Here is a 56354-nt window from a genome sequence, read left to right on the forward strand (position 1 = left end):
ACGCTGGCCCTGTCCATCACGAAGAAGCCCGACGGCGATACCGTCGCCATTTCGCACGCCGTCGAGGACTCCATTCCCCGGATGGAAGCCGAACTCGGCTCCAATGCGCACTTCACGCCGGTATTCGACCAGGCACCGTACATCGAAAAATCCATCAAGGACCTCACCACGGAGGGACTTCTCGGACTTGGCTTCGCGGTGGCAGTCATCCTGGTGTTCCTGATGTCCGTGCGCTCCACGCTCGTGACGGCGGTATCCATTCCGCTGTCGCTCCTGATTACGTTCATCGGAATATCGGCGACACACTACTCACTCAACATCCTCACGCTCGGCGCGTTGACCATCGCGATCGGCCGGGTGGTGGACGACTCGATCGTGGTCATCGAGAACATCAAACGGCACCTCAGCTATGGTGAGCACAAGCTCAAGGCGATCCTCAATTCCATCCGGGAAGTTGCCGGTGCCATCACGGCGTCCACCCTCACTACAGTTGCCGTCTTCCTGCCGATCGCCTTCGTAGGCAACCTGGCAGGGGAACTGTTCAGGCCCTTCGCCCTGACGGTGACCATCGCCCTGTTGTCCTCGTTGCTCGTGTCGCTCACCATCGTTCCGGTGCTGGCGTACTGGTTCCTCAAGTCGCCGTCGCCGGCCTCGGCAGCGGAGGACGTGCGCGCAGCGGAGGACGCCCGAACCAAGGCGCACGAGGCAGAGCAACGCAGCCGCCTGCAACGCGGCTATCTGCCCATCCTGTCCAAGACCCAGAAGCACCCGGTCATGACGATCGTCGCCGCGGTCCTGGTACTGGGTGGAACAGCGGCCATGTCCCCCCTGCTCGCCACGGACCTGCTCGGCAACTCCGGCCAGAACAGCATGACCGTGCGCCAGGTCCTTCCTGCCGGCACCAGCCTGGAACAGACCGGCGCCGCCGCCGCGCAGGTGGAATCGGTCCTCCGCGGGATCGACGGCATCAAGGACGTCCAGGTCACGTCGGGCAACGCCCAAACGGGCTTCGCCGCCCTCACCTCAAGTGGTGCTTCCAACTCGACGTTCACGGTGGTGACGGACGATAAGGCCGACCAGCAGAAACTGCAAGACACAGTCCGGTCCCGGCTCGCCGGCGCCTCGGCTCCCAGCAAGGTCACTGTTGGTGCACAGCAAGGCGGCCTGGGCACGTCTTCCAGCGTGGACATCACCATCAACGCCGCCAACTCGGCGGATCTCAAGACTGCGAGCGACGCCGTAGCGAAGGCCATGGACGGCGTGCCCGGGAGTGCCGAGGTAGCCACGAACCTGGATGCCAGCCAGTCGGTGGTCCAGGTAAAGGTTGACCGCGCCAAGGCGGTCGCCGCCGGACTGAACGAAGAACAAGTCGCCGGCGTCCTGGCGTCCACGGTCAGTCCCATCCCCGCGGGCACAGTCCGAATCGACACCACGGACTTCCCGGTACAGATCGGCGAAGGAACCCACTTCAGCAGCATCGCCGATGTCAGGGGCATCAATCTCCCGACGCCGGCCGGGCCTGTTCCGCTGTCAAGCATCGCTTCCGTAGACCAGGTAGACACCCCGGTCTCCATCACCAGCAGCAACGGCCAGCGGAGCGCGAAGGTGACCGTCACGCCGTCGGGCTCCAACCTTGGCGCCGTCAGCACGGCAGTCACTGCCCGGCTGGCCGCGGTGCAGCTGCCGGCAGGCGTTACCGCCACGATCGGCGGGGCCACGACCCAGCAGGCCGACTCGTTCCGGCAGCTCGGCCTCGCGCTCCTGGCCGCCGTCGCCATTGTCTATGTCATCATGGTGGCCGCGTTCAAGTCCCTCATCCAGCCCCTCATCCTGTTGGTGTCCGTGCCTTTCGCGGCGACGGGCGCCATCGCATTGCTCCTGGTCACGGGCGTTCCGCTCGGACTGCCTTCCCTGATCGGAATGCTGATGCTGGTGGGAATCGTCGTGACCAATGCGATCGTCCTGATCGACCTCATCAACCAATACCGCAAACCGCACGATGGCAGCCCCGGAATGAGCGTCGCGGACGCCATCACCCACGGCGCCCGGCAACGGCTGCGCCCTATCCTCATGACCGCACTTGCTACCGTATTCGCCCTCACGCCCATGGCTTTGGGCCTCACGGGAGGCGGCGGGTTCATTTCCCGGCCGCTCGCGATCGTGGTCATCGGCGGCCTGGTTTCGTCCACGGCGTTGACGCTCGTCCTTGTGCCTGTCCTTTACAAACTGGTCGAAGGCCGGCGGGAGAGGAAGGCGCTGCTCAAGGCGCTCATGCAACGCCCCGACGTCGCGAAGGACGGCATCGCAGGCCACGGCGAGGCCGAGCACCTGGACTGGACCACCGGCGTGATTCCCAAAGTCACCGGGCGCCGATCGGCTTCGAGCCCCGCCGAGTAGGGCGGCACACACCGGGAACAAAATGATGCCGTACCCTGTTGCAGGCAGTGATACATGCAAATGCATCTATCTTGGGATAGACTGTTGGCAGAGCCCGGACATCAACCGGGCAGGCAGAAAGGCACATCATGGAGATCGGCGTATTCAGCGTCAGCGACATCACCACTGACCCCACCACGGGCCACACCCCCACGGAGAACGAGCGCATCAAGGCCGCCGTGGCGATCGCCAAGAAGGTCGAAGAGATCGGCATGGACGTCTATGCGATCGGCGAGCACCACAACCGCCCCTTCTTCTCATCGTCGCCCACCACTACACTGGCGTACATCGCAGCGCAGACCGAACGCATCACGCTGTCAACGTCCACCACGCTGATCACCACGAACGATCCCGTCAAGATCGCCGAAGACTTCGCGATGCTCCAACACCTGGCGGATGGCCGCGTGGACCTCATCATGGGCCGCGGCAACACCGCTCCGGTCTACCCCTGGTTCGGCAAGAACATCCAGGACGGGATCGAACTCGCGGTGGAGAACTACTCCCTGCTCCGCCGGCTCTGGGATGAGGACACCGTCAATTGGAGCGGCAAGTACCGCACCCCGCTGCAGAACTTCACCTCCACGCCCCGCCCGCTCGACGGCGTCGCGCCCTTCGTCTGGCACGGCTCCATCCGCAGCCCGCAGATCGCGGAACTCGCCGCGTACTACGGCGACGGCTTCTTCGCCAACAACATCTTCTGGCCCAAGGAGCACTACCAGCAGCTGATCGGCCTGTACCGCGAACGCTATGAGCACTACGGCCATGGCAACGCAGACCAGGCCATCGTGGGTCTGGGCGGGCAGTTCTTCATGCGCAAGAACTCCCAGGACGCCGTGAAGGAGTTCCGCCCCTACTTCGACAATGCACCGGTGTACGGCCACGGGCCCTCGCTCGAGGACTTCACGTCCCAGACGCCGCTGACCGTCGGCAGTCCGCAGGAAGTCATCGAAAAGACCCTGACCTTCCGCGAGTACTTCGGCGACTACCAGCGTCAACTGTTCCTGGTGGACCACGCCGGCCTGCCGCTCAAGACCGTCCTGGAGCAACTGGACCTCTTCGGCGAAGAAGTCCTGCCGGTCCTGCGCAAGGAATTCGAGGACCGCAAACCGGCCCACGTACCTGACGCGCCCACCCACGCATCCCGCGTGGCAGCGTCCGTTGCCTCGGCCGCTGAGGCCGTTGCCGATGTTGTCAGCGACGGCGCAGGGGGGAACCCGTGACCACCAAAGCGCCCACCTCGTCCGCCGTGCGCCTCGCCGCCGAAACCTGGGAGTCCTTGTTCCGCTCCCAGGTGGCGGTGATGCGCCGCCTCCAGTCCGGGCAGGCGTTCAAGAAGCTGCCTATCAAGGAGTACGACGTCCTGTTCACTCTTTCCCGCTGCCCCACGGGCAAGCTGAGGCTGAACGAAATCAACGATCACGTCCTGCTCAGCCAATCCAGCCTGAGCCGGCTGGTTGACAGGCTGGAGAAGCGCGGGCTCGTCGAGCGCAGCATCGCCCCCGACGACGGCCGCGGGATCCTGCTGGGGCTTACCGCGGCCGGGCAGGAACTACAGAAAGAGATCGGACGCGAGCACATCCGCGACATTGCCGAACTTGTGGCTCCGGCCCTTACGGCCGAGGAGCAGCGTGAGCTTCTGCGCCTGACGGAGAAACTGCAGGCGTTCGTCGCACACAAGCAGCCGCGCGAAAGCTAGCGGAGGACGACGAGCTTCGCCGGATCCTCATCCGGCAGCTCGTCGGCCACCACCGCGCTGACCTTCAAGCTCTTCAACGACAGGCTGCCGCCCACCGTGGAGAGGAACGCGGTGTCGGAGGAATCGCGTCCGGCCGTGATGCGCAGCATGGATTCGCGCGGAGCCAGGCCGGTGGGGTCGATCACAAACCACGTTCCATCGATGTGGGCCTCCGCCACGGCATGGAAGTCCATGGGGCTCAACCCGGGCGCATACACCGCGGCGAGCCGGGCGGGGATGTCCTTGGAGCGCAGGAGGGCAATGGCAAGGTGGGCGAAGTCCCGGCAGACACCCTTGCGGTGCAGAAGCGTTTCCACCGCTCCATCCGTTCCCCGGGAGGAACCGCTGACGTACCGCAGCTCGTCGTGGACCCAGTTCCGGACTGCGTGCAACAGCTCCTCGCCGTGCAGGCCGCCGAACTCGGCGTACGACGTCGGAAGGAGCCGATCGGATTCGGCATAGCGGCTGGGCCGCACATAGCGGATGAGCTCCATCCGGGAGGACTCATCGGGGGCACCAAAACCCTCCACCGAGGCGCGGTAATCAACAGTTACCTCGCTGGGTTCGGCGAACTCCATGTACTGGAAACGTCCACCGTGATGGTCCGTCAGCTCGGTGAGCGGAACAGCTTCGCCTTCCACCGTGACTGACAACTCTTCGGTCAACGACGCATAGCCGGGATTGCTGGCCACGGCTATTGCCATGGCCACTTTGGTGTTGGCGACGGTCTTGAAAACGAGCTGGGCAGCAACGTTGCGTTCCATGGATCTCCGGAGTGTTGCGGCTGGACAACCCATTAAGAATGCGGAGTTGGCGCCGACGAGTGTGTCTGTCAATCGTGGTTCTACAGATTGACCTTCAGAGACAATAGCATCCGCTGGACGTTGGCGAATTCCGAACTCTGGTCAACGTACTTGGCGGCTTGGTCCAAGGTGTCAAAGGACTTCGCGGGAGCAACCACTTCGTCCGTCGCGAAGGCATGCACGGCAGCCATATCCCCGAAGTAGTAGTTGCCCTTTCCTGCCGGCCCCACCACAACGTTCCGTAGCTGGCAGGCCTGGCCATCGGATCCGGCCACCAAGTTGGTGATGCCGTACGAACCGAAGAATTTATACCCTTGGATGACCCGGAACACCACATGTGGGGGGATCGTGGAATCACCGTCCGCATGGGGAAGGTCAATGGGCACGCTGCTTACCACCACGTAGGGACGCTTGGCGGCCGGATTGCAGTCGGCTGGACTCGCCGAGGGCAGTCCCGTGTGCAGGGTCGCCAGATACCCGCCCTTGGCGTCTTTGACCTCGATCTTCAGGGCGCCCGGCATCGAACCTGCGTCAGGCGTGACCGATTGCGCAATCCAGTCACTGGGAAGGTCGAAGCTGACCTTCTTGGCCGCATCCGAGTAGGTCTTCCACGCCGCCGCGGTTGCTCCCGCCGTCGCCGTACTTCGTGCGGAGGGGCTCCCCGAAGCGGTGGAGCCGCCCGACGGCGGGGCCGTACTGGAGCCCGACGGCGTCGCGCTCCCGGGTGCCGCACTGTTGGACCCGGCAGTCCAGACGGGTCCGCCCTTGCCCTCGGAACTACAGCCGGCCGTGGCGACCACGATGAGCGCGCCGAGGACGACGATTGAAAACTTCAACGGGATCCGCTTTGCTCTCATGCGCACCAGCCTAGCGGCGCCGGGCCGCCGCCCGTCCGTCCGGATCGGCGTTTCGCACGCACAAACCCGGCCGATGCACGCCGCTTCGGCCCGCGTCGTAGGACTAGGCTGGACGCATGGCTCCCGATCAGCTTGATGAGGACGAAAACAATGTGGCGGACATCTCCGCCGTGGACATCGCAGACTGGCGCTTGCGCACCTTTGCCCTGTACGACGACGTCCGCAAGATTGCGATGGACGATCCTTTCCAGGCCCATGTCTACTGGCGCCAGGAACGGGACCGCATGTTCGGAACCCATCCGGCCTCTGCACTGACTCCCGCCAGCAAGCAGGCTTTCTCGGGCCTGCGCACCGCGGACTACGATTCCCGGTTTCGCCGCTATGCCGCCCTTTCCCCGGAAGGCGCGGGCCAGGAGATGAACGTCCAGACCGGAACCGACGGCGTGGTGCCGTTTGTCCGAATCGGCACCTTCGACCTCGACGAGCTTGGCTCATTGGCCGTGTGGCGGCTGCGCAGCTACGGCGGCGGTATCTTTGTGCCCTTCCGCGACGCCACCGCCGGCAAACCGGGTGGAAGCTACGGCGCAGGACGGTACTTGTTGGACACCATCAAGGGAGCCTTCCACGGCCTTCGGGGATCCGGGCAACAGGAGTTCGTGCTCGACTTCAATTTCGCCTACAACCCGTCCTGCGCCTACAACGAGGCCTGGGCGTGCCCCCTGGCCGGGCCGGCGAATCGCCTGGCCGCGGATATCCCTGTGGGCGAGCTCTACCTGCCCGTCTAAACCGGGCCGTCCAAGCAGATCCGTCCGAGCCGGGCCGTCCAAACAGATCCGTCCGAACAGGGCCGTCCGAATAGGCGCAAGGACGTAGGATGTCTTCATGACTTCCTCACGTCCACGCCGGATCGCCCGCGTCCGCCCGCTCTCGCCCATCTCACCGGACGAACACTTCTTCGTCGCAAACGACGCCGCCGACTTCGCTTCCGCAGAAGGCCGGAACTGGACTGTGGTGGACAGCCCATTCCCCGGCTCGCCGGCAAATGGCAGAAGTGCCGGGCGGCCCGGGTGGGTTGGAGGCGCCGAGGTTTCCGAGGATGCGTTCACGTTCCTGGCGCCCTCTGTTCCCGCCAACGTGTTCGGCATGGCGCACAACACCGGCCAGCCGGGCCGTGACCTGCCCGCGCAGGCGTTCCACAAGGCCGCCACAAGTGTCATCGGACCGGGTGACGCCATCGAACTCGCCTCCGACGTCGGCTACGTAGACCCCGAAGCGGAACTGACCGTCGTCGTCGGCCGCAAGGTCCGTGGCCTCACACTCGATAACGCCCGCGACGCCATCCTCGGTTTCACGATCGGCAACGACGTCTCGGCGAGGGACCTGCAAAAGACCGACGAACTGTGGATCAGCGCGAAAAGCCAGGACACGTTCACTCCTGCGGGACCGTGGATCGTCACGGACCTCAATGACGGCGATCTTTCGATCGGCATCGTGCACAACGGCAGGGAATTGCGCTCGGCCAGCACCGCGGATCTCGGATGGAAAGTGGACGAGATCCTTGTCTACCTGACCTCGTTCATGACCTTGCACCCCGGCGACCTGGTCCTCACGGGCTTCCCTGCCGAGTGCGCCAGGATCGAGCCTGGAGACCTTGTAACCTGCCGGATTGAGGGCATTGGAGAGCTCAGCAACCCCGTTGTCGCAGCGTCTTGGGAGAAAATTCCCAGCTTGATATGACAGGCTTGGGGCATGGAGCCTCCTGCCGTGCCGGCCATTGAGACGCGGCAGACGTCCCTTTACAGGCCATACACAGGCACGCGCCGCAAAGGCGTGCTGCGCTATCCGGTAGTCAGGCAGCTCATCCGTTTCACCGGCGTCGGGATCATCTGTACCGTTACCTCCCTGGCGCTGTACGCGCTTTTCCGGCCGTGGATGGGACCCCAACCTGCCAACGCCGCGGCCCTGATCATCACCTCTCTCATGAACACGGCCCTGAACCGGCGGTTGACCTTCAAGATCAGCGGCAACCGGAAAAGAACACGGGACCACCTGAACGGGCTGATCGTGATCGCCGTGGCGCTGGTCATCACGGGCGGGAGCCTGGGCGTGCTGCATGCGTTCAGGCCCGAAGCCACCCTCGCCGAGGACCTCTGGACCACCACGCTGTCCGGGTTCGTCGCGACGGCCGTGCGGTTCACGATGCTGCGGCACTGGATTTTCCGCAGGGCCCGCCACGTTTGATTGACTGCCGGTTTCCCAACTAGCTCACAGTAGATGCCGTTTTGAGCCTTCTAAACGACGTTAAATGCGAGCTAGTTGGGGTGGGGACGGTCAGCGGCGACCGAGCCCCTGAACGCTCCCGACGGCGGCAGCCACCGCTTCCGCGGCTTGCTCCAGTTCCGCTGACGTCACCGTGGAGTCGAAGCTGAAACGGACAGCTGTGTGGGCCACCTCGGGCTCGATTCCCAAGGCCAGCAGGACCGGCGAGGGAGCGTCGGATCCAGCGGCGCAGGCCGATCCGCTCGAGCACACCACCCCGAGCCGCTCCAACTCAAGCAAGACCGACTCCCCGCTCGTGCCGGGGAAGCAGAAGGACGCAACCGACGGCAAGCGCTGCGAGGGGTGGCCGGTCAGCACTGCACCCGGCACGGCCTCAAGGACCGCGCGGATGAAGGCGTCCCGCAACTTCGAGACGCGCCCGGCCAGTCCGGACTGTCCGGCGTGGGCAAGAGTCAGTGCCGTGGCCAGCGCAACAGCCCCCGCCACGTTTTCCGTCCCGGAGCGCCTGCCCCGCTCCTGGCCGCCGCCATGGACCAGCGGCTCAACGCGCAACCTGCCTTTGGCATAGAGCACGCCGCTGCCCTTGGGCGCCCCGAGCTTGTGGCCCGAGATACTCATGGCGTCTACTCCGAGTTCCTTGACGCCTATCGGTAGCCAGCCGGCAGCCTGGACGGCGTCCGTATGGAACGGCACGCCATGTTCAGCAGCCACCTCCGCGAGTTGGCGCACGGGCTGCACGGTCCCGATCTCGTTGTTCGCATACATGATGCTGACGAGGGCTGTCTCCGGACCCAGCACAGCCCGGAGCGCCTCCGGCGTCACCACACCGTGCCGGTCCACGGGGACCACGTCCACCTCGAACCCATGGACGCGTTGCAGGTAAAGCGCGGATTCCTCGACGGCGGGATGCTCTATGGCACTGATGACAACCCGGTTCAGGGCAGGATCCGCCGCCCGCCTCGCGAGGGCGATGCCTTTCACTGCCAGGTTGTCTGCCTCGGTGCCTCCGGAAGTGAAGGTGATCTCCCCGGGCCGGCAACCCAGGGACTTCGCTACCGCCGTGCGGGCCCCGGACAACGCGTTCGCAGCCGCTTCGCCGAGGCTGTGATGACTTGAAGGATTGCCGAACTCCCCCGTCAGATACGGCCACATCGCTTCGAGGACTTCCCTGCGGACGGGCGTCGTCGCCGCTGCGTCGAGGAAGATCATGGCGTCAGCCGAGACCCAAGGAGGGGTCCGGCGTCACGTCGAGCGTCACGTCCAGGCCCAGATCCAGCGCATTGACACTGTGAGTGAGTCCGCCGATGGAAATCACGTCCACTCCCGCGGCGGCGATGTCCGCCACGGTGTTGACGTTGACGTTGCCGCTCGCCTCGACGACGGCGCGGCCAGCCACCTGCCTCACGCCGGCACGGAGCTCCTCAAGGGAAAAGTTGTCCAGCATGATCGTGTCCACCCCGGCCGCCAGCACGGGTTCGATCTGCTCGGCCCGGTCCACTTCCACCTCGAAGTGTGTGGTGTGGCCCAGCTGGGCCTTGGCGGTCTTGAGCAGTGCAGTGAGTTTCGCGGAATCGCCGCCGGTCATTACGGCCAGGTGGTTGTCCTTGGCCAGAACGGCGTCGGAGAGGCTGTAACGGTGGTTGGCTCCCCCGCCGCAGCGCACGGCGTAGCGTTCGAGCACCCGCAGCCCGGGGGTGGTTTTCCGCGTGTCAGTAATGCGGGCCTTGGTGCCATCGACCAGCTTGACGAACTCCGCGGTCTTGGTGGCTATGGCGCTCATGCGCTGGGCAAGGTTGAGCCCGACGCGTTCGGCGAGCAGCACCGAGCGCGCGCGGCCGCTGACCCGCGCGAGGTGGGTTCCGGCGTCGAACGCTTCACCATCGGCCAGCAACAGCTCCACTTCGGTGTCCGGGTCGATGAGCAGCATGGCGTCACGGAACACCGTCCCGCCGCTGAAGACCCCTGGAACCCGGGCATTGAGTACGGCGGTTGCACGGGCCTCGGCGGGAATGAGCAGCTGCGAGGTGATGTCGCCGCTCGGCGCGTCCTCCGCGAAGGCCCGCTCCAGAATGTCCCGGACAGGTGCTGCGGGGAGGGTCAGACTAGTCATTGACGAGGCTCGCTTTCCGGCGGATCGTGTATCTCTGAACAATTTCTTCGCGTGGGGTTTCAGCCGCGTCACTGCGGTAATGCGCCCCGAGCGACCCCCGGCGCGCCCCCGCAGCCCGCACCAACAGCTGCGCAGCGAGGAGCAAATTGGCATCCTCGTGCACGCGCGGATCCACGGAATCAGGAACCGCTTCAGGGCGTACGACGTCGGCCCAAGCGTCGAGTGCCTCGGCAGCCTCCCGGAGCAACCCCCCGGTCCGGAGAACCCCCGCCTTGGCAGTCATAAGCCGCCGAAGTGCGGTCCGTGAGAAGGGCTCGGGGACCAGCTCGGGCTGCCACACGGTGAGGCGACCTTCGTCTGACGGTGTCCCGGCAGCGTGCGTAAAAGCGAGGCCGCCCGCGGCCGAGTTAGCACGCAGAGGGATGCCGTCAGGCGACGCCAAAGGCGACCCGGCGTCGGGGTCTGCAAGGAACCCCTCGACAGCCCGCCGCCCGAACACGAGCCCTTCGAGCAAGGAGTTGCTAGCCAAACGGTTCGCGCCCTGGACCCCGGTGCAGGCAACTTCGCCGGCCGCAAGCAACCCAGGAACGGAAGTACGGCCGAACAGATCGGTGACTACTCCTCCCATCCAGTAGTGGGCGGCGGGGGCAACCGGAACGGGCTCGAGGGTCCAGTCGAGGCCGGCCTCGCGGGTCCGTGCGCTGAGCGTGGGGAAGCGCTTCTCAAGGAAGCCCTCCCCCTTGTTCGCTTCCGCGACCCGGGCGTCAAGGAAGACGTGGCCATTGGGATCACCGAGTGAAGCCAGGTGGAGGGCGATGCTGCGGGAGACGACGTCGCGCGGTGCCAGTTCGGCGTCGGGGTGGTAGCCGGGCATGAATCGCTCGCCGTTCGCATCCACCAGGATGGCGCCTTCGCCGCGGACCGCTTCGGAGATGAGGAGCGGATCTGCGCCGAGGGGAGCTGGTCCTCCGGCAGCGGAGAGGACCATGCTCGTGGGGTGGAACTGGAAGAACTCGAGGTCTGCGAGTTCAGCGCCTGCCCGCCATGCGAGCGCGAGTCCGTCGGCCGTTGCGACCGAGGGATTGGTCGTCTGGGCGAACAGCTGCCCCGCCCCGCCGGTGGCGAGCAGTACGGCATCACCGGATACGCTCCCAAGGCGGCCGTTGCGCAAAAATTCGACGCCTGTCACGCGCCCTTCGGACTGGATCAGGGAAGTAGCCCGGGCATGTCCGAGCACCTGGATTTTCCCGGCGTCCTGCGCGTCTAGGACCGCCAGGATGAGCGCGTTCGCGACCCCGGCACCGGTGGCGTCTCCGCCGGTGTGCAGGATCCTTGGCGCGGAGTGGGCGGCTTCGAGTCCCAGGGCGGGATCGCCGTCGTCGTCCGCGTCGAAACGGACACCGAAACGCTCGAGCCCCATGATGTCGAGGCGCGCTTCGGTGCACAGCACCCGCACGGCCTCCTCGTTGCAGTGGCCCGCGCCGGCTTTGAGGGTGTCCGCGATGTGCGCGGCGACGGTATCGCCGGGGGCGGGCTCGTCCAGCACAGCCGAAATCCCGCCCTGGGCAAAGAAGGTGTTGCTGTCCGCAAGCGCCCCCTTGCTGAGCAGGACGACGTCCGCACCGGCCTCGGCGGCCAACAGCGCGGAGTAGAGGCCGGCGATGCCGCTTCCGACGACGACGAGCCGCCGCCGCGCCGGAGCGCCGGGAATGCGTTCTGCAGTCATGTGAGGCTCGTTTCGACTGGTTGGTACGGGGTGTGGCCTAGAGCGGCCGTGCTGCGAGCATGCGTTCGAGGGCGATCTTGGCGTTGTCCTTGACGGAGTCGTCTACCGTGATGCGGTTGACCACGCTGCCTTCCACCAGTTCCTCGAGTACCCAGGCGAGGTAGCCGGGGTGGATGCGGTACATCGTGGAGCAAGGGCAGATCACCGGGTCAAGGCAGAAGATGGTGTGCTGCGGGTTCTCCGCGGCCAGGCGGTTCACCATGTTGATCTCGGTACCGATCGCGAAGGTGGTGGGCTCGGTTGCGGCGGCGATGGCCTTCTTGATGAAGTCGGTGGAGCCTGCGCCGTCGGCCGCGTCGACAACCTCCATGGGGCACTCGGGGTGCACAATGACGTTCACGCCCGGGAATTCGGCGCGTGCCTTCTCGATCTGGCCTACGTTGAAGCGCTTGTGGACGGAGCAGAAGCCGTGCCAGAGGATGACGCGGGAATCCTGCAGGGTCTGCTCGTCGTTTCCGCCGAGCTCCTTGCGGGGGTTCCACATGGGCATCTGCTCCAGGGGCACGCCGAGGGCCTTGGCGGTGTTGCGGCCCAGGTGCTGGTCAGGGAAGAAGAGGACCCGCTGGCCGCGTTCGAAGGCCCATTCGAGGACCGTCTTGGCATTGGAGGACGTGCAGACAATGCCGCCGTTGCGTCCGCAGAAGGCCTTCAATGCGGCCGAGGAGTTCATGTAGGTAACCGGGATGACCGGGGCACGGCCTTCGGAATCGGGGGCGGTCCCGAAGAGCTCCTCGAGCTGTTCCCAGCATTCCTCCACCGAGTCCTCGTCCGCCATGTCCGCCATGGAGCAGCCGGCGGCCAGGTTCGGCAGGATCACGGCCTGGTCCCCGCTGGACAGGATGTCCGCCGTCTCGGCCATGAAGTGCACGCCGCAGAAGATGATGGCCTCGGCGTCGGGCCTGGTCAGGGCAGCGTTGGCAAGCTGGAAGGAGTCGCCCACGAAATCCGCGTACTGGACAACTTCGTCGCGCTGGTAGAAGTGGCCCAGGATGACGGCCCGGTCCCCCAGCGTCTCCTTGGCGGCGCGGATCCGGGCGTCGAGCTCGGCGTCGCTGGCCAACTTGTACTCTTCGGGCAACTGGCTTTGGCGTGGCGTGGCCGCCGGGGCGTCGTCGGAGCTGGACGCGCCGGGACCGTAAGCCGGGATGCCGGCGAGGGCTTCAGCGAGGTCGTACTCCCACGGGCCCTTGGCCAGAGCGGGGCTGCACGTCGAGCCGGCCGCGGAACGGCCGCTTTCGGCTTCTTCCCGCGTGATCAGCTGGATAGCTGTGTTGACGCTGCTCATGGTGTACTCCTGTTGTCTGGCCCGAGTCCGGGCGTTCCGGTGAAGCGGTAGAGGCGGGGCGGGCGGTGTTTTCCGCCTTGGAGATATTCACCGGTTTCCTCGATTTCCGGTGTTCCCTTGATTTGCCGGCGGAAGTTTGCCGGATCCAGCTGACGGTCCAGGACAGCCTCGTAGACTTCTCGGACCTGTGCCAGGGTGAAGAATTCACCCAGGAAGTGATAGGCGATGGACCCGTAGGCCATCTTGTTGCGCAGCCGCCACAGGGCGTAGTCCACGATCGCGTTGTGGTCGAAGGCCAATTCCGCGAGCCGGTCTGCCCGGAACCAACGGACGTTCTCGGATTCGTCGGCCAGCGCGGCTTCCGTGGGCTGCACGAGGGCCCAGTAGACGATTGAGACGACCCTTTGCGCGGGCGAGCGGTGCAGGCCGCCGAAGGCGTAGAGCTGCTCGAGGTATTGGGGAGCCAGCCCGGTGGTCTCGCGCAGGTTCCGGGACGCGGCATCCTGGAGGGATTCGTCGTGCCGAAGCGGGCCGCCGGGCAGTGCCCACATGTCTTTGAACGGTTCGCGGATGCGGCGCACCAGCGGCAGCCACAGCGTGGGTCGGCCGGAGCTTTCACTCGGGCGGAGGGCGAAGATCACCGTCGATATGGCCAACGACGGCGGCGCGAGCCTGCGCTCTGCGACATTGGCGGAGGTGGCGTAGACGGTATTCACCCCGCTTCTTTGCTGTAGGGACGAGAAAACTAGTTATAGTCAAAATGACTAGAACTAATGGTACGACTGCCGGTGCACAGTGTCCAAATGTTTCAGCCCGCGTTCTCCTTGGCCGCAGCTTCCAGGAGGGGCAAAGTGCGGCCTTGGAAATGGGTATTCAGCACAATCACCGAGGACGAACGGAGCACGGTCTTCGTGGCGATGAGCTTGTCCAGGACGCGCTGCAGGTCCGAGTTCGACTTACCCACCACCCGCACCATGAGGTCCGAACTGCCGGAAACGGTGTGCACCTCAATGAGCTCGGGAATAGCGGCCAGAGCTTCGACGACGGCGTCGTGCCCCCGGTCCTGGTTGATGGTCAGCGAGCAGAAGGCGACCACGGGATAGCCGAAGCCGGCAGGATCCGGCTGCGGAACCCAGGGCGCCACCACCCCGCGTTCGGCCATCCGGTCCAACCGGGACTGGACCGTGGCGCGGGCGACCTTCAAGACCCTGGATGCCTCAAGGACAGACGCCCGCGGGGAGTCGGTGAAAAATCGGACAATCTTGGCATCCAGCTCGTCGACAACCATCAGTTTTTCCCGCTTCCGCCCATGAGCTGTACAAATCGGCACTCCATGCGAAGATGTTGCACCAGCTTGTAACCATCCTCTCACGAGTGTTTTTCGCCACTTTCCTTCGGAAGCGGTAAATTCGGTAAGTCCTACGAGGACCAGCTGACAAAACATCCACAAGAAGGCAAACACGAATGACAACGAAGTCCACCGCTGTTCGACCCTCCATTCCTTCGCAAGGCCTGGGCCACTCGATGAAGCCGCGCCAGCTCACCATGATGGGCCTGGGCAGCGCCATCGGCGCGGGACTCTTCCTCGGCTCGGGTGCCGGAATCCACGCGGCCGGCCCGGCAGTACTCATCTCCTACCTTGTGGCGGGGACCCTGATCATCGTGGTGATGTGGGCACTGGGCGAGATGGCAGCCGCCAACCCCAACAGCGGCGCCTTCTCGGTCTACGCGGAAACGGCCATGGGCAAGACGGCCGGATCCACGGTCGGCTGGCTGTGGTGGCTGCAGCTGGTGGTAGTCATCGCCGCAGAGGCGCTCGGCGCAGCAGGGCTGCTGTTCTCCGTCTGGCCGGTCATTCCTGTCTGGGCGCTGGCGTTGGTGTTCATGGTGGCCTTTACCGCGATCAACCTCGCCGGGGTCCGGAACTTCGGTGAGTTCGAATTCTGGTTCGCCATCCTGAAGGTCGCAGCCATTGTTGCCTTCCTCGTCATCGGCGCGGCATTGCTGTTCGGCTGGCTGCCCGGCGTAGCTTCCCCCGGCCTCGGAAACCTGACCGGCAACTTCGCACCGTCCGGCTGGTCCGGAATTGCGGCGGCGCTCTTCGTCGTGATTTTCGCCTTCGGCGGCACCGAAATCGTGAGCGTGGCTGCCGCGGAGACGCAGGACCCCGCACACAGCGTGGGCAAGGCCATCCGCACGGTGGTGTGGCGCATCCTGGTCTTCTACATCGGTTCGGTCTTCGTCATTGCAGCAGTGCTGCCCTCCGATTCCGAGGGCTTGAAATCACCGTTCGCCGGTGTCCTGAACCTTGCCGGCATCCCGGGAGCCGGCGCGGCCATCACCCTCGTTGCCGTCGTGGCCCTGCTTTCAGCGCTCAACGCCAACCTCTATGGTGCCTCGCGCATGGTCTTCTCCCTGTCTGAACGCGGCGAAGCGCCGGCTTTCCTGTCGCGTCTGCGCGGCGCACAGGTGCCCGTGGCCGCCGTCGGGGTTTCCGTTGCTTTCGGCTTCATCGCCACCATCCTGGAACTGCTCTTCCCCGAGCACGTGCTTCCAGCCTTGCTCAACCTCGTAGGCTCCACCTGCCTCGTGGTGTGGGGCACAGCACTCGTGTCCCAGTTCATCCTGCGGCGCCGCGCCGACCGCGAAGGAACCGAACTGCCGCTTCGGATGAAGGGCTTCCCTTTCCTCACGGTCTTCGGACTGGCACTGCTTGCCCTGATCTTCGCTGTGGGCTTCTCGAATGCCGAGAGCGCGGGCCAGCTGATCGGCACATTCCTGTTGATCGCATGCATCGCCGTGGCCTGCAGGATCGGCGCGAAGATGAAGTCCGCCCGAAACGCCTAAGCAAACCCAACCGTCCCCACCGCCACCCTCGCCTCGCAAGCTCGGCCAGGGAACCCTGGCGGCGTGGGCCCCAGCAGTTGTTGTCGTTCTGAGCTGTCATAACGACAACAACTGCGAGTTACTTGGGAGGTGCACAAATTGCTACGTGTTCCCCCGGGGAAGCTGGCAGTCCATGGCAGTTTGACTAGCCTCGAATAGGCGGATTGCCTACGATCCGAACAGTGACTACGGTCACGTCCATGGACTCACTTCTTCCCGTCGTGGCCGCAGCCGACGCCGCGCCCCTGTCCCCCGGACAGCTCAGGGAGCTCTATTCCCTGATGGCTGCCGTCCGATACCTGGATACCTCGGCTGTCGCTTGGCAGCGTCAGGGGATCATCCCCGGCTACGCTCCGGAACTCGGCCAGGAGGCCGCCCAGGTCGGCAGCGCCTACGCCCTCGACACTGCACGCGACTTCGCTTTTCCGACATACCGCGAAATGGGCGTCGCAAGGACCCTGGGCGTGGACATGGTGGCGTACATGTCCACCCACAAAGCAACGTGGCACGGCGGCATGTACGATCCCCTGGCAAGCCGCCTCGCGCCCATCCAGGCCGTCGTGGCAGGCTCTGTCCTTCATGCCGTCGGCTGGGCCCACGGCCAGACCCTGAGCGGCGGGCACGGAGTGGCCCTCAGCTACTTCGGCGACGGCGCTTCCTCCCAAGGCGATGTCCACGAAGCCATGAACTTTGCCGCCGTGATGAAAGCCCCTGTTGTCTTCTTCATCCAGAACAACGGCTGGGCGATTTCCGTGCCCACCGAACGGCAGGTGGCTGGCGGCTCGGTAGCAGCACGGGCCGCCGGCTACGGTATCCCGGGCATTCAGGTAGACGGCAACGATGTTGTCGCCGTCTATGAGGCCACCCGCAACGCCTTCGCCCACTGCCGCGCAGGAAACGGTCCGGTTGTAGTCGAGGCCATGACCTACCGCCGCGGGCCGCATTCCACCGCCGACGATCCCGGCCGGTACCGGAGCCTCGACGACGAGCGCATCGATGCCGGCGCGGACCCGCTGGAACGCCTCCGCAAGCGTTTGCTGGCGGAGGGCGCAGCCGACGAGGCATTCTTCACCGCCGCCAACCAGGCGGCCCGGGCCGAGGAAGAAGCCATCCGCACCGGAATCGAAGCCCTCGGTCCCCGGCCCGGCAACGAAATGTTCGATTTCGTCTTCCAGGAAACCACCCCCGCCCTTGAAAACCAGGCCACCCGTTGGCGCGAGGAGTCCGAACATGTCTGAGAGCACCGCCGCCCTTCTTGAAACCGGGGCACGGAACGAACAATCCGTAAGCCTTTCCATGCAGCAAGCCCTCAACCGCGCGTTGAACGAAATCCTCTCCACGGATCCAAAGACCGTGGTCTTCGGCGAGGACTGCGGCCAATTGGGCGGTGTCTTCCGCATCACCGACGGACTGCAGGCCAAGCACGGAGAATCCCGGGTCTTTGACACCCCGCTCGCAGAATCGGGCATCCTGGGCATGTCCGTGGGTCTTGCCATGGCCGGCTTCCACCCGATTCCGGAAGTACAGTTCGATGGCTTCGCGTATCCCGCGATCAACCAGATCGTGTGCCAGATCGCCAGGATGAACTACCGCAGCCGCGGCACCCTGCCGATGCCGATCACGCTCCGGGTCCCCAGCTTCGGCGGCATCCGCGCCCCCGAACACCACGGCGAAAGCCTCGAGGCGCTCTTCGCGCACGTTCCGGGCCTCAAGGTTGTTTCGCCGTCGGACCCGCACGATGCCTACCACCTGCTCAAGTACGCGGCCTCGCGGCCAGACCCCGTGATCTTCATGGAACCGAAGTCCCGCTACTGGCAAAAGGGCGACGTCGATGCGTCCGACGGCGGTACCCTCACCGGCGCCCGCATTGTCCGGCCAGGCCGCCACGTGACGCTCGTAGCCTGGGGTGCCATGGTGGCCCGGTGCCTGCAGGTCGCCGAACTGGCTGCGGAGGACGGAATCGACGTCGAGGTCCTTGATCTGCGCTGGCTCAAGCCGATCGACGCCGAAGCACTGGCGACTTCCGTCGGAAAGACGCGGCGCGCCGTCGTCGTGCATGAAGCTCCGCTGACCTCAGGGCTGGGGGCCGAAGTGGCCCAACTCATCACGCAAAGCTGCTTCGACACGCTCAAGGCGCCCGTCGAACGGGTCACCGGCTTCGACGTACCGTATCCCTCCGGCGACCTGGAGGACGAATACATTCCTAACATTGACCGCATCCTCCTGGGGATCCAACGAGTACTGGAGTATCGACGTGGCTGAAATCAGCTTCCCCCTGCCCGATCTTGGCGAAGGCCTTATCGAAGCGACCGTCCTGGACTGGCTGGTCTCCCCCGGCGACCAGGTGGAACGGAACCAGCCGCTCGTGGAGCTGGAAACCAGTAAATCCGCCCTCGAGTTGCCGAGCCCGCAGGCGGGTAAAGTGATCCGTATCCACGGCGCGCCGGGCGAGACCATCAACGTCGGTGAGCCGCTGGTGGTGTTCGAGGTGCCGGACAATACTGCCGGCATCGTGGGCACCGTTCCCACGGATGACGCACCGAAGCGCAGGGTCCGCCTGAGCGCTGTACTTGATGAGGACTGACACCATGACCGGCAGGCACACGGAAGAGCACATCCACACGGTGGAGGGAACAGATCCGCATCTGTTCGTGGAAGTCCATGAGCCTGCCGAAGGCACCGACGCGGGGCTGCGCCCTATCCTGCTGCTGCACGGTTTCTCCTCGTCCACCAAACTCAATTGGGGCGACACCGGCTGGATTTCCACGCTCAAGTCTGCCGGCCGGCGTGTGATCACGGTGGACCTTCCAGGGCACGGCCGGAGCAGTTCGCCCGAGGACCTGGACTCCTACTCCCCGAGCCGGATCCGCGCGGACCTGCTCCAGATAGTCGCCGACGCCGGTGCGCGCCCTTTGCGTGCAGGTGACCCTGCCAGCGGGCTCGACGTCATCGGCTATTCTTTGGGCTCCCGGCTCGCCTGGGAATTCGGGGCAACCCAGCCCGAACTCGTCCACCGGCTGGTGTTGGGCGGCCCCAACAAGGAAGACCCCCTGGCGTCCTTCGATCTCGCGGCAGCCCAGCGCTACCTCGCGGACGGCACACCCATTGAAGACGAGTCCACCGCAGGCCTGCTCAAGATGGCACAACTCTTGCCGAGCAACGATCTTTTTGCGCTCTTGTCCCTTATCGAGGCCATCAAGGGCGAACCATTCGATCCTGCCGAAGCCGTGCCCCACATGCCGATGCTCCTGGTGGCCGGCGAAAAGGACGAACGCGCCGTCACCATGCCGGAGCTCGCTTCGATCGCTTCCCGCGGCGGAGGCTTGGTTGAACAACTGCTCGTGCCGGGGCGGAACCACAGCAACGCCGTGACCAGCCGGGTTTTCAAGGATGCAGCGGTGGCGTTCCTCGGCGTCTAAGTGGTAGTGGAGCGGCGTGGTAGTGGAGCGGCGGCGTTAGCCGGCCAGCCGCTCCGCATTGAGCGTCATGCGCTCCAGCACGCTCACGGCCATGGCGTATTCGTCGATACCTATCCCCATCGAGAGGTCCCGCCGGGATTCTTCAACGAGCCTTTGGGCTTCCGCGTGTTTTGCGTGGCCCAGTTCGCTGAGGCTGATGCGATCGTCCACCATGACGATCATGCCGCGGCCTACCAGCGCGGCGAGTTCGCTTTCGCGCCGTCGCGTGTCACCGCCCCAAAAAGGGTTGAGAATTCCGTCAAGATCCTCGGGGCTGAGGGGTGTCTCGGCCAGGACATTGAGGGTCTGCCACTGCCTCCGGCTGAGTTTCGACCTCGCCAAGGTGCTGTCCAGATGCGCCTCCAATGCGGCATCAAGGCGTTTGGTCCAGTAACCGATGGGCTTGTTCACATGGCCCATCGTGGCAGCGCAGGGCGATCCCGGCAACAACGGTAGGCTTGATTCAGCGCTGGATTACGTGGAAGTGGGACGAATGGGCATGCGTTTCAAGGACCGCGCGGACGCCGGACGCCGCGTGGCAGCGGGGCTCCCGCAGCTCCGGAAACGGCCGGACACCATCTTGTTGGGCCTCGCCCGCGGTGGGGTTCCCGTGGCGGCCGCTGCCGCCGTCGAGCTCTTCCAGCCTTACGGCGCCATTCTGGTGCGTAAGCTCGGCATCCCGGGGCGTGAAGAAACAGCGTTCGGCGCCCTGGCCTGGTCCAACGGCAGGATCGTCCGCATACTCAACCGGCCCCTCGCAGAACGCATGCTGCGGCACGGAATCACCCAGGCTTCGCTTGATGCGGTGGAGGTTCGCGAGCGGGGAGAACTCCTGCGGCGCGTGAAGACCTACCCGGGTATCAACTTCAACCTCTCGGGCAAGACCGTGGTCCTTGTCGACGACGGACTCGCCACGGGTGCCACGATGCGTGCCGCCGTCGAGGCCGTCCGCGCGGGCGGGGCGGCAACTGTAGTGACCGCCGTTCCCGTGTCCTCCCTCGAAGCCCAGGCGTCCATCAGCCGGGTGTGCGATTTCATGATGTGCCTGCACACGCCGGGCAAGTTCCACGCCGTGGGCGCGTTCTACGAGCACTTCGAACAATTGACCGACGACGACGCGGTGCGGCTTTTGGAGCAGGCGGGGTAGTTCGCGAGCTGCTTTCTTCACAAGGTCGCTGACCCTGATTACGACGCAGTCTGGTCAACGGACAAGAATCAGCCGCGGGTGATCGAGGGCAGGCCCTGGGCCAGGGGGAAATTTCCGACGGCGTTTTGACGGCCGCTCGCCCCGACGGCCCGATGGATGAGCCTGGCGAGGGACGGTGACGGGCCCACGCCGAATTCCTGCCTCAGATCGGCAGAGTAGCTCTTGTACGTGCGAAGGGCGGAGACGAGGTCGCCAGAGGCGAGGTGTGCCTGGATCAGCAGCCGGTAAGAGGACTCCCGGAACGGTTCCAAGGAGATTGCCACGGTGGTGACGGCCTTGGTTTCCTCGGCATTTCCACGACTGAGGTGGTATTCCGCGATGGAGTCGAGGGCTGCTGTCCGCACCATCCGGAAGCGTTCCTGCTCGGCCAGGATCCAGTCCTCGTACCACCCCGGAAGAAGCTCCGCCGTTCGCAGCCGTTCCCACCTTGGGTACCAATCGCTCAGCTCGGAAGCCGGGGCGTGGAGCTCGTATTCAAGATCGGTGATATCAACGCGTACTTGGCCGCTAAGAGCCACGGAATCATCGGTGGTTCCGTCGGCATCAAGCAAGCCGGGGAGCTCGTGATTGATGTGCCAGATGCTGACCCTGAGTCCGACCGCCGCCTGGGCATCGGAGGAGTCGGGCCAGAGAAGTCCGGCGAGGAACGTGCGCGGCCGCTCGCCGAGCAGGGCCAGGGCGGTGATAAGGCGTTGCTGCCGATGCGCTACTTTCTGCCGCCGGCCATCCCTGCTCAGTGTCCAACCGTTGAGCAGGGTCAAGGACCACTGCGGATCTGGTGATGAAACCACGTCTCATACCCCAATCGAACGTCGGATTTCTGGTGCGCAAAACGTTACGTCGCCTGAGAGTAGCCATCGTTGACTGGCCCGGTCACGAGTGGCCACTACCTGAATCAAGGATCGCTAACGGATGTCCTACTTACTCGTAATCGATTTTGTTCCCGCTCGCCTTGGAAGCCCTCCGACCCGAATCTTCCACACCAAGGGACACGCCTGCTTGTAACGGTGCTGTAACGGGTTCGGTCCCATGCTCATGCCAACATGCACCTGACCTGGCGCGTGTAACGGCGAGCGAAATCGAGGTGCGGTCATGAACCATCCAGACCCCCTTCTCCGGCGACCCTCCAAAAGAAGGCGCCGTATGTTTCCCAACTGGTGTTCCGCATTTGTACCGACAAACGGACAGGGGTGAGGGCGGTGTCCATTGGACAGTTGGAGCCTGCTGCCGGCCGGACCCCGGCGGAGTCGACATCGGGGAATTCGCTCCCGGCTGCGTCGATCAGCGTGGTCATTCCCACTTTGAACGAAGCATTGAATTTGCCGTGGGTGCTCAGGCGGATGCCGACGTACGTTGACGAAGTGATAATCGTGGACGGCCGGTCGGAAGACCGCACCGTGGATGTAGCGCGCGCGCTTCGCTTCGACGTCGTCGTGGTGAACGAACTGCATGCCGGCAAGGGCGCCGCCATGCGGGCAGGGTTCGCCGCGGCCACCGGCGACATCATCGTCATGCTCGACGCGGACGGCAGCATGGACCCAAGGGAGATCGGCTGGTTCGTTTCACCCCTGCAGCACGACCACGATTTCGTCAAGGGCTCGCGTTATGTCACCGGCGGCGGTTCCGATGACTTGACTCGTTTGCGTAATCTGGGCAACCGTGCGCTCACAGGATTGGCGAACAAGGCTCTGCACTGCAACTTCTCGGATCTTTGCTACGGGTACATCGCTTTCCGGAGGGAGTGCCTGGAGGTCCTGGAACTAAAGTCCGATGGTTTCGAAATCGAGACCGAACTGGTGTCGCGGGCGGCACGGGCGGGGCTTCGCATTGCTGAGGTGCCAAGCCACGAGCTGTCCCGTATTTCGGGCAACTCGCATCTGCAGACCTTCCGCGACGGGTGGCGCGTCTTGCGCACATTGACCCGTGAGTGCGTCGGATGGGACGCGCCGACGGCGGGGGTACGGCCTGAGGCCCTTCGGCGCGTGAAATACCGGTATCCGGACATGCGGTTTCCCCATGTTCCAACTGACCCTAAGACGGTCCTGGCGATGCTGGCGGACGGCTAATGCCCGGCGGCGGCGCCTGGCCCAGTGTTAGCGTCGTGATCTGTTGCTTCACTGAAGCCCGGTGGGACTTGCTGCTCCGCGGGATCGCATCGGTTCAGTCTCAAACGCTCCGGCCGGATCAGCTTGTTGTCGTCGTCGACCACAACGAGGACCTGTACCGGCGTTTGGGTCTGTACCGGCGGCTGACGGGTGCGCTGCAAGGTGTCGATGTAGTGGAGAATGCGGGCCCCCAAGGGCTTTCCGGGGCTCGCAACACCGGAGTGAAGACGGCAACCAGTGACATTGTGGCCTTCCTTGACGACGACGCCGAAGCCGACCCGGACTGGCTGGCCCGGCTCGTGCTGCTCTATGACGATCCGGACGTGTTGGCGGTCGGGGGCCGGGTTGAACCAGTGTGGGAATCAGGTCGGCCGGCCCACTTTCCCGAAGAGCTTGATTGGATTGTTGGATGCACCTATAAAGGATTGCCCAGAGTCGCGGCGCAGGTGCGCAACGTGATCGGAGCGAACATGTCCTTCCGCTGCGATGTCTTTGAACGGGTCGGCGGGTTCAATTCTTCCCTTGGCCGGCAAGGTGATCGTCCGCTTGGATGCGAGGAGACGGAATTGTGTCTAAGGGCATCAATGGGCTCCCCCGGAACCCGAGTGGTTTACGAACCGGCAGCCGTTGTTCGCCACCATGTGCCTGCGACGCGCGGTACCCTGCGCTACATGTTGTCCAGAGCCTGGTCAGAAGGTGTTTCAAAGGCTCAGGTGACCCGGCTTCTCGGGCGGAGCAAAGTCCTTGGACCGGAACGCCGATATGTCCGCCGAGTCCTGCCGCGCGCGGTTCTGGCCGGGCTACGCGCCTGCGCACGAGACGGCGACCTCGGAGGCCTGGCCAGGGCGGGAGTGATCGTAGCAGTCCTGGCTGTCACCGCAATTGCCTATCTCCAGAGCCTGTGGCAGTCGCCATCGCCCCAGGTGCGCGCACCCGGATCCGTTTTGTACCGGCTCATTCGCGACAACAGTGGAGGCAAGCCCAGTGATTAACCAGCAGATCGCTACGTCAGCGGCAGTTGCCTTTGACGTCCACGGACGCGTCGGAATCCGGGTCGACCAGGGGACTCCAGGTGCGGCGCAGCTACGAGACATGCTTGCCCCGTTCCTCGGCCCTTCGGATTCACAGCTGCAGTTGACCATCAGCGGCGGCGTCTCTCCCGTTCCCTCGCGATCCCATGCCGAAGACGCCTACCGGTATACAGACGGTTCATTGTTCCTCCCTGCGGACCGGGTTCAGGTGACCCGCACGGAAAACGGCTTCATGGTCGAAGGGCCGGGCGAATTGCTGACGGCGGTCGTGCCGCTGCTGGACCATTTGTGCATCAGGCAGGATACAGCGATGGTTCACGCGGCGATGGTGAACTATCAGGGAGCCGGCATCCTGATGCCCGCATGGGGTGGCGTCGGGAAAACAAGTACCGTGGCGAAACTCCTGGCCATGCCCGGCGTCGGTTTCATGGCCGATGACTGGGGGTTCATCACTGCGGAGGGGACCCTCCTGTCCTACGCAAAACCGATGTTCATCAAGCCCCACCACCGGCCCATCTATCCGGACCTGTTCCAAGGAATCCGCAAGCCGCTCGCGCCGGGCTGGCTGACTTCGGCCATCAGCAACGTGGCCACCGCTGTACACCCTGTCATCGTCCGGTATCCACGGACGGCGGCGTTCACGCGGCGGTGGTCACCCGAACACAGAATGGTCCACCCGGCAGACGTATTCGGCCCAGGGAAAATCGTTCCCCAAGCGCCCGCCCGGATCGCAGTCTTCCTAGAACGCTTCGAGGGAGCGGAGGCACGGTTGGAGCGCCGGACAGAAGCCTGGATGGCAGCGCGCATTGTCGGCAACTTTCATTCGGAATTGCCTTTGGTGTCGCGGCGACTCATCGAGGCCTTGGGGGCCACGGGCCTTGTGCCATTGGGCGAGCATTTCTCCGCAAAAACCTCCGTCATCACCCGAGCGTTGCGTGATGTTCCGTGCTTCGTGATGCGCCTTCCCGTGACCTGGTCCGCCGACCGGACCTCTGATTATGTAGCAGGCACCGTCACCTCCATGGTGGACGGCCGGCCGTGAGCAGGAAGGCGGACTCCGGCAGCGTCCTGGACGTGTCGGTCGTGATCCCGGCCCGCAACGCCGCCAACTGGCTCGGCGAATGCTTGAAGTCTGTCTTTGACCAGAACCCCCGCGAGGTGATCGTCATCGACGGATGTTCGCAAGACCCCACCGTGGAAATCGCGCGTTCCTACGGGGCACGCATCATCTCCGACGAGGGCCGGGGACTGCCGGCGGCGCGGATGCTCGGTGCCAGGGCCGCGCACGCCGATCTTGTCGCGCTCATCGATGCTGACGTCGTCTTACCCGCAGGCGTCCTGGCTAAGCTGATTGACGAGTTCAACGCAGGCAGCTTCGATGGCTTGCAGTTCGGACTTGTGAGCGAGCCCGACGGCTCCGGCTACTGGGGAGCCGCCCTTGCCTGGCACCATAACCACAGCAGGGTCCGCTCATGGTTTGGTGTCAGTGCCACGCTCATGCGCCGCAGCGTGCTGCTCGAAGCCGGGTTCGATGAAAGCTTCCGGTCGGGCGAGGACATCGAGCTCAGGATCCGACTCGAGGACAGCGGATACCGCCTCGGCGTCTCCCCCACGACTTTCGTGAGGCACCGGTTCGCTGACACTTTCGGGTACGCCCGCGACCAATGGTTGCAGGACGGGGCAGGCTTGGCGCGCACAATGTACAAGCACTCCGGCCGGGCCGGGTGGCTTGTGCTGCTGCCCTTGCTCGCAACGGTGCGAGGCGTCCTTTTCTCCCTGGTCACGGCCCCCCGGTACCTGCCCTACTGGGCTGGCTTCCTCCTATACAACTACCGGGCTTTCGGCAGCACCTTGTTGCGCCTTCCCAAGCAGGGACTCTCCCTCGGCGGGAACGCCATGTGGCTGGCCGCAGCCCGCATCACGCCAATGGCCGCCGGCCTCCTGTTCTGGGCACTTGCCGCACTCATGATTCCTCCCGATCGTCTCGGGTTGGCCTCTGCAGTGGTCTCCGCGACGATGCTGACGGTGCAGCTAGGAATGCTCGGGGTCGGCCCGGCAACCCTGACCATGTTGCCTGCCCAGACAGACCAAGGCCGGAACCTGATACCGGCAAGCGTCGCGGCCGTGGGCTTTTCGTCACTTCTCACGGGTACGGCGTTGGTCGTCGTGACCTATGTCCTGGGATCCGGCATCGGCACCGCCTGGAAGGATCCTGCCATGAGCGTAGGCTTTTTCGCTGCAGCGCTCCTCGCCTCTGTCGCGTACCAGCTCGACCACATTGCGGTCGCGCAGGCCCGGGCAGATCGTGCATTGACGCGCGGCTTGATGCAAGCCGTGTTCCAGCTCGTCACCTTGGCGGCGTGCCTGTTTGCGGGTTACCGAGCTCCAGCTGCGATCGTCGTCTCCGTGGCCACGGGTGCCTTGGCGAGCGTACTCCTTGGTCTGCACCAGCTCAGACGTACCGAAGCAACTCCGGACTGGACACAGCTGAGTTGGCGTGAGGCGGCGAAAGTCTGGGGCCCGGGTCTGCGCCAGCATGCGCTGATGCTAGCCGACCGCGCACCCGGATACATCCTTCCACTCGTCGTCGCAGCCGCATTGAACACGTCGGCCGCCGCGGCCTGGTACCTCGTCTGGATGCTTGCTTCGGCGATCTTCTTTGTGCCGCAGTCAGCTGGCTACTCGCTTCAAACCGCTATCGCAGCGGACACGTCCGATACCCGCTTCTCCTCGCGTGCGGGCTTGATCCGGCGGGCCCTGAAAATGAGTCTCCTCCTGACCGCCTTCGCCGGTGTGCTGCTGCTGGCGGCCGGCTCCCTGCTTCTGCCTTTATTGGGATCCGGCTACGCGTCGGCGTGGGTGCTGCTTCCTGTCCTCGTCCCGGCCCTGATGCTCACCTGCGTCACCCAGGTATATTACGGTGTGGCCCGTTCCACCGGACGTTTGGCCGAGTCGACCGTGCTCGCGATTGCGGCGTGCGTCCTCTCTTTGGTGCCGGCTCCCGCGGTCGCCCAACGCTACGGCCTCGTCGGGGTTTCCGTGCTCTGGCTGGCCTCCCAGCTGGCCACGGCAGTGGTCGCCGCCGCGAGGCTGCATCGCTTCTCGCAAGAGCGCCGCCTTGCCCCGGCCAAACACAAACTCGAGAGCACGTCCGGGTCACGTGCACATGGTGTGCCTGCTCCGTGATGGCCGTACAAACCGCTTGGAGTGTCTCCACCCCCCGCTTGCACCGATCCGACGTCGGTGTGGTCCCTTTCGGCACGACAGGCAGGAAACGCCCCCGGCCCGCCCGGCATCGGGCCAACCGGGGTGGCCCACGGGTTCCAGGGGCCCTCCTGGTGATGGCGGTGACCGCCCTGATCCTGGGGGTGTGGGCGCTCAAAACCGTGAACGTACAGGACATTGGCGGAGCCGGCCTTATCCAGGTCCTGCCCGTCGCCTATTTCTTTGCCCTGGGCCTGAGCCTGGCCGGTTTCGTCGGGTCCCTCGGTCTCAAGGTTCTTCGCCCGTGGTTGCTGGTCATTCAGCTTCTGGTTTTGATCGTCATTCTGCACGGCGCCGACCCGATTATTCACGGCTTGCCTCGCTTGGAAGCCAGCTACCGCCACTTGGGCATCACCGGTTACATCACGCAGTCCGGAGGGCTAAACCGGAAGCTCGACGCATATTTCAACTGGCCCGGGTTTTTCGGACTACTGGCGATGCTCTCGAATACCACCGGAGTCCACGATCTGACCTGGGCCGCTACGTGGGCGCCGGTCGGCGTCAACGTCCTGCTCCTGCCCGCCCTGCTTGCCCTGGCTCTGCGCCTTACCTCCAGCCCGAGGCAAGCGTGGGCGGGCGTGTGGATGTTCTATCTGGCCAGCTGGGTGGGGCAGGATTACCTATCTCCGCAGGCCTGCGCCTTGCTGCTGCTGCTGACCCTGATCGCCTGTGTTTTGACAGTCTTCACCGGCTGGCCGCGGAAGCCTGCGGGCAAACTCGCTACTCGGCTCAGGAATCTTGCGCGTCGACTCGAACCCGGGAAATCACCGCCGACTCCCGCCGGACTACCGCGGTCGGCCTTCATCATATTGGCCGCGGTGTGCGTAGTGCTCTTGGCTGGGATGACGGTCGCCCATCAACTCACTCCATTCGCCGCTATCCCTATCCTGGCGCTGCTCGCCCTGAGCGGTAGGTGCCGGCTGCGGTTCCTGCCGGTTCTGGCTTTCCTGCTTCCGGTCTGCTGGCTGGTTCTGGCCGCCACCCCTTTCCTCGTTGGCCACCTGCACACTCTCTTCGGGTCCATCGGCAACATCAACGCCGCCGCTTCCGCCTCGTTGCTCAACAGGGTGGGCGGTAACCCGGGCCACCAGTTCATCGTCTACTCCCGGCTCGCGGAGGGAGCCGTGGTTTGGGTCCTTGCGGGACTGGGTAGCCTCCGGGGACGACGGCTGCGGACGCGGTGGCTAGCTGCTGCCATGGGGACCGTGGCACCTTTCGTCATGTTCCCCCTCCAGTCGTACGGCGGCGAGCTGCTGCTCCGGATATACCTTTTCAGCCTGCCGTTCGCCGCCTGCCTTGTGGTGCTTCCGTTCCTTCCGCGTGGTCCCAGTCCGCCCGGATTGCGCCAGCTGGCCGCACTCCTGCTGCTCGGATCAGTCATCGCCACGGGCACAGTCGCCACCCGGTATGGCAATGACGCCATCGAGAATTTCACTCCCGACGAGATCGCCCTGGTCAACCGGCTTTACGCCGCCGCGCCCCACGGCTCGGTCCTCATCGAGGCAGTTCACGACACCGCCTGGCGGTACGAGAACTACGCCGGCTACCGGTACGAGACCCTCCTCCAAGCGGAGCCGGCACGCCCTGGCGATCCGCAGCCCGGCTGCGCATCGATAACCCAGCTCATCCCGTCCACAGGCGCCTACCTGATAGTCACCACAAGCCAGGTCGCCGCCGCCGACGTTCTCAACACGGGGCCGAGCGAAGGCTTGCAACATTTCATCGACAGGTGCGCCCTTCAAGGGGGCTGGTCAATGGAGTACCGCAACGCCGGCGGAGTGATCTACCACCTGCAGGGAGCACCGAATGGCATCTGAGCAAAGGGCCGCCGGCATCATCGGCACCATCGTGGCCGCCGTCGCACTGGCTTCGATTCCCCTGTCCTTTACAGGCCCGGAGGCTCTTCGCCTTGCCGTCATAGGACCGTTCCTTCTCGCCGGCCCGGGAACAGCGCTCATCCTGCTCCTGAAACCCGCCCGGCTCCGAAAAGGAACCGGATTCGAGGTGACCCCCTTGGCCGTGGCGATAGCGGTGAGCTTCAGCCTTGCCTCGGCAATCCTGCTCTCGACGGCCATGCTTTACTCCGGGTTCTGGCATCCGTCGGTGGCTGTGTCCCTCCTGGCCGTGCTCACTCTGGGCCTCCTCGCTGCCGTGGACCGACGGTCCCGGCGAAGGGAACCGGCGCCGTAACGATGGAGTGGGAAGTACGCCTACGCTTTCGCCCAGATTGCCACCCACGCCACCTGCAGGTGCCCAGCTGTTGCGGGTGCGGGGCAGCCGGTCAGGCAGGATTCGGTCTGGAGGATGTAATGCATCGGCTTGTCGGGGATACCAACAGTGTTGACACCGATCGAGACGCCATCGAGGAAGAACTCAACGCGCCCGGGCGTCCATTCGGTTGTCGCGGTGTGCCATGCCGTGAACCGTGCACCCGTCCGGTTTTGATGGAAGGTGTTCTTGTCCGGCCGGGCCTCATGGACGGCACCGTAAAAGGACTTGGACAGATCACCTTCGGGATAATCGATCTCTCCGTCACGAGGCCACACTCCGCTATCGGGCCACAGCAGCCACGCCGTCTTGAACCCCTCCAATGCTTCGGACCTGAACCGCACCGAATACCGCCCGTACAGCAAACTGTCGTAGGGGCGCCCGTTGGCCGGAAGCAGCTTCGGCGAGGGTGCAGCACCCATCGAGACCCCCTTCTCGGTGTGCAGGTACATGTCGAGCATCCCGTCCTTGACGCTGAGCACCTTCGATGGGTAGTAACCAGACCTGCCACCGCTTTGCTGACCGTCGGTGTCCGGTGTTCCGTCAACGTAGTTCACACTCCACTTGGCGCTATATGCGGGCCCGGGGAAACTCCCAAGCGGGACATCTCCTTCGCTGAAATCTTCGGTGAATACCTGCCGCCACCCGGGCAGGTCACCCACGGGCATCTGTCCGCTGGCCGGGGACTGCTCCGCTGCGCCCGCCGTCGAAGTTCCGGCAGTCCCGCTGGCACCGGGGGAAGCGAGACGGGGTGGTCCGTCAATGACACACCCGGAGAAGACCAGCGACAAGGAAGCGGCGAGCACGATCGTCATTCCCGCACGCTGGACAGTCCTGAAACTCTTGCCGTTTTGCCCTTCCTCCACGCGCATGGGAGACAGTGTGGCGGCAAACACATGTCGAAACAAGGGCCGGCCCGCTCGATCGTCCGGGTCCGGAGCCGCTGCATCGACGGCCTCGGCTGCGGATTCACAGGGAACCCGGAGCCGGGAACCATGGCCCTGTTGGACTTAGTGTGCAAGGGTGTCCGGACCGGGATGCCAGCCAGGCCCCCTGCCCGAGGTCGGAAGGAACTTGGAGGAGGCGCGATCAGATGGACCTGAAAAAGAAATCCGGCAGGAAGCTCCTGTGTCACGACGGTCGGCAACGCCGCCGGCCACGCACGGAGCACGTCGTGCTGGCAGTCACGCTCTTGCTGGTCATTACGGCTTGCCAAGGCCCCTCGGCCGGCGAAACACCGCCTCCCGATCCGAGCACCACAATCAGCGGCTCCTCTCCGTCCCCGACGTCGGGCTCGTCACCCACCAACAGCCCCGCGCCCACGGCAGCAGCCGGGAAGATCGGGCACGTCTTCGTGATCAATCTGGAAAACCAGAGCTACAACAAGACCTGGGGTCCGGATTCGCCAGCCCCCTACCTCTCCCAAACTCTGCGTAGCCAGGGTGTCCTCCTGACCCAGTACTACGGCGTCGCCCATCATTCCAACCCCAACTACCTGGCCCAGATCTCCGGACAGGCATCCAACCCGATGACGCGCAATGATTGCACGACCTACGCCCCGTTCATCCAAACCGGAACCGCGGACCCTGGCCAGGTGCTCGGATCGGGCTGCGTCTACCCCGCTTCAGTCCCGACGATCGCCGGGCAACTTAGCGACGCCGGGAAAACCTGGAAGGGGTACATGGAAGATATGGGCAGGGCGTGCCGGCACCCGAACCCCGGCGCGAAGGACGATTCCCAGAACGCCAAAATCGATGACCAGTACGCCACCCGCCACAATCCCTTCGTCTATTTCACCAGCATCACTTCATCCCCCGGCTGCCAAAACAACGTGGTGGACTATTCCAACCTCGCGAAGGACCTGCAGGCTGCCGCCACCACACCGAACCTGGCGTACATCAGCCCCAATCTCTGCCACGACGGTCACGACAGCCCCTGTGTTGACGGGCAACCCGGCGGGCTGGAGAGCGCTGATGCCTGGCTCAAGGAGCAAGTCCCCGCCATCCTCAACTCACCGGCCTACCGTCAGGACGGTTTGCTCGTCATCACCTTCGACGAGGCGGACGGTAACGCAACCGGCCCCTCGGGCCTGCCGGGAGGAACAGCCGGAGGCCTTATCGGAGCCCTTGTGCTGTCTCCGTTCAGCAGTCCGGGCACGAGCACTGCAACGATGTACAACCACTACAGCCTTCTCGCCACCATGGAGGACATTTTCTCAGTCCCCCGTCTCGGATATGCCGGAGCGCCTGGACTGCGGAGCTTCGGGCGGGACGTGTTCAACGCTCAACTTTGACCCTTGCGGAGAAGCTGCACCGGCCGGTAGGGCAATCTTGGATTTGGTAACGCAACTGTAACCGTCCCCATGGTGCCATTGGTTCTGGACGGCATTGCCGGGTGCCTGGGCCGGGGACCGTTGCATCAACCCTCGCCACAGGCAGATCAAGTCCGGCTTCATTCCCGACGGAGAAGCCGGGTATCGACCGTAGCTTGGAGGACGGAACAATGAAACGACTGTACCGGCTGGGACTCTCCGGAATGCTCGGTCTCGCTTTGGGTGCCGGCGCGGCACTGGTTGCCGGACCCGCCGAAGCAGCGTCGGTCTCCTGTCAGCCGGCAACCGCGGCACCTACCGACAGCTTCCCCGGAAACACAGTGGTGGCCGACAACTTCGAATCCGAGTCATTGTCTTCCTACGGCGTTGTCACCCAAGGGACCGGCACCGCCGCGGTCAGCTCCACCCTGGCCCACGACGGCGCGTGCTCGGCCTACCTCCATGCAACGATTGACTCCGGTTCGATCTCGAATATGTCAGTGCCTCTTCCGGCAGGGGCCACCCACGCCTACGCCGCCGGCTGGTTCAACATCACCACCGCCGGCGTGGCGGGCAACGACGTCCCCTACTTCCGCTTCTTCTCCGGTGCGACCCGGATCATGGACATCTTCCGCTACAACAGCACCGCCAACTTCGTGCTGAGAGTCACTGCGCCCGACGGAACGTTCACCTACACAACCATGGTCTCCACCGTTGCCCTCAACAGCTGGCACCACATCGCCATCGACGTCCATGCCAACGGAAGCGCCACGGCGGCCCAGGTCTGGTTCGATGACAAGTCCGTCTATTCCTCCACCACCCTCAACGTCGCGGCGACGTCACTAAGTAGTGTGATGCTGGGCTCCGAACACCCGACACAGCAGGCCGACATCTACGTCGACGATCTCATCGTCAAGAACCAACCGGCGTCTTCGTCGTATTCCTTCACCGACGTGACCTCAAGCTACCCCTTCTACAACGAAATTACCTGGGCCGCCGATGCTGGGATCACCACCGGCTGGGTCATGCCCGACAATAGCCGCCAGTTCCGGCCCCTGGAGTCCATCAGCCGCGAAGCGATGGCAGCCTTCATCTACCGCTATATGGGCAGCCCGGCCTACACCCCGCCGGCAACGCCCAAGTTCCCCGATGTTCCCACGAACAGTCCCTTCTACAAAGAAGTGTCCTGGCTGGCTGCCCAAGGCATTACCACCGGCTATAACGACGGCCCCAACGGGACAGCGACCTTCCATCCCCAAGGCACAGTCAACCGCGACGCCATGGCGGCCTTTATCTATCGCCTGAACGGAAGCCCCGCGGTCTCCGCAACCAGTAACTTCAAAGACGTGCCTTCCAACTACCCCTTCTACAAAGAGATCAGCTGGCTCGCCAGCAACAACATCACCACCGGCTGGGCCCTCCCCGACGGAACCACGGAATTCCGGCCGCTCGCCCCGGTTGCCCGCGACGCCACGGCGGCCTTCCTCTACCGCACCAATGCCAAATACCCCAGGCCCTGAGCACGGCGGCGAGTGAATGAGGGACTGACGGCCAGCGCCGTCAGTCCCTCATTCACTTGTCGCCGTCCTCGTACCCGCCGTGGTTTTAGCCTGCCCTGCAGTCAGTCTTTCCGCTCAAGGAACTCCCGTACGCGGGCGCGGGCCGGCTCGCGGTCGTAACTGTTCACGAGGGCGGCTGCCATGCGCACAGGGTCACCGAAGAAGAAGTACTCATAGAGGGCCTGGCGCCCGGCGAACGCGGAAATGCTGGCATCGAAAGCGAGCTTGAAGAGGCGCACGCGCTCCGGCCCGGTCAGCGTCTTCGCCTGCAGGTACAGCTCGATATCCGGCAATGCCTCACTGGCCACGTCCGCTTCGCCCGGCAGGGCCATGAGACCGGATGCCGAGAACTTCCTGATGATTGCCGGGAATCGCTGGGCAACTTTGGGGTACCAGTTGCGTGCCGCGTTCAGTGTGGGCCAATGCGGCAGGAAGACGCCATCCGGGCTTGGTGCCGCCTGGGCTTCCGCCGCCACCATGAGGGCCTTGCCGATTTCAACGGTTTCGATCAACTCCGCAAGGTCTTCCTGGATGTGCTGGAAACCGTCAATCCCGATCGACGCCGCAATTTCCGAGGCAAGGCCCAGGAAGAACTCGCTCTTGGCGATGGTCCGTGTCACCACTTGGTGGGTCATGAGGGCCCCGGCGCCGGTCTCGGAGTAGAAGGCATTGCACAGTTCAGGATGGCCGAGCATGAAGATGCGTTCGTTGGGAACGAACACGTGGTCGAAAACGACGACGGCGTCCATCTCCTCGAAGCGGCTCGCGAGCGGTTCGTCGTGGGTGCTTCCGCCGTTGTAGAGCGAGGTCCGGCACAGGTAGCGCATGCCGGGCGCATCGTTCGGGAGGGCGAACGCGTAGGAATAGGGAGCATCTTCCGGCGTCGAGCGCAGGAGCGTCGAGGGGAACACGAGGAGCTCGTCCGCGATCGGCGCGATCGTGGCGAGCATGCGCGCACCGTGGACCACGATGCCGTCCTCGCGTTCCTCCACGACCCTCGCCGAGAGTTGGCCGCCGAGCTGTTCGGAACCTGACACCGAACGGTTGACCTGCGGCGGGATCAGCGTGTGCGTAGCCAGGAGATCGTTCTCCCGGCAATGCTCGTAGTATTTGCGGATGTTTTCGCCAAACATCGGATCGGCCTGGGCAAACCACTTTTCCGCGGCCGCGAGCGCCGTGAGGGCGCCGTTCATGTAGTCGCCCGTCCGGCCCAGGAATCCAAGGGAGTACTCAGCCCAGGTGCGGATGGCCGCATGCCGATGTTCGAGGTCTTCTTTGCTGCGCGGCATCAGGAACGAGGCACTCACCCGGTCACCGGTCGTCGGGGACTCGTAGGTGAGGGCATCCGCATACTTCGGGTCATGCTGCATGTCGAAGAGCTTCGCGTACGTGCGGGCCACATTCCTGAAGGACGGGTGGTCGGCGATCTTCTCGGTGACCATTTCGCCGTCGATCAGGACGTGGGGGTTCATCGAGTTGAGCTTGTCCAGGTACTGCTGTCCGGTCCGGATTCCCATGGTTGTCTCCAATGATGGTTGAGCTGAAACGGCCTTGCGTGGTGGATGCGACGTCGACGGGCGCGGCGGCAACTACAGTAGATCCTCCATTCCCAATTGGCTTTCCGGGATGGTAGTGAAAGAGCTGTTTGCGAAGGCGAGCGCGTCACCGCTGCGGTAGTTGAAGTCCACCACTTCACCCAGATAGAGCGTGTGGTCTCCGCCGTCGTAGGCTGCCCACGGCGTGCATTCGAAGTAGGCGAGGACGCTGGATAGCCGCGGCGCGGTGTCTCCTTCCACCCACCGTGGCTCGGGCCCGGGACGGCCCGCGAAATGCAGGGCGAGCTGCTTTTGTTCAGCACCCAGGATATTGACGCTGAACGGCCTCCCGGCGAGCTCGTCGTGGGCTTTGGTGTTGCGGGCGATACTGACCAGGACCAGGGGTGGTTGCATGGACACTGAGGTGAAGGAATTCACGGTGATGCCATGCCGCTTGGTGGCGCCGTCGAACGTCACGATGGCGACGCCTGTGGCGAAGCGGCCCAGGCTGCCGCGGAAATGATGTGCCCGCGGCCGCGACGTGCGGCCAGGGGATCCCGGCTCCGCATTCTGGCTGGACTTGGCAATCATCGTCGATTCCTGGCTGGAGATTGTTCTATAGGTGACTTTGTTCTATATTTGAACAACAAATTCTCATACAGAACCATAGTCTTTTGTGTGCTGCAGCACAAGACGGAGGGCCGGCCGCGTTAGGCCCCAACATAGGATGGAGCGCATGATGTCTTCCAGCGCTGCGAAAAGCCTGCAGGAAACGACGGCGACGGTCTCGCCGTCGCAGACCCTCTCCCGCGGAATCCAGGCCTTGGAAATCATGGCGGCTGCCGAGCGCCCCTTGACTATTGCGGAACTCGCCGGCGCCCTGGGCGTCCATCGCTCGGTGGCCTACCGTATCCTCCGCACGCTGGAGGATCACTCCCTGCTGGTACGCGACGACGCCGGACGCGTTCAACCCGGTCCTGGCCTTGCGGTGCTGGCCCGGGGCGTCTCCCGGGACCTCCAGACGGCCGCCCTCCCGGAGCTGACCCAGCTTGCGAACACCTTGAACATGACGGCCTTCGTAGCAGTCTGGGACCATCATGACTGCGTCACGCTGGTCACGGTGGAGCCCCGCCACTCAGCCGCGACGTTGGCACAGCATCCCGGCACGCGCCACCCCGTGAACACCGGGGCACCTGGAATCGCGATCCAGTCCACCATGAGCGAGGATGAGTGGGCCACCCGCGCTCCGGGCCTGCCGTATCGCCCGGAAGCGGCGGAAGCGCGCCGGCTCGGCTATGCGGCAAGCCACGACGAAGTCATCGCAGGCTTGTCATCTTTGGCCGCCCCCATCCAGGTGCCGGGCGGCCGGCCTGCGGCGATCGCCGTCGTCTACATCCGCCGCGACCAGGACCAGGCCGCCGTCGGCGAAGCACTGGCAGCGAGCGCGGCACGCATAGAGTCCCAGCTGGCATAAAAACGGCCCGTAAGTGAGCGAGCGTCGTTAGTGTCGGATGCTTGGCCTGCGCCGGAGGACCAGTCCTGCGATGATGCCGAGCACCAGAAGCGCGCCCGAAGCAGCCGAGGACACCACGAAAGCGGCGGCGGGACCCTGGGTTTGGGCCAGCTGGCCGGCAAGATAGGCGCCCAACGCCGTACCCGCCACGATGCCGCTCGCCAGGGCCGTCATGACCGTTGCCATGCGTCCGGCCGGTGCCACGACTCCCCCGATGCTGAAGACCGTCACCATAACGGGTCCTACGGGAATCCCGAGCACCAAGAGAACGATGACCATCGGCCAGATCCCTGCCGGAAGGAACAACAGAAGAGAGAATACCGTCATCGCGGCCGCCGCGAGCATCCAACGGATGGCCAGCCGAAAGCGCTGCGGCCAATAGGCAACAGACAGCGCAGCGACGGCGGAGCTCAGGCCCATGACGGAATACATCAGCCCCGCGATTTCCGCCGTGGCGAACTGGGCGGAGAAAGCGCTCAACGCATTTTGCGTTGCACCGAAGAACGTCCCCATGCAAACCATGGCCAGCACCGGAACAGCGACCTTCAGCCAGGCCACGGAACGGACCCTCGACTTCTGCTTCGCGGGGACGCTCCCGACGCCGGCACCCGCCTTGCGCTTTGCCGGCACCACAGCCAATTGTGAAGGATGCACGGCGAAAGCCGGCACGAGCGTGGCAGTAAGGACGGCCGCCAAAGCCAGCGGAAGCCAAGGGGCTACGAGGCTCGCGAGAATCCCGACCAGCGCAGGACCGAGGACGAAAGTGACTTCGTCCGCGGTTCCCTCGTAGGACAACGCGGTATCAAGGTCGGCCCGGCTGGACGCCACGCTTCCAGGACCGGCGGCATTCCCGCCGGCTCCAGGCTTCGAATTCCGGGTGTTCAGGTTCAGGGTAGTCAGAGCCATCCAACGGACACGGGCCATGGGCCCCACCTGCGGGCAACTCGCTCCGGCAAGGAAAGCCGTCACCAAAATGGCTATCGCATCCGTGGAGGTGTTGAAATCGGGTGTCAGGTACGCGGCAACGAGCAATGCGATGACCGTCGCGGCGTTGAGAGCGGCGGCTATCAGCAGGACAGGGCGCTGTCCTGAGCGGTCAGCGAGCGAGCCGAGCACAGGTGCGCCCAAGGCCGATCCGATGCCGACGGCTCCGGCGGCCAGGCCGCCGATGGCGTAGGAATGGCTGACGGCCGTGACAAGGGTGAGGGTGCCGACGGTCAGCATGGCGAGGGGCAGCCTCGCGAAGAGTCCCAGCGGCAGGAAGTTGCGGCCGGCGAGCTCGGGCAGGCGGGCGAAGCGGCCAGGCAGGCGCGAGCGGCGGGGCGCGGCTTTCGGGGACGCGGCCGCTTGGGGCGCAGCAGGAAATGAAGGGGCAGCCTGGGGCGCGGTATCCGCCGCGGAGTTCTGTGGGGAGGAGTTCATGATTCCGGGTTCGCTCAATGATGCGCATCGTCCCTCCTCCCGATGCGCGCGACCCGGTGTAACCCTCCAAGTCTACCGGACGGGCCGCCCTAGGCTGCCGCGGAGTCGACAATTCGCACAGTGGAGCCGTTCCGGTTCTTGATTACCTGCAGCTGGCTGCTGATTCTCTGTTTCATCTCGGCAACGTGGCTGACCAGCCCCACTACCCTGCCGCCGTCGCGCAGTCCCTCCAGTGCATCCATGACCTGCTCGAGGGATTGCTCGTCAAGGCTCCCGAAGCCCTCATCGACGAACAAGGTTTCGATGTCTACACCGCCGGCCTCCTGCTGCACCACATCGGCGAGCCCCAAGGCCAACGCGAGCGACGCCATGAACGATTCCCCGCCGGACAGTGTGGCGGTGTCCCGCCGCTGTCCTGTCCACTCATCCACGACCTCCAGGCCCAGACCCGATTTCGCGCCCCTGGCCGCCTTGGCGTCCGTGTGCTGCAGGGTATACCTGCCATCGCTCATGGCGATAAGCCGCTCCGACGCCGCTGCCGCGACTTGTTCGAGGCGGGCGGCCAGCACGTAGCTGTTGAGGCTCATTTTGTAACTGTTATCGCCTGCACCTCTGGCGGTTTCGGCGAGCTCGCTGAGTACCCGGGCAAGTTCGCGGGGGCCGCGCCCCGAGGCCGCGGCTTCTTCGTACTGCGAGCGGACCGCGGCCAGGCTGGCTACCGTCCTGGCAGCGAGTCCCGCGGCAAGATCGAGGCGGCGGCCCGTTCCTTCCGCCTGTCCGGCCTCCTGTTCGAGGGCAGCAAGCTCGACGGCGGTCAGGGGCACCTCTCCGATCTGCCTTTCCTTGGCAGCGAGCACGAGATCCTCGGACTCGAAGAGTTCTGCGAGACGGGCGCTCTCGGTCTCTGCGGCCCTGATGGTTTCATCGAGCCGGGCGGCGTGCTGCTCGTCGAGAATCTCGAGCCGCGCGGCCTCCGCAGTGTCGAACCCATGCGCCGAAAGGGCACGGTCCAAGGCTGTGGATGCGTCATCCAAAGCCTCCCGGGCCCGGTCAAACTGCTCGCCTGCAGCCACAGCGGACTGCAGGAGTTCGCGTTGCCCGCGCAGGGCCTCAATCCGGCCGCGCAGTGTGTCGAAGCCATCACGCAGCCCGCAAAGCAAGGTCTCCAGGGACTCACGTTGTTCCCCCAGCAGGACCTTGATGGACCCGGCCTGCGCCGCGGCGGTGTCCTCCTGGAGTTGTTCTTCCTCCAAGCGGGCAATGCTCTCCGTCGCGCGGGCAAGGTCTGCCTCTCGCTGTTTGAGCCGGTCGGCGGCGGAACGCGCCGCGGCCAGGGCGTCTTTGGCCAAGGCCTCCGACAAAGCGGCTTGTGTGGGATCGATGTCTCCACCTTGGGCAGCGAGCACGGCAACTTCCTGCTCGGCGGACGCCAGCTCCCCTGCCGCTTGGAGAAGTTCATTCTCGCTCTCGTCATAGCGTTCGCGGGCGGATTGCTCTTCCTCGGCAAGGGCCAACGCGGTCAGACCGGCCGGCGCCGGGGAAGGGTGCTCGGCGCTCCCGCAGACAGGGCATGCTTCGCCGTCGTGCAGCTTTGCGGCGAGTTCGGCGGCGGCATTGGCCAGCCGGGATTCGCGGAGATCCAGCCAGAGTTGTCGGAGGTCCTGGGAAAGCGCCCGGGCAAACGCGTGGCGCTTCACTGCCGCGGACTGGGAATCAAGGGCGCCTGCGTAACGGGCTACGGTCTTGACGGCGTTCTGGGCTGCTGCAACTTCGCTTTCCCGCAGGGGCAGCTCCGAAGCGGCTACTTCGACCGGGCCCAGCTCGCGTTCCAACGCAACCGCCTCCGAACGGAGCCCGGCCAACACAAGGGACCGCGCCGCTTTGGCGGACTCCCGCTGCCTCGCGCCGAGCTCGAGCGCATCAAGTCTGGCGGTGATGTCCTCGAGCTTTTGTTCGTCCCCGACCCTGGCCTCCACGACGGCCATCGTCTCTTGAATGCCGGCCAGCGACGTACCGGGGTCGCTCGCATCAAGGGAGGCGGCACGCAGCTTCGCCGTCGCCGACTCCGCCTTCGAGCCCGCCAGGTCGAGGGCCTTCGCGGCGCGGTCCACGGCGTCCAGTTGTCCGCCGAGGACGGCGGCTTTCCGGTGGCGTTCAAGTCGCTCGCGGAATTCCTGCACTTCTGCCTCGCGGGCGGAGAGGGCATCGCGCCGGAGCGTGGCGGCGTCGAGCTTCGCATGCCGGTGAACCCGCTCCCTGGCAGAGTTGAGCTTGTCTGCGGTCTGAAGCCGGACGGCATCGGCAGAGCCGGCAGCGCGCTGCCGCTCGAGAGATTCAGCCCGGGCACGGGCCTCGAAGTTCCCGAGCCGAAGTTCAGGCGTGGACCCACTGGATCCGGAGTCATCAGGATCCAGGTCAACGGGCTCTTCGATCCCGAGTTGCGCGTACTCTGCCTCCGCCCGCTGCACGAGCAGCTGAAGACCGTTCTGGTTGTCCTGAACTTTTGCGCGTGCGGCGTTTGCTTGGAGTACCAGCTGCTGCTCGATCGCTTCAAAACGCTGGGTTCCGAAGAGCTTCTGCAGAAGATCCAGCCGGTCGGAAGCCTTGGAACGCAGGAAAGCCGCGAAGTCTCCCTGCGGGAGCATGACCACCCGGGTGAACTGGTCCCGGTCCATCCCCAGGACGTCACCGATTTCCATGCCGGCTTCGTCGTTGCGGGAGGTCTTTTCTTCCCACGAGCCATCGATCCGTTCGCGCAGAAGGGTTTTGGCCTGCTGGGTGGTGAAGCCCTTGCGCCCACGGGCACTTGGCCTGTCCCACGCCGGGGAGCGGGTGACCTCGAAGTGTCTGCCTCGCGCCGAAAATTCGCAGACAACCCGCGGCTCTGCTGCCGGTTCCGCGTGGTCGCTCCGCAAGCGTTTGCCGTCCTGGCGGGCGCCCGGCACGGAGCCATACAGTGCAAAGCAGATAGCGTCGAGCACACTCGTCTTTCCCGCGCCGGTGGCACCGTTCAAGAGGAACAGTCCCTGGGCCCCCAGGTGGTCGAAATCAATCGATTGAACCCCGGCAAACGGCCCGAAAGCCTCAATTTCAAGGCGGTGGATTCTCACAGCTCCGCTCCTTCCAGCCGGACCGTTTCCAAGGCTTCCCGAAGCGCGGAAAGTTCAGCTTCGTCAGCAGGCCTTCCCCTCACATGGTCAAGGAAGCCGCAGCAAACACCGAGATCGTCCTCGGCCTCGGCAAGCCTGCTGCTGTAGCTCGCTTTGGCCTTTCCCGCGACGTCCTCAGGGTCAAAGCCCAGCACGAGCGTGTCCGGGAACCGGGCACGCAGCTGTTCCATGGCCTGCGCCGGCCGCACGGAGTCCGTGAGGGTGACTTGGCAATACGCGGTCTCGGCCCAGGAATATTCCGCCGATTCCAAAAGCCCGGCGAGCTTCCCGCGGAGAATCGCCAGTTCCCGTGGTGCTTTCCAGAGAATTTCCCCGACGCTCTCAACACCGTCGACGCCGACGTCGATCAACCACGCACCCTTCCGATGCTTGGCCTCGGAGAACGAGTATGCGAGCGGCGAACCCGAATAGCGGACGTGCTCCGAGAGTCCCTGGCGCCCGTGCAGATGCCCAAGGGCCGTGTAGCCGAAGCCATCGAAGAGATCCAGGGGCACCGCCCCCAAACCGCCGATGCTCAAATCGCGTTCGCTGTCCGAAGTGATGCCGCCGCTCGCGAAAGTATGTGCCAGCACAATGGAGTGCACCGGTCCTGTCTCGCTTCTGCGGGCAATGTCCTCACGGATGAGCTGCACCGCGGCCTGGGTGACGTCAAAGTGACTTGCAGTTTGTGTCCCGAGCCGTTCGGCGACCAGCCTCGGTTCAAGGTACGGAATGCCGTACACGGCAAGCACCGGGGCCCCCTCCCCGGCTGCGTGGTGTTTGCTGTCCAGGTGGTTGCTGTCCAGGTGGTTGCTGTCCAATGGAAAAAGGACCGGGGAATCGAGATCGTCTACCCGGGTCCGCAGGTGGACTCCCCCGCGCTCCAGCAGGCGTGAAGCGAAACCAAGGCGGATCGCGGAATCGTGGTTGCCGCTGGTCAGCACCACCTTGGCACCGGCGTCCGTGATCCGCACGAGGGCGTCGTCGAGCAGCTTAACGACATCCAGGCCCGGCAGGGCACGGTCATAGACGTCCCCCGCAATCAGGACGACGTCCACCGACTGTTCCCGGACGACCGCGAGCAATTGCTCAATGAAGTCGCGCTGGGCGTCGAGCATCCCGACCCCATGGAACGAGCGTCCCAGATGCCAATCCGAAGTGTGCAAAAGCCTCATGTTTTCAAGCTAGCCGGAGGCCCGGACATTATTGGGGCGGCGCGGCGGCACCGGCCGTAACAGGGCCCTCCGGGCGGCTGAATTTCCTGCCTCAGCCCCGCTTGCCGTCGAAGAAGTCGCGGGCAGGGTCGACGTCGGGCTTTTCTTCGGCGGGAGCCGCGGCGGGCGCCGCAGCGGGCGTGGAAATCTCGGCCGCGCGTTCCTGGGCAGCCGCTTCGGCCTCGTCGTCGGACTTTTCGTCCCAGCGGTCGGCCGGCAGCGGTTCTTCGACGTCTGCCACGGCTGCCGGAGTGGACTCCCCGAAACCGCGGAAGATGAGGCCTGCGATCGCCGCGCCCACGAGCGGTGCGACCCAGAAGAGCCAGAGCTGCTCCACTGCCCAGCTGGAGCTGAAAATGGCGGAAGCGGTGGCACGGGCCGGGTTGAAGGCAAGGTTGCCGGTTGATTGGCCCAGCTGCAGCAGGACTGCGACCGTCAGGCCGACGGCGAACGGTGCCGCGATCTTGCTGGGATTGCGCCGGGCAGTGACGCCCAGGAAGACCCCCACCAGGAGCGCTGCGCCAAGGACCTCAATGAGCATCACGCCGGTCACGGGAACCTGGAAGGGGGAATGCGCACCGAAACCCGACGTTGAGGTTTCAAAGACGGCTCGGCTATCCGGGATATTTGGCACAGTCCGGACGACGGCGAAGAGCGCCAAAGCGCCCAAGAGGCCGCCCACAATCTGGGCCCCGAGGTATGCGGCTCCGTCCACGAGCTTCATCCGGCCGGCAACCAAGTGGCCGACCGTGATGGCCGGGTTGAAGTGGCCGCCCGACAAATAGCCGAAGGCAAGCATCGCAGCAGTAACGCTCAGGCCGCTGGCCAGCGACGCCGGCATCGGAACCGCCTGGGGGTTGATGAAGATCAGCACGCCCAAGCCAATAACCACAAGGAACAGCGTCCCCAGAGCTTCAGCGGATGCCCGGGCAAGGAGCCGGGTGCCGCGGGAGGATGGAACGGACACAGTCGTGGTCATGTCGAATGATTCCTTAGTTCGAAGTTCGGGTGGTCTTTTGCGGAGGAGAACGCTCCACGCGCGGCAACGAGCCATGTTGCGGACCGCGCATTTGCCCTGCTGGCATCCTGTCAGCCGAGTCTGGACGCTTCCTGAATCCGAGCCTAGCCGCCCAACGCGATTGCGGCGACCGCAGCGCAGGCGAGCGCGATAATGGACAAGGCGCTTGCAAGCATCAAGACAGCCGACGCTTTCTCCGTGCCGTGGTGCAGCTGATGGGACCGGACCCAGGCGACGCAGCCCAGGACGATCGTCGCTGCGGCGGCCGTCAGGGCGCAGATTCCCTGGTAGTCGAGTCCCGGTATCCCGGTGGGAAGCTGCCCCGCGCCGGACTTGGCCGTCAACCATCTGCGCCAGATGAAGAGATCCACCACCAGAAGCGAAATCAGGGTCCGGCGCCAAGCGAGCGTGGTGCGCTCAGGTTGCAGGCCCGGATCCCTGGAGTCAACGGTCAACGCGCCACCAGGATCAGCACGGCAAAGGTGAAGGCCGCCACGGCAACCACAATGGTCATCAGCAGCATGACGCGTGAGAACGGCAGGGCTTGGTCGTTGCGCATCGCCGCCTCCATCTGCGCCCACCGGCGGTAGGCAAGCGTCGCGAGGCCCGCTCCGATCATGGAGAGCACAACGCACAAGACGATGCGTACGGGCTGGGGCGCGATGTTCGGGGCAAGCTGGTCGATGGCGACGGCACCAGCCAGCAGCGCCAACGAGGTACGGATCCATGCAAGGAAGGTCCGCTCGTTTGCGAGGGAGAATCTGTAGTCCGGGGTCTTTCCGGTTTTCCGCCACGCGGGTTCACGCATCACTGCCTCCTGGTTCACGAGCCACCGTATCAGCGGGGATGTGAAGACCGACCAAGCGGTCACGGTAAATTACCACTATGAGTGCTGAACCGTCCCCCGCCGCCGCGCCATCCTTCGAGTCCCGGGTGTACGGCTGCCTGCTGGGAGGCGCCTTGGGCGATTCGCTCGGCTACGCCGTGGAGTTCGACGACGTAGCCACCATCCGTTCCCGCTTCGGCGCGGCGGGCCTCACCTCTTTTGGCCAGCTCGACGGCGGCAGCCATTTTTCCGACGACACCCAGATGACGCTGTACACCGTTGACGGCCTCGTGGAAGCCCTCGAGTGGGCCAATGACGGCGTAGCGGCGGATGAAACCGCATGCCTTTGGTTGGCTTACCTGCGATGGCTCGCCACCCAAGGTGTGGCCTTGCCGTCGTCGGCCCCCGTTCCCCCACCGCGGTGGATCGACGGGCAGGAGGTACTCCGGCACCGCAGGCATCCGGGCAAAGCGTGCCTGAGCGGGCTCGCCACGGGACAGATGGGGACGAAGTTCCGCCCTGTCAATCCGGATTCGAAGGGCTGCGGCACGGTGATGCGGTCCGCGCCATTTGGCCTGGTCCCCCATATTTCCGAAGCCACGGTCTACAAGCTGAGCACCGATGCCGCATCCTTGACCCACGGGCACCCTTCGGCGCTGCAAAGTGCAGGTGCCTTCAGCGTGCTGGTGCACCAACTGAGCGCGGGCGCGGATGTACGGGCTGCGGCCGAGCATGCGTTGAGGCTGGTGTCAGCGCTGCCGGATCCAGCTCCCGAGCTCCTGGAACGCCTCCGCCAGGCGCTGGAACTCTCTTCCGCCGGCACCTTGCTCAGCCCCGAGGAACTCACTGAGCACCTGGGCGAAGGCTGGGTCGCAGAGGAGGCACTCGCCGTCGGGCTCTATGCAGTGCTGGCAACCGCCGCGGCAGCGCCCACGCAGCGTGATCCGGCAGCCCATTTCCGCCAGGCGATAGCGGTGGCACTAAACCACAGCGGCGACAGCGACTCCACCGCGTCGATCGCGGGCAATATCCTCGGTGCACTGCACGGCGAAGCGGTCCTGCCCTCTGACTGGCTTGAAGCCCTTGAAGCTCCTGACGTCATCCGCGGGATGGCGCAGCGGCTTATCGCCGTCACCGCGGGCTAGCAGGCAAGCGGCTCAAAGCCTGCGAAGCGCGATGTTGTTGCATGCTTCGCAGACGTCCTCGGGGATGAACCCGCGCCGCTGCAGTACGCCGAAAATCGCGCAGCCGAGGCAGAATCCTACAAACGACTCAAGCGACGCGGCCACAATCAGCAAGGCGAGCAGGATCCACGCACCCAGCGCGAAGCCGGCGAAGAACAGGACCACGGCCGCCGTGCTGAGCGCCGCACCGATTCCCTGTGCGAAGCGCTTGGGCGGACCCGGGACCAGTTTGGCAGGGCCGACCCGGGGAGCCAGCACCTTGACGGACAACAAGGCAAACGGCGAGATCCGCGGCCCAAAGAGTACCCGCAACCAGAAACCGGCAGCAATCAGCACGAGTCCCCACCCAAGGCCGCTCACCAGGGTGGCCACCGCCGCCAAAACCACGAGGCCGGCCGTGATCCTCGCGGCGTACTCGTTGACTGGGTTGGGGAAAGCGAAGGCGGCGCGCCAACCGGCGGCCGCGGGAGCCGGCGTCCCTGCGGTGGGCCGCGCGGTGTCGGGCTGATTTCCCTGTGTCATGGCTCAAGGCTAGGAGCGCGGGCAAGCTACGGGAAGCTTTGTTGCTCCGTGTGAATTTTGACCCGGCTAGTGCCCGCCGACCATCTGCAGGAACTCCCCCTCGGAGAGAACCTCGATCTGCTGGCCGCGGCTGTGCAACTCGAGGACCCGCTTTGCTTTGCCGGTGAGACGACCGCTCCGGAGATCGCCGGCCACAAAGCCGTCACCCACCACCAGGACCGTGGTCCTACCGGTCACGCGGCTCTCCGGACGCGCGCCCATCTCCGCTGCCCGCTGTTTCGCTTCCGGCCGGGCAATCGCAAGCTCACCGGTGAAGACGACGGTCTGCCCGAACAGGGGGTGGCCCGCTTCCGCTGCTGGGTTGGGTGCCGGATTGGTGCCTTCTTCCGGCCAATTGCTCCAAGCGCGCCCAAGCTGGCCGGCACTGCGCCCGACGCCGGACTGGCCGGCGGCCGCAAAGCGTCCTCCGCCGCCGGCCGCAAGCGCAGCGAGCGTTTGCTTGGACAGTCCGTCTCCTGGCTGGAAGGCCTGTTGTTTGGGTATGGCCAGGCCGAGGGACAGGTAGAGCTCAGCGATGCTGTTGGCGTTGTTCCGGCGCGCGATGTCCACCAGGATCCCGGCGCAGGCCCGGGCGTCCTCGGCGGCGTCGTGATGGTTCACGAGGGGCACGCCCGCCTCCTCCGCGGCGTAGGGCAAGGAATTGGACACCAGGGAGTAGCAGCGCCGGGACAACATCACCGTGCAGACGTACTCGTAAGCGGGGCCCGGCAGGCCGGAAACTTCAAGCCCGGAACGGATGACGCCCAGATCGAATGCCGCATTGTGTGCGGCAAGGATATCGCCGCCGATGAAAGCCCCGATTTCAGGGAAGAGTTCGCCAAAGCGTGGAGCCCCCGCGACATCCTCGGCCCGGATGCCATGGATCCGGGTGTTGTGGTATTCGAAGTGGTCATGGTTTTCCGGCGGCCGCATGAGCCAGGAGGCTTCCTCCACCACGACGCCGCCACGGACTTTGCTCAGGCCGACTGAGCACGGGGAACCCCTGAATCCGTTCGCAGTTTCAAAGTCGATCGCCGTAAAGTCCAATGCCACTGGTCAAGGTTACAGGTGGAAAGGGGCCCCAGAGCGTTGGTGATGGCCACGACCTGCCACGGGTCGCCTTTCAGACCTCGTCCGCCGTCTCCTGCAGCTTGGTCAACGCCTTCTTGGTTGCCCTTTGGGTCAGGACATGGATGACCGCTCCCGCGGCGCCCGCGGCTAAGGAGAACAAGACCACGCCCGGGAGGGAGTCCTCCAGATTGGTCGCATCCTTGGGTGCGGGTTTCCCGGTGGACTTGCTCCAGATGGCCTCCAGGGTCTTGTTCGCCGCAATTCCGGCGCCCATGCCCACAACCAGGCCAAGTAGTTTGATCAGGACGTTCATCTCGTTCCTCCGATTGTGGCCTCAAGGGCCCGTTCACGCGTCTTCGTACTGCGGGGCGTGCGCCGTACTATGCCAAATGCTTTCCTCCTGTGACGCCGACAACGGATCCCGACATGTAACTTGCCTCCGCGGTGGCCAGCAGCACGAATGTCGCCGCCAGTTCAGCGGGTTGGCCTGCCCTCCCGAGGGGTGTGTCCTCACCGAAGTGGACTATTTTTTCGCGCGGCTGGGTCGGGGGCTGAAGTGGCGTCCAGATCGGTCCGGGTGCCACCGCGTTGACGCGGATTCCCTGCGGCCCCAGGGACTCTGCCAGCGAAAACGTCATGTTGATGATGGCCGCCTTGGTGGCCGCGTAGTCGAAAAGGCTCGGGCTCGGGTGGTAGCCCTGGATGGACGACACGTTGATGATCGCCGATCCAGGCTGCAGATGGGGCAGCGCGGCTTTGGTCAGCCAGAAAAGGGCGTAGACGTTGGACTTGAAGGTCCGGTCGAACTGCTCGCTCGTAAGGTCTTCGATTCCCTTGCTCGTGGTCATTTGGTAGCCGGCATTGTTGACGAGCACGTTCAACCCGCCGAACTCGGCAACGGTTTGGGAGATGACATCCTGGCAGAATGCTTCGTCGCTGAGGTCGCCGGGCAACGCCAAAGCACTCCGACCGGCGTCTTCGATCAACTGGACCGTGTGTACGGCGTCCTGTTCTTCTTCGGGCAAGTACGTGAAGGCGACGTCCGCTCCTTCCCGGGCATAGGCAATCGCGGCGGCCCTTCCGATACCGGAATCCGCCCCGGTGATCAGGGTCCGGAACCCTTCCATGCGGTGGTGGCCGATGTAGGTGCTTTCGCCGTGGTCCGGGCGGGGACGCATTGCGTCGGTCCAGCCTGGGTAGTCCTGCGTCTGCGGCTCGAACGTCCCGGCCGGGTACCGGGTCCGGGGATCCTGCGCTCCGTCCGGAACATCGGGGTGCCTGATGACCTGATTCTCCAAAGCCATCACAATATCCTCGTCAAGATCGCTTTCGCTTGATTCCAAGTTGTCAACCAGCTCGTCTGCCTGTTGGTCATCCTCAGGGAAGTTGCGTTCTGCCATCACTGTTCCTCCATCTGGTCGTCGTCGCGAGAAATCGCCCGGCTCCTCCTGCGCATACCCCGGACAGTTGAAGTGCTTGCCGCTCTTAAACCTAAAACCCACCCGCCGGAGCGCACAAGATCGTCAGCATACTTATATTCTTGATTGAACACCCTGGCATTTAGGCGGATCGACCCGCCGCACCCTATGGCCATTCCCGCGAGCCGTCGGTATCGTGTGGCGATCGGGGCGGCATCGAAGAAGCCTTGCCCCTGTCTCGGCGAAGGAGATTTCTGTGAGCGAAAGCGTTCGGGCGCTATCCGGCCGTGGAGCCGTCGAGCTGATGCTGGTCCGTCACGGTGAGAGCCTGGGAAACCTGGCAGCGTCGGCGGCCGGACTGTCCGGCGCGGAAGTCATTGACGTCCCGGCGCGGGACGCCGACGTCGACCTGTCACCGATCGGTTACCAGCAGGCCACCGCTTTAGGTGGTTCGTTCAGCAGGCTTCCACCGTCCCAGCGCCCGGACGTGATCTGGTGCTCCCCGTACACCCGGGCGCATCGTACCGCGGAAATTATCGTAGAGACGGCGGGCTGGACGGTGCCGCTCGTCGTGGATGAGCGGCTTAGGGACCGCGAGCTTGGCATCCTGGACACGCTGACCGCCAAGGGTGTGGAGCTCAGGCTGCCCGAGGAGGCCATGCGCCGCCGATGGTTGGGGAAGTTCTACTACAGGCCCCCTGGCGGGGAGTCCTGGACCGACGTGGTACTCAGGCTGCGGAGCTTTCTTTCCGATCTTGAACAGCTCTCCGGAGGAGAACGGGTCCTCGTGGTCGGCCATGACGCCGTCATCCTGCTGTTCAGGTACCTGCTGGAAGGCCTATCCGAACAGGAGCTCCTGGCTATAGCCGCCACAACCAGCGTTCTGAACGCTTCCCTCACGCGGTATGTCCGCGCCGAAGGTCACGGCCCCTGGACACTGGAGAGCTTCAACGTCGCAGATCATCTCGTGGAGCAAGGAGTTGCCCTCACCGAACACGGAAGCGACGCCGATGTCCGTCCGCGGTGACCTTCCGGCTACCCCCGTGACCCCCGCCCTCCTGCGGAGCTGGCCACTGCCGGCAACGGGTTCAGGCAAGCACGAGCGAGGGAGCGTGCTAGTCATCGGCGGGAGCCGCAAAACACCGGGGGCCGCCCTCCTCGCCGGCACCTCGGCGCTTCGCGCAGGTGCGGGCCGCCTCACGCTTGCCGTTGCCGAATCCGTGGCTGTGGCATTGGCAGTCGCCATGCCTGAGGCGGGAGTCATCGGCTTGCCCGAAACGTCCTCCGGCTCCGTCCGCTCGACAGCTCACGAGGCGTTGAAGCCGGAGCTGGACGCGGCCGACGCAGTGCTCATCGGGCCTGGCCTGGACGACCCGGAAGAGACAGCCCGATTACTGCGAAACCTTTTAGGCATGGAACAGACTCGCGATGACCAGACCCTCGTGCTCGACGCGTACGCGTTGGGGATCCTCAAACGGCTCTTGCCGGATATCCGGCCTTGGGCCGGACATCTCATCCTGACTCCGAACCTGACTGAACTGGGGCTGCTCCTCGGGCGCGATCCTGAGGACATCCGCAACGACGTCACCGAAGTCTCCGACAAGTACCAGGCGGTGATCAGTTGCCAGGGCATCATTGCCCAACCCCGCAACGCGGACCCGCGGGAAACCGGAAGCGGAGCCACGACGTGCTGGGAGATCACCACCGGTTCAGGAGGACTTGGAACTTCCGGCAGCGGAGACGTGCTGGCCGGAACCATCGCCGGACTCCGGGCCCGCGGAACAACAGATGCGCAGGCAGCCTGTTGGGGATCGTACCTGCATGCCGCAGCCGGAGACAGGCTGGCCAGCCGGAAAGGAAGCCCCGGATACCTCGCCAGGGAACTTGCAGACGAACTGCCGCCCCTCATGATGGAACTGAACGCATGAGGGAACTGAACACGCGAGGGAACGGGACCATGGACGCGCTCGGGGCACGCGGGAGAATTAGCTTCCGGTCTCTTCCGGGTGTTCCCGGGCCCGCTCTTCATCGGGGTTTTCACGGCTTTCATCCGGGATAAAGTCCGGGTCCACCTTGCTGCCCATGCTTTCACCCGCGACGTTGTCGGGCGTCTTGTTCCGGGCTGCTTCTTCCTCGCCCCGTTCATGGCGCCCTTGTGCACGCTCTTCGCTCATGCGCCAAAGGTAGCCCCGCCGAAGGACGGTGTCGAGGGCTGTCGCCCAGTCCACCGGAGCCCGGCGTCAATGCTTCGTGGATAACTCGGCTTGTGACCGTGCCTCCCGGGGACCGGCGGGGTAGCCGCCGCGGCGGCTGGCCAGGATGATTGCGAGCGCCGCCGCCGTCGGGACAGCTGCGGCTAGTGGCACCCACAGGGCGCCGACGGCAGTCAGGGCCAGAGCGCCATACCCGGCGCCGACGGCGATACCGAGTTGAATGGTCACCACGGTCAAGCCGTTCGCGGCGTCCTTGTGCTCGCCGCCGGCGCGAAGGATTGCCGCCTGGTTGTAGATACCGACGGCCCCGAAGGCGATTCCCCACATGGTCACCAGGACGATTTCGCCCAGCCATGTGCCGCCAAGCAGCGGCAAGAGGCCGAAGGCCAGCACCAGCACGGCGACCGCGGAAAGCAGGGAACGCCGCGGATGGGAATCGGCAGTGAGCCCGGCGATCCAGATCCCCACGAGGCTGGAGGCCCCCACCACGGATAGCGAAATGCTCGTGAAGGCATCCGGCAGTCCGGAGACGCGGAGGAACGGCGCGATGTAGGTGAAAAGGGTGAAGTGGCCCAAAAGCAAGAGCGGCCAGGCTGTCGCCACTGCGATCACGCCGGGCAGCTTCAGTGCTCCGCGGAGGGTCGGCGTCGTGTTGCCGTCCTCGTCGGGGGCGGCGGGGAGCACCCATACGGCCAACAAGGCGAGAACCGCACCGACTCCGGCCAGGATAAGGAAAGAAGCGCGCCAGGTGAGCACCGAGCCCATGAGGGTGCCGATCGGAGCGCCGACGGCCAGCGCGATGCTGTTACCGCTAAAGACCATGGCCATTGCTTTTCCGACGGAGTGCGCTGGAACGATCCTGGCGACGTAGGGGGCCATGCTGGACCAGAGCATCCCGTGGGCCACGCCCCCGAGGAGCCTCGCGGCAACTGCCAATCCCAGGCTCGGGCTGGACGCCAGCAGCACGTTGCTGAGTGCGAACGCGAGCACGGTGGCGATCAACAACGCCTTGCGGGGGACTCGGCCGCCGAGCAGCCTCGACAAGGGAAGCGCTGTGAAAACGATGACTGCCGCATAGGCGGCCGTCAGCGACCCTACGGCCGATTCGTCTACTCCCAGGTCCCGGCTGATCTGCGGCAGCAGCCCCGACGGGAGGAGTTCGGTGGTGACGGCGGTGAAGCCTGCCGCGGCGAGGATCAGAAGACCTTCCCACGGGAACACCGGGGCTGACGCCGCAGCGACCGTCGCCGGTGTCCTGGATATGGCTGCTTCTTGCTTCAAAAGTTCTTCCTCGTCAGTCCTGTTCAGTTTCTGTCCACCTCCACCACGCTACCCACACCAGGGGACCGGAGGCAGTGTCTGTCAGACACCCCAGCCGCTCTCTCAAGGGCCCGACGGCGGTTGTCCCGTACCCTTGAAGGGTGACCCTTTCTGCGATGAACGACTTTGCCGTATCCGCTTTGGTGGGTGCAGGACCGGTGCAGCCGCATATGTCCGCGCTCCTCCCCGACTGGTTGAACCCGGATGTATTCCTGCGCGACTCCCCTTTGGGTTCCTTGGTGGTGCTGCTCGTGTGCGGCATCGTCTTCGCCGAGACCGGGCTGCTGGTCGGCTTCTTCCTGCCAGGCGACTCCATGCTCTTCACGTCGGGCCTGCTCGTGGCCACCGGCGCTATCCAGTTCAACCTTTGGGCGATGTGCGCCATGATCATCGTTTCCGCGATCATCGGAAACCAGATGGGCTACCTTATTGGCTCCAAAGCCGGACCGGCCATCTTCAACAAGCCTGATTCCAAGCTGTTCAAGCGGGAGAACGTCGAGAGCGCGCACGCCTTCTTCGAAAAACACGGCGGCAAGGCCCTGATCCTGGCCCGCTTCGTTCCGATCATCCGCACTTTCGTCCCGGTGATTGTCGGCGTCGCCAAGATGGACAAGCGCAAGTTCTTCCTCTTCAACGTCATCGGGGCGGTGCTCTGGGGCGGTGGCGTCACGCTCCTGGGCGCTTGGTTGGGTCAATATGAATGGGTCGGCAAGAACATCGACATCATCTTCGTGGTCATCGTCCTGATCTCGGTAGTCCCCGTGGCCGTCGAGGTCATCCGCGGCTTGCTGGCCAAGCGCAAAGCCACGGACCGCGGCGCGGAACCCGTCGAAGAGTTCATCGAGGGACACGACGCCGGAAAGCACGGCGAGCGCTAAGCCCACTGGCGTATGGAACGAGGCACCCCGCAGTTCGTTTGCGGGGTGCCTACCTCTTTTTCAGCGCAGGGCGTCCACAATGGCGGGGAGCAGCGCCCTGAACGCCTTGCCACGGTGGCTGATGGCGTTCTTCTCCTCGGAACTCAGCTCGGCGCAACTGCGGTCCAGCCCCTGCGGCTGGAGCACGGGGTCGTAACCGAATCCACCAGCGCCGCGCGGTTCACGCAAGAGAGTGCCTTCCAGCTGGCCGTACTCGACCACCTCGCGCGCCCCGCCGTCGACGGCGGCCGGTACAGCGAGCGCCGCCGCGCACACAAACGCGGCCCCCCGGTGTGCGTCGGGGACGTCGGAGAGCTGCGCCAGCAAGAGCTGCAGATTGGCTGCATCGTCGCCGTGCCGGCCGGACCAGCGGGCCGAGAAGATGCCCGGGGCTCCGCCCAGGACGTCCACGGCCAGCCCCGAGTCATCGGCAATCGCCACCAGGCCCGTGGCCTCGGCCACGGCCCGTGCCTTGAGCAGGGAGTTCTCGGCAAACGTCACGCCGGTCTCGGCAACATCGGGAGCTCCGGCGGCAGCGGCGTCAATCACCTGGGTATCGACGTCGAGTCCTGGCACCTGCCCCCTGAGGAGTTCCCTGAGTTCGCGCAGTTTCCCCTTGTTGTGGGTGGCGAGAACGAGCCGCGGCGTAGTTGCGGTAATTGCCTCGCTCACGGGGCCTCGGCCAGGGTCTCGCGCTGGATTGCTGCCAACTCCCCCGTGCCGATGAGGGCAAGGTCCAGCAAGGCATTCAGTTCATCGCGGTCGAAGGGGGCTCCCTCGGCGGTGCCCTGGACTTCCACGAACTTGCCCGAGCCCGTGACCACCACATTCATGTCTGTTTCCGCGCGAACGTCCTCGACGTAGGGCAGGTCCAGCATCGGGATACCGTCGATGATTCCCACGGAGACAGCAGCGATCGTGTCGATCAGCGGCTGCGCGTTCTTGGCGATCATCTTGTTCTCGCGGGCGAAGCGGATCGCTTCGGCAAGCGCCACGTAGGCGCCGGTGATCGCGGCGGTGCGGGTGCCGCCGTCGGCCTGAAGGACATCGCAGTCCAGCACGATCGTGTTCTCGCCCAGGGCCTTGGTGTCGATGATGGAACGCAGCGAGCGACCGATCAGGCGCGAAATCTCGTGGGTGCGTCCGCCGATCCGGCCTTTGACGGACTCACGGTCGGAACGGGTGTTCGTGGCCCTCGGCAGCATGGCGTATTCGGCCGTGACCCAGCCGCGGCCTTCGCCTTTGAGCCAGCGCGGGACGCCCTCGGTCAGGGACGCCGTGCACAGTACCCGGGTGTTGCCGAATTCGATCAGGGCCGAACCTTCAGCCTGCTTGGACCAGCCTCGGGTGATGCTGATGGGACGGAGTTGATCGGGCGTACGGCCGTCGGCACGGATGACGGGGACAGATGTGGCTTCGGAAGTCATACTGCAAGCTTAGCGATCCCCCGGCCCCCGCCGGACTGCGCAGCCGGACTGCGCTGCCGGACTACGGGTTCAGACCGTGTAGTGGACTCCGGCAACCGCGACGGCGACATCGCCGGCGAACTCGGGCCGCGCCTCCGCCATGACCTTGGTCTGCGACGTCCAGACCGGGATGTGGGTCAGCAGGAGACGTCGGGCTCCGGCGGCTGTCGCTGCCTGGCCCGCGCGCTTGCCGGTCAGGTGCACATCCTTGATGTCGTCGTCGCGTCCTTCTTCAAAGGCGGCCTCGCACAGGAAGAGATCGGCGTTGCGGGCGGCGTCCTCAAGGCCCGGGCATGAGTCGGTGTCTCCCGAGTAGGTGAGGATCCTGCTCACCGCTTTGCCTTCTTTGTCCGGCTCGGTGACCTCGACGCGCAAGGCGTAGGCCTCCTCCACCGGGTGGTTCACGGCATACGGCGTCACGGTGAACGGTCCGAGCTGCACGGATTGGCGTTCGCTCCAGTTGCTGAAGTCGAATTCGTCATGCATTCCGGGGTCCAGTTCCAAGCCGTAGGCGGTGGCCATGCGGTCGGCTGTCGCGGCGGGACCCCAGACGGGGATCCTGTCCCGTCCCCAGCCGCCCGGCTTCCAGCGGACGGCGACGTGCAGTCCGCAAAGGTCCATGCAATGGTCGGGGTGCAAGTGGGTCAGGAAGATAGCGTCGATATCTTCGAGGTCCGTGTAGCGCTGGATGGCCCCGAGGGCACCGCTGCCGAGGTCCAAGACGATCTTCCACTGGCGTTCGCCATCGTGCGCCGTCAGCAGATAGCACGACGCCGGAGAGCCGGGACCGGGGAAGGAACCCGTGCAGCCAACAATGGTCAGTTTCACTGGATGCGGCCCCCGCGGGCCGCGCCGAATTCGTTCACGGTGAACGCTGCAGGGTCGACGAAATTGGACGTCCTCGCATGATGGCCTCCCGCTCGGGCGGCTTCCAGCATTTCCGGGGTGATACGGGCGAGGCTTCCGGTCGGGTACTGGGCGGCTACATGGTCCACCTGGCGCACGGAGAGGACCTCCGGGCCGAGGAAACGGCGGGCCAGGGTTTCGAACTGCGCGGCGTCGCCGGTGGCCATGAAGTCGTGCCGGGGCAGGCCGGGATCGGTGCGCTGGATCCCGTGGGTGGCCAGGGCGCGGTAGACGTCCTTGGCAGTCTCCTCGGCGCTCGACACAAGAGTGACGTCTTCCCCCATGACGAAGGAGATCACACCGGTGAGCAAGGGATAGTGCGTGCAACCCAGCACAACGGTATCCACACCGGCATCCCTGAGCGGTTCCAGGTATTCGTGGGCCGCAGCCAGCAGTTCGGGACCGGTGGTGATGCCGGCCTCCACGAAACTCACGAATTCCGGACAGGCCACCGAGGTGATGCTCAGGTCCGGGGCAGCGGCGAACGTGTCCTCGTATGCGCGGGAACCGACCGTGGCCGATGTCCCGATCACGCCGATCCGGCCGGATCTCGTGGCGGAGACCGCCCGGCGGACGGCGGGCTGGATCACCTCGATGACGGGAATCCCGTAGCGGGCCGTATAGCGTTCGCGGGCATCGCGCAAGACTGCGGCCGAGGCAGAGTTGCAGGCGATGGTCAGGAGTTTCACGCCGGAGTCCACGAGTTCGTCCATGACCCCGAGGGCATTGGCACGGACTTCGGCGATGGGGAGCGGCCCGTACGGTCCGTTGGCTGTGTCCCCCACGTAGATGATTGACTCACGGGGCAACTGGTCAATGATGGACCGTGCCACGGTGAGTCCGCCGACTCCGGAATCGAAGACACCGATGGGGCGTGATCCCAGCAAGGGGTTGTGTGCTTTGCTGTTCAGTGTTTCCGGCTTGCGCTGGGATTCAGGCGCCGCTGCGGCGCTCTCCCCCTCCGATACCGGGTCCGATGCTGAGTTCATGATTCTTAGAGAATAAGCCAAGGCATGTGCTGCAGCCATGACATGTGGCGGGGGCCTCGTGTCTGTTTTGTCACACGAACGGCCAAAAGCACGGCAATTTCACTCAGGACTTCCGGTCCATCGAAGCCATCATGGCCTGGACCAACGATTCCTGGAGCCACGTGGTGAAGTTGTAGACGAGCGCCAGGTAGCTCTCGACGTCTTCGGCCTGGGACCAGTCCTGCATGGCATGGACATGGTCGGCATCCGCT

55 protein-coding genes (2 of these 55 cut by a window edge) are annotated in these 56354 nt (G+C 64.8%); 25 read left to right on the forward strand and 30 right to left on the reverse strand.

The window, feature by feature from the left end:
- The 3 genes from AB0323_RS01320 to AB0323_RS01330 form a co-directional block, all read left to right on the forward strand.
- Window positions 1–2397, forward strand: partial view of an efflux RND transporter permease subunit gene (locus AB0323_RS01320; protein ID WP_366175778.1) — the 3' portion only. It extends 828 nt beyond the left edge of the window; 2397 of the gene's 3225 nt are visible here — the last part of the coding sequence; its start codon lies beyond the left edge, outside the window; the stop codon is at window positions 2395–2397.
- A gap of 128 nt (window positions 2398–2525) precedes the next feature.
- Window positions 2526–3656 (forward strand): LLM class flavin-dependent oxidoreductase, encoded by a 1131-nt coding sequence (locus AB0323_RS01325; RefSeq protein WP_366175779.1) that lies wholly within the window; start codon window positions 2526–2528, stop codon window positions 3654–3656.
- Window positions 3653–4132, forward strand: coding sequence for a MarR family winged helix-turn-helix transcriptional regulator (locus AB0323_RS01330; RefSeq protein WP_366175780.1), 480 nt, complete (start codon window positions 3653–3655; stop codon window positions 4130–4132). Before AB0323_RS01325 ends, AB0323_RS01330 begins: the two co-directional genes overlap by 4 nt.
- On the opposite strand, the gene AB0323_RS01335 is transcribed toward AB0323_RS01330, so the two are convergent.
- Both AB0323_RS01335 and AB0323_RS01340 read right to left on the reverse strand, forming a co-directional pair.
- Entirely contained in the window at window positions 4129–4935 is an 807-nt protein-coding gene (locus tag AB0323_RS01335) for a transglutaminase family protein (protein WP_366175781.1), read from the reverse strand. The genes AB0323_RS01330 and AB0323_RS01335 overlap by 4 nt on opposite strands.
- An 80-nt stretch (window positions 4936–5015) precedes the next feature.
- Window positions 5016–5831: a hypothetical protein gene (locus AB0323_RS01340; protein WP_366175782.1), complete on the reverse strand. Its 816-nt coding sequence runs from the start codon at window positions 5829–5831 to the stop codon at window positions 5016–5018.
- Window positions 5832–5947: 116 nt separating this feature from the next.
- Here AB0323_RS01340 and AB0323_RS01345 point away from each other — a divergent pair, with 116 nt between their 5' ends.
- From AB0323_RS01345 to AB0323_RS01355, 3 genes are all read left to right on the forward strand, one after another.
- Window positions 5948–6616, forward strand: a complete 669-nt coding sequence (locus tag AB0323_RS01345; RefSeq protein WP_366175783.1) for a DUF1684 domain-containing protein — start codon at window positions 5948–5950, stop codon at window positions 6614–6616.
- 97 nt (window positions 6617–6713) lie between these two features.
- Window positions 6714–7568 (forward strand): fumarylacetoacetate hydrolase family protein, encoded by an 855-nt coding sequence (locus AB0323_RS01350; protein ID WP_366175784.1) that lies wholly within the window; start codon window positions 6714–6716, stop codon window positions 7566–7568.
- A 12-nt stretch (window positions 7569–7580) separates the two neighbouring features.
- Window positions 7581–8072, forward strand: coding sequence for a GtrA family protein (locus tag AB0323_RS01355; RefSeq protein WP_366175785.1), 492 nt, complete (start codon window positions 7581–7583; stop codon window positions 8070–8072).
- Window positions 8073–8162: 90 nt separating this feature from the next.
- On the opposite strand, the gene AB0323_RS01360 is transcribed toward AB0323_RS01355, so the two are convergent.
- From AB0323_RS01360 to AB0323_RS01385, 6 genes are all read right to left on the reverse strand, one after another.
- A complete protein-coding gene (locus AB0323_RS01360) occupies window positions 8163–9320 on the reverse strand; it encodes a cysteine desulfurase family protein (protein ID WP_366175786.1) in 1158 nt (385 codons plus the stop codon).
- Between the two features lie 4 nt (window positions 9321–9324).
- Window positions 9325–10221 (reverse strand): carboxylating nicotinate-nucleotide diphosphorylase, encoded by an 897-nt coding sequence (gene nadC / locus AB0323_RS01365; RefSeq protein WP_366175787.1) that lies wholly within the window; start codon window positions 10219–10221, stop codon window positions 9325–9327.
- Complete coding sequence (nadB, locus tag AB0323_RS01370; protein ID WP_366175788.1) at window positions 10214–11947, reverse strand: L-aspartate oxidase; 1734 nt, start codon at window positions 11945–11947, stop codon at window positions 10214–10216. The genes nadC and nadB overlap by 8 nt, the downstream gene beginning before the upstream one ends.
- 37 nt (window positions 11948–11984) lie before the next feature.
- The gene (nadA, locus tag AB0323_RS01375) at window positions 11985–13292 is read right to left on the reverse strand and encodes a quinolinate synthase NadA (protein WP_366175789.1); all 1308 of its coding nucleotides are present in this window, start codon (window positions 13290–13292) and stop codon (window positions 11985–11987) included.
- Entirely contained in the window at window positions 13289–14008 is a 720-nt protein-coding gene (locus AB0323_RS01380; protein ID WP_366175790.1) for an NUDIX domain-containing protein, read from the reverse strand. The genes nadA and AB0323_RS01380 overlap by 4 nt, the downstream gene beginning before the upstream one ends.
- 92 nt (window positions 14009–14100) lie before the next feature.
- Complete coding sequence (locus tag AB0323_RS01385) at window positions 14101–14580, reverse strand: Lrp/AsnC family transcriptional regulator (protein WP_241707452.1); 480 nt, start codon at window positions 14578–14580, stop codon at window positions 14101–14103.
- 176 nt (window positions 14581–14756) lie between these two features.
- Between AB0323_RS01385 and AB0323_RS01390 the strand changes: the two genes are divergently transcribed.
- The 5 genes from AB0323_RS01390 to AB0323_RS01410 all read left to right on the forward strand — a co-directional run bounded on the left by AB0323_RS01390 (window position 14757) and on the right by AB0323_RS01410 (window position 19597).
- Window positions 14757–16139: an amino acid permease gene (locus AB0323_RS01390; protein ID WP_366175791.1), complete on the forward strand. Its 1383-nt coding sequence runs from the start codon at window positions 14757–14759 to the stop codon at window positions 16137–16139.
- Between the two features lie 239 nt (window positions 16140–16378).
- Window positions 16379–17416, forward strand: coding sequence for a thiamine pyrophosphate-dependent enzyme (locus AB0323_RS01395; protein WP_366175871.1), 1038 nt, complete (start codon window positions 16379–16381; stop codon window positions 17414–17416).
- On the forward strand, window positions 17409–18440 hold the full coding sequence (locus tag AB0323_RS01400; protein ID WP_366175792.1) for an alpha-ketoacid dehydrogenase subunit beta: 1032 nt from the start codon (window positions 17409–17411) through the stop codon (window positions 18438–18440). Before AB0323_RS01395 ends, AB0323_RS01400 begins: the two co-directional genes overlap by 8 nt.
- Window positions 18433–18762, forward strand: coding sequence for a biotin/lipoyl-containing protein (locus AB0323_RS01405; RefSeq protein ID WP_364533697.1), 330 nt, complete (start codon window positions 18433–18435; stop codon window positions 18760–18762). The genes AB0323_RS01400 and AB0323_RS01405 overlap by 8 nt, the downstream gene beginning before the upstream one ends.
- 4 nt (window positions 18763–18766) lie before the next feature.
- Entirely contained in the window at window positions 18767–19597 is an 831-nt protein-coding gene (locus AB0323_RS01410; protein WP_366175793.1) for an alpha/beta fold hydrolase, read from the forward strand.
- 36 nt (window positions 19598–19633) lie between these two features.
- On the opposite strand, the gene AB0323_RS01415 is transcribed toward AB0323_RS01410, so the two are convergent.
- Window positions 19634–20047, reverse strand: a complete 414-nt coding sequence (locus AB0323_RS01415) for a MarR family transcriptional regulator (protein ID WP_366175794.1) — start codon at window positions 20045–20047, stop codon at window positions 19634–19636.
- 82 nt (window positions 20048–20129) lie between these two features.
- Here AB0323_RS01415 and AB0323_RS01420 point away from each other — a divergent pair, with 82 nt between their 5' ends.
- Window positions 20130–20783, forward strand: coding sequence for a phosphoribosyltransferase family protein (locus AB0323_RS01420; RefSeq protein WP_366175872.1), 654 nt, complete (start codon window positions 20130–20132; stop codon window positions 20781–20783).
- A 68-nt stretch (window positions 20784–20851) separates the two neighbouring features.
- Here the strand turns inward: AB0323_RS01420 and AB0323_RS01425 are convergent, their stop codons facing one another.
- Window positions 20852–21634, reverse strand: coding sequence for a BTAD domain-containing putative transcriptional regulator (locus AB0323_RS01425; protein ID WP_366175795.1), 783 nt, complete (start codon window positions 21632–21634; stop codon window positions 20852–20854).
- A gap of 408 nt (window positions 21635–22042) precedes the next feature.
- Here AB0323_RS01425 and AB0323_RS01430 point away from each other — a divergent pair, with 408 nt between their 5' ends.
- The 6 genes from AB0323_RS01430 to AB0323_RS01455 all read left to right on the forward strand — a co-directional run bounded on the left by AB0323_RS01430 (window position 22043) and on the right by AB0323_RS01455 (window position 29433).
- Entirely contained in the window at window positions 22043–22909 is an 867-nt protein-coding gene (locus tag AB0323_RS01430) for a glycosyltransferase family 2 protein (RefSeq protein WP_366175796.1), read from the forward strand.
- Window positions 22909–23940: a glycosyltransferase family 2 protein gene (locus AB0323_RS01435; RefSeq protein ID WP_366175797.1), complete on the forward strand. Its 1032-nt coding sequence runs from the start codon at window positions 22909–22911 to the stop codon at window positions 23938–23940. The genes AB0323_RS01430 and AB0323_RS01435 overlap by 1 nt, the downstream gene beginning before the upstream one ends.
- The gene (locus AB0323_RS01440) at window positions 23933–25021 is read left to right on the forward strand and encodes a hypothetical protein (protein ID WP_366175798.1); all 1089 of its coding nucleotides are present in this window, start codon (window positions 23933–23935) and stop codon (window positions 25019–25021) included. Before AB0323_RS01435 ends, AB0323_RS01440 begins: the two co-directional genes overlap by 8 nt.
- Window positions 25018–27165, forward strand: coding sequence for a glycosyltransferase (locus AB0323_RS01445; RefSeq protein ID WP_366175799.1), 2148 nt, complete (start codon window positions 25018–25020; stop codon window positions 27163–27165). The genes AB0323_RS01440 and AB0323_RS01445 overlap by 4 nt, the downstream gene beginning before the upstream one ends.
- Window positions 27166–27320: 155 nt before the next feature.
- On the forward strand, window positions 27321–29060 hold the full coding sequence (locus tag AB0323_RS01450; RefSeq protein WP_366175873.1) for a hypothetical protein: 1740 nt from the start codon (window positions 27321–27323) through the stop codon (window positions 29058–29060).
- Window positions 29050–29433, forward strand: a complete 384-nt coding sequence (locus AB0323_RS01455; protein WP_366175800.1) for a hypothetical protein — start codon at window positions 29050–29052, stop codon at window positions 29431–29433. Before AB0323_RS01450 ends, AB0323_RS01455 begins: the two co-directional genes overlap by 11 nt.
- 20 nt (window positions 29434–29453) lie before the next feature.
- Here AB0323_RS01455 and AB0323_RS01460 read toward each other — a convergent pair whose 3' ends face one another.
- The gene (locus tag AB0323_RS01460; protein ID WP_366175801.1) at window positions 29454–30383 is read right to left on the reverse strand and encodes a glycoside hydrolase family 16 protein; all 930 of its coding nucleotides are present in this window, start codon (window positions 30381–30383) and stop codon (window positions 29454–29456) included.
- 221 nt (window positions 30384–30604) lie between these two features.
- Here AB0323_RS01460 and AB0323_RS01465 point away from each other — a divergent pair, with 221 nt between their 5' ends.
- Window positions 30605–31804, forward strand: a complete 1200-nt coding sequence (locus AB0323_RS01465; protein WP_366175802.1) for an alkaline phosphatase family protein — start codon at window positions 30605–30607, stop codon at window positions 31802–31804.
- Between the two features lie 209 nt (window positions 31805–32013).
- Window positions 32014–33342 carry an S-layer homology domain-containing protein gene (locus AB0323_RS01470; RefSeq protein WP_366175803.1) on the forward strand — a complete coding sequence of 443 codons (1329 nt, stop codon included), beginning with the start codon at window positions 32014–32016 and terminating at the stop codon, window positions 33340–33342.
- A gap of 101 nt (window positions 33343–33443) precedes the next feature.
- Here AB0323_RS01470 and hpaB read toward each other — a convergent pair whose 3' ends face one another.
- Together hpaB and AB0323_RS01480 are read right to left on the reverse strand one after the other, a co-directional pair.
- The gene (gene hpaB, locus AB0323_RS01475; protein WP_366175804.1) at window positions 33444–34898 is read right to left on the reverse strand and encodes a 4-hydroxyphenylacetate 3-monooxygenase, oxygenase component; all 1455 of its coding nucleotides are present in this window, start codon (window positions 34896–34898) and stop codon (window positions 33444–33446) included.
- Between the two features lie 72 nt (window positions 34899–34970).
- On the reverse strand, window positions 34971–35507 hold the full coding sequence (locus AB0323_RS01480) for a flavin reductase family protein (RefSeq protein WP_366175805.1): 537 nt from the start codon (window positions 35505–35507) through the stop codon (window positions 34971–34973).
- A 148-nt stretch (window positions 35508–35655) separates the two neighbouring features.
- On the opposite strand from AB0323_RS01480, the gene AB0323_RS01485 reads away from it, so the two are divergent.
- The gene (locus AB0323_RS01485; protein ID WP_366175874.1) at window positions 35656–36390 is read left to right on the forward strand and encodes a helix-turn-helix domain-containing protein; all 735 of its coding nucleotides are present in this window, start codon (window positions 35656–35658) and stop codon (window positions 36388–36390) included.
- A gap of 27 nt (window positions 36391–36417) precedes the next feature.
- On the opposite strand, the gene AB0323_RS01490 is transcribed toward AB0323_RS01485, so the two are convergent.
- The 6 genes from AB0323_RS01490 to AB0323_RS01515 form a co-directional block, all read right to left on the reverse strand.
- Complete coding sequence (locus AB0323_RS01490) at window positions 36418–37851, reverse strand: MFS transporter (RefSeq protein WP_366175806.1); 1434 nt, start codon at window positions 37849–37851, stop codon at window positions 36418–36420.
- Window positions 37852–37940: 89 nt separating this feature from the next.
- Window positions 37941–40961: an SMC family ATPase gene (locus tag AB0323_RS01495; protein ID WP_366175807.1), complete on the reverse strand. Its 3021-nt coding sequence runs from the start codon at window positions 40959–40961 to the stop codon at window positions 37941–37943.
- Window positions 40958–42175 (reverse strand): exonuclease SbcCD subunit D, encoded by a 1218-nt coding sequence (locus AB0323_RS01500; RefSeq protein WP_366175808.1) that lies wholly within the window; start codon window positions 42173–42175, stop codon window positions 40958–40960. The genes AB0323_RS01495 and AB0323_RS01500 overlap by 4 nt, the downstream gene beginning before the upstream one ends.
- A gap of 91 nt (window positions 42176–42266) precedes the next feature.
- Window positions 42267–43193, reverse strand: a complete 927-nt coding sequence (locus tag AB0323_RS01505) for an aquaporin (RefSeq protein WP_366175809.1) — start codon at window positions 43191–43193, stop codon at window positions 42267–42269.
- A gap of 143 nt (window positions 43194–43336) precedes the next feature.
- Window positions 43337–43687, reverse strand: coding sequence for a DUF202 domain-containing protein (locus AB0323_RS01510; RefSeq protein ID WP_366175810.1), 351 nt, complete (start codon window positions 43685–43687; stop codon window positions 43337–43339).
- Entirely contained in the window at window positions 43684–44040 is a 357-nt protein-coding gene (locus AB0323_RS01515; RefSeq protein ID WP_059387628.1) for a DUF202 domain-containing protein, read from the reverse strand. The genes AB0323_RS01510 and AB0323_RS01515 overlap by 4 nt, the downstream gene beginning before the upstream one ends.
- A gap of 77 nt (window positions 44041–44117) precedes the next feature.
- Here AB0323_RS01515 and AB0323_RS01520 point away from each other — a divergent pair, with 77 nt between their 5' ends.
- Entirely contained in the window at window positions 44118–45203 is a 1086-nt protein-coding gene (locus tag AB0323_RS01520) for an ADP-ribosylglycohydrolase family protein (protein WP_366175811.1), read from the forward strand.
- 12 nt (window positions 45204–45215) lie between these two features.
- Here AB0323_RS01520 and AB0323_RS01525 read toward each other — a convergent pair whose 3' ends face one another.
- The 4 genes from AB0323_RS01525 to AB0323_RS01540 form a co-directional block, all read right to left on the reverse strand.
- Window positions 45216–45764 carry a DUF4395 domain-containing protein gene (locus AB0323_RS01525; RefSeq protein WP_366175812.1) on the reverse strand — a complete coding sequence of 183 codons (549 nt, stop codon included), beginning with the start codon at window positions 45762–45764 and terminating at the stop codon, window positions 45216–45218.
- A 66-nt stretch (window positions 45765–45830) separates the two neighbouring features.
- Window positions 45831–46856: an exonuclease domain-containing protein gene (locus AB0323_RS01530; RefSeq protein ID WP_366175813.1), complete on the reverse strand. Its 1026-nt coding sequence runs from the start codon at window positions 46854–46856 to the stop codon at window positions 45831–45833.
- Between the two features lie 70 nt (window positions 46857–46926).
- Window positions 46927–47187, reverse strand: coding sequence for a DUF4235 domain-containing protein (locus AB0323_RS01535; RefSeq protein WP_366175814.1), 261 nt, complete (start codon window positions 47185–47187; stop codon window positions 46927–46929).
- Window positions 47188–47254: 67 nt separating this feature from the next.
- A complete protein-coding gene (locus AB0323_RS01540; protein ID WP_366175815.1) occupies window positions 47255–48274 on the reverse strand; it encodes an SDR family oxidoreductase in 1020 nt (339 codons plus the stop codon).
- A gap of 322 nt (window positions 48275–48596) precedes the next feature.
- On the opposite strand from AB0323_RS01540, the gene AB0323_RS01545 reads away from it, so the two are divergent.
- Complete coding sequence (locus tag AB0323_RS01545) at window positions 48597–49319, forward strand: histidine phosphatase family protein (protein WP_366175875.1); 723 nt, start codon at window positions 48597–48599, stop codon at window positions 49317–49319.
- Window positions 49303–50220 (forward strand): NAD(P)H-hydrate dehydratase, encoded by a 918-nt coding sequence (locus AB0323_RS01550; RefSeq protein ID WP_366175876.1) that lies wholly within the window; start codon window positions 49303–49305, stop codon window positions 50218–50220. The genes AB0323_RS01545 and AB0323_RS01550 overlap by 17 nt, the downstream gene beginning before the upstream one ends.
- A gap of 57 nt (window positions 50221–50277) precedes the next feature.
- On the opposite strand, the gene AB0323_RS01555 is transcribed toward AB0323_RS01550, so the two are convergent.
- Together AB0323_RS01555 and AB0323_RS01560 are read right to left on the reverse strand one after the other, a co-directional pair.
- Window positions 50278–50466: a hypothetical protein gene (locus tag AB0323_RS01555; protein WP_366175816.1), complete on the reverse strand. Its 189-nt coding sequence runs from the start codon at window positions 50464–50466 to the stop codon at window positions 50278–50280.
- 66 nt (window positions 50467–50532) lie between these two features.
- Window positions 50533–51768, reverse strand: coding sequence for an MFS transporter (locus tag AB0323_RS01560; RefSeq protein WP_366175877.1), 1236 nt, complete (start codon window positions 51766–51768; stop codon window positions 50533–50535).
- A gap of 173 nt (window positions 51769–51941) precedes the next feature.
- Between AB0323_RS01560 and AB0323_RS01565 the strand changes: the two genes are divergently transcribed.
- Window positions 51942–52703 carry a VTT domain-containing protein gene (locus AB0323_RS01565; protein ID WP_366175878.1) on the forward strand — a complete coding sequence of 254 codons (762 nt, stop codon included), beginning with the start codon at window positions 51942–51944 and terminating at the stop codon, window positions 52701–52703.
- A gap of 60 nt (window positions 52704–52763) precedes the next feature.
- Here the strand turns inward: AB0323_RS01565 and rdgB are convergent, their stop codons facing one another.
- The 5 genes from rdgB to AB0323_RS01590 form a co-directional block, all read right to left on the reverse strand.
- Window positions 52764–53402, reverse strand: a complete 639-nt coding sequence (gene rdgB, locus AB0323_RS01570; protein WP_364533821.1) for an RdgB/HAM1 family non-canonical purine NTP pyrophosphatase — start codon at window positions 53400–53402, stop codon at window positions 52764–52766.
- Between the two features lie 8 nt (window positions 53403–53410).
- Complete coding sequence (gene rph / locus AB0323_RS01575) at window positions 53411–54169, reverse strand: ribonuclease PH (protein WP_078108499.1); 759 nt, start codon at window positions 54167–54169, stop codon at window positions 53411–53413.
- A 69-nt stretch (window positions 54170–54238) separates the two neighbouring features.
- The gene (locus AB0323_RS01580) at window positions 54239–55036 is read right to left on the reverse strand and encodes an MBL fold metallo-hydrolase (RefSeq protein WP_366175817.1); all 798 of its coding nucleotides are present in this window, start codon (window positions 55034–55036) and stop codon (window positions 54239–54241) included.
- Complete coding sequence (gene murI / locus AB0323_RS01585; RefSeq protein ID WP_366175818.1) at window positions 55033–56103, reverse strand: glutamate racemase; 1071 nt, start codon at window positions 56101–56103, stop codon at window positions 55033–55035. The genes AB0323_RS01580 and murI overlap by 4 nt, the downstream gene beginning before the upstream one ends.
- 103 nt (window positions 56104–56206) lie before the next feature.
- Window positions 56207–56354 carry the 3' portion of a DUF2017 domain-containing protein gene (locus AB0323_RS01590; RefSeq protein WP_234747793.1) on the reverse strand. 419 nt of this gene lie beyond the right edge of the window, so 148 of the gene's 567 nt are visible here — the last part of the coding sequence; its start codon lies off the right edge, out of view — the gene reads right to left on this strand; its stop codon occupies window positions 56207–56209.

Origin of the sequence: Arthrobacter sp. NPDC080031, assembly GCF_040702485.1 — a bacterium.
Lineage (GTDB): Bacteria > Actinomycetota > Actinomycetes > Actinomycetales > Micrococcaceae > Arthrobacter.

Bases quoted from the DNA above. Each gene is read 5' to 3' on its own strand.
- AB0323_RS01325 (WP_366175779.1), top strand. From the start codon at position 2,526: ATGGAGATCGGCGTATTCAGCGTCAGCGACATCACCACTGACCCCACC.
- AB0323_RS01335 (WP_366175781.1), bottom strand. From the start codon at position 4,935: ATGGAACGCAACGTTGCTGCCCAGCTCGTTTTCAAGACCGTCGCCAAC.
- AB0323_RS01340 (WP_366175782.1), bottom strand. From the start codon at position 5,831: ATGAGAGCAAAGCGGATCCCGTTGAAGTTTTCAATCGTCGTCCTCGGC.
- AB0323_RS01345 (WP_366175783.1), top strand. From the start codon at position 5,948: ATGGCTCCCGATCAGCTTGATGAGGACGAAAACAATGTGGCGGACATC.
- AB0323_RS01350 (WP_366175784.1), top strand. From the start codon at position 6,714: ATGACTTCCTCACGTCCACGCCGGATCGCCCGCGTCCGCCCGCTCTCG.
- AB0323_RS01355 (WP_366175785.1), top strand. From the start codon at position 7,581: ATGGAGCCTCCTGCCGTGCCGGCCATTGAGACGCGGCAGACGTCCCTT.
- AB0323_RS01360 (WP_366175786.1), bottom strand. From the start codon at position 9,320: ATGATCTTCCTCGACGCAGCGGCGACGACGCCCGTCCGCAGGGAAGTC.
- nadC (WP_366175787.1), bottom strand. From the start codon at position 10,221: ATGACTAGTCTGACCCTCCCCGCAGCACCTGTCCGGGACATTCTGGAG.
- nadB (WP_366175788.1), bottom strand. From the start codon at position 11,947: ATGACTGCAGAACGCATTCCCGGCGCTCCGGCGCGGCGGCGGCTCGTC.
- nadA (WP_366175789.1), bottom strand. From the start codon at position 13,292: ATGAGCAGCGTCAACACAGCTATCCAGCTGATCACGCGGGAAGAAGCC.
- AB0323_RS01385 (WP_241707452.1), bottom strand. From the start codon at position 14,580: ATGGTTGTCGACGAGCTGGATGCCAAGATTGTCCGATTTTTCACCGAC.
- AB0323_RS01390 (WP_366175791.1), top strand. From the start codon at position 14,757: ATGACAACGAAGTCCACCGCTGTTCGACCCTCCATTCCTTCGCAAGGC.
- AB0323_RS01395 (WP_366175871.1), top strand. From the start codon at position 16,379: ATGGACTCACTTCTTCCCGTCGTGGCCGCAGCCGACGCCGCGCCCCTG.
- AB0323_RS01400 (WP_366175792.1), top strand. From the start codon at position 17,409: ATGTCTGAGAGCACCGCCGCCCTTCTTGAAACCGGGGCACGGAACGAA.
- AB0323_RS01410 (WP_366175793.1), top strand. From the start codon at position 18,767: ATGACCGGCAGGCACACGGAAGAGCACATCCACACGGTGGAGGGAACA.
- AB0323_RS01420 (WP_366175872.1), top strand. From the start codon at position 20,130: ATGGGCATGCGTTTCAAGGACCGCGCGGACGCCGGACGCCGCGTGGCA.
- AB0323_RS01435 (WP_366175797.1), top strand. From the start codon at position 22,909: ATGCCCGGCGGCGGCGCCTGGCCCAGTGTTAGCGTCGTGATCTGTTGC.
- AB0323_RS01450 (WP_366175873.1), top strand. From the start codon at position 27,321: ATGGCGGTGACCGCCCTGATCCTGGGGGTGTGGGCGCTCAAAACCGTG.
- AB0323_RS01455 (WP_366175800.1), top strand. From the start codon at position 29,050: ATGGCATCTGAGCAAAGGGCCGCCGGCATCATCGGCACCATCGTGGCC.
- AB0323_RS01460 (WP_366175801.1), bottom strand. From the start codon at position 30,383: ATGCGCGTGGAGGAAGGGCAAAACGGCAAGAGTTTCAGGACTGTCCAG.
- AB0323_RS01465 (WP_366175802.1), top strand. From the start codon at position 30,605: ATGGACCTGAAAAAGAAATCCGGCAGGAAGCTCCTGTGTCACGACGGT.
- AB0323_RS01470 (WP_366175803.1), top strand. From the start codon at position 32,014: ATGAAACGACTGTACCGGCTGGGACTCTCCGGAATGCTCGGTCTCGCT.
- hpaB (WP_366175804.1), bottom strand. From the start codon at position 34,898: ATGGGAATCCGGACCGGACAGCAGTACCTGGACAAGCTCAACTCGATG.
- AB0323_RS01480 (WP_366175805.1), bottom strand. From the start codon at position 35,507: ATGATTGCCAAGTCCAGCCAGAATGCGGAGCCGGGATCCCCTGGCCGC.
- AB0323_RS01485 (WP_366175874.1), top strand. From the start codon at position 35,656: ATGTCTTCCAGCGCTGCGAAAAGCCTGCAGGAAACGACGGCGACGGTC.
- AB0323_RS01490 (WP_366175806.1), bottom strand. From the start codon at position 37,851: ATGAACTCCTCCCCACAGAACTCCGCGGCGGATACCGCGCCCCAGGCT.
- AB0323_RS01500 (WP_366175808.1), bottom strand. From the start codon at position 42,175: ATGAGGCTTTTGCACACTTCGGATTGGCATCTGGGACGCTCGTTCCAT.
- AB0323_RS01505 (WP_366175809.1), bottom strand. From the start codon at position 43,193: ATGACCACGACTGTGTCCGTTCCATCCTCCCGCGGCACCCGGCTCCTT.
- AB0323_RS01515 (WP_059387628.1), bottom strand. From the start codon at position 44,040: ATGCGTGAACCCGCGTGGCGGAAAACCGGAAAGACCCCGGACTACAGA.
- AB0323_RS01520 (WP_366175811.1), top strand. From the start codon at position 44,118: ATGAGTGCTGAACCGTCCCCCGCCGCCGCGCCATCCTTCGAGTCCCGG.
- AB0323_RS01525 (WP_366175812.1), bottom strand. From the start codon at position 45,764: ATGACACAGGGAAATCAGCCCGACACCGCGCGGCCCACCGCAGGGACG.
- AB0323_RS01535 (WP_366175814.1), bottom strand. From the start codon at position 47,187: ATGAACGTCCTGATCAAACTACTTGGCCTGGTTGTGGGCATGGGCGCC.
- AB0323_RS01540 (WP_366175815.1), bottom strand. From the start codon at position 48,274: ATGGCAGAACGCAACTTCCCTGAGGATGACCAACAGGCAGACGAGCTG.
- AB0323_RS01545 (WP_366175875.1), top strand. From the start codon at position 48,597: ATGCTGGTCCGTCACGGTGAGAGCCTGGGAAACCTGGCAGCGTCGGCG.
- AB0323_RS01550 (WP_366175876.1), top strand. From the start codon at position 49,303: ATGTCCGTCCGCGGTGACCTTCCGGCTACCCCCGTGACCCCCGCCCTC.
- AB0323_RS01555 (WP_366175816.1), bottom strand. From the start codon at position 50,466: ATGAGCGAAGAGCGTGCACAAGGGCGCCATGAACGGGGCGAGGAAGAA.
- AB0323_RS01565 (WP_366175878.1), top strand. From the start codon at position 51,942: ATGAACGACTTTGCCGTATCCGCTTTGGTGGGTGCAGGACCGGTGCAG.
- rph (WP_078108499.1), bottom strand. From the start codon at position 54,169: ATGACTTCCGAAGCCACATCTGTCCCCGTCATCCGTGCCGACGGCCGT.
- murI (WP_366175818.1), bottom strand. From the start codon at position 56,103: ATGAACTCAGCATCGGACCCGGTATCGGAGGGGGAGAGCGCCGCAGCG.